General features: G+C 68.4%; 49 protein-coding genes and 3 pseudogenes (1 of these 52 cut by a window edge). 39 read left to right on the forward strand and 13 right to left on the reverse strand.

Annotated features, from left to right (window positions below; translation table 11 throughout):
• Positions 1-6 precede the first annotated feature (6 nt).
• The 20 genes and pseudogenes from ABID97_RS26520 (at position 7) to ABID97_RS26615 (ending at position 25356) form a co-directional block, all read left to right on the forward strand.
• Positions 7-303 carry a YciI family protein gene (locus ABID97_RS26520; protein WP_354402202.1) on the forward strand — a complete coding sequence of 99 codons (297 nt, stop codon included), beginning with the start codon at positions 7-9 and terminating at the stop codon, positions 301-303.
• 125 nt (positions 304-428) lie between these two features.
• Positions 429-986: a hemerythrin domain-containing protein gene (locus tag ABID97_RS26525; protein ID WP_354402204.1), complete on the forward strand. Its 558-nt coding sequence runs from the start codon at positions 429-431 to the stop codon at positions 984-986.
• A gap of 254 nt (positions 987-1240) precedes the next feature.
• Positions 1241-3914, forward strand: a pseudogene (gene aceE, locus ABID97_RS26530) (pyruvate dehydrogenase (acetyl-transferring), homodimeric type).
• A 10-nt stretch (positions 3915-3924) separates the two neighbouring features.
• Positions 3925-5526: a dihydrolipoyllysine-residue acetyltransferase gene (locus ABID97_RS26535; protein WP_354402206.1), complete on the forward strand. Its 1602-nt coding sequence runs from the start codon at positions 3925-3927 to the stop codon at positions 5524-5526.
• Between the two features lie 13 nt (positions 5527-5539).
• Positions 5540-7336, forward strand: a complete 1797-nt coding sequence (gene lpdA / locus ABID97_RS26540; protein WP_354402208.1) for a dihydrolipoyl dehydrogenase — start codon at positions 5540-5542, stop codon at positions 7334-7336.
• Positions 7337-7345: 9 nt separating this feature from the next.
• Positions 7346-8140, forward strand: a complete 795-nt coding sequence (locus ABID97_RS26545; protein WP_354402209.1) for an alpha/beta fold hydrolase — start codon at positions 7346-7348, stop codon at positions 8138-8140.
• A 17-nt stretch (positions 8141-8157) separates the two neighbouring features.
• Positions 8158-10443: an NADP-dependent malic enzyme gene (locus ABID97_RS26550; protein ID WP_354402210.1), complete on the forward strand. Its 2286-nt coding sequence runs from the start codon at positions 8158-8160 to the stop codon at positions 10441-10443.
• A gap of 13 nt (positions 10444-10456) precedes the next feature.
• Entirely contained in the window at positions 10457-11404 is a 948-nt protein-coding gene (lipA, locus tag ABID97_RS26555; protein ID WP_503012829.1) for a lipoyl synthase, read from the forward strand.
• A 19-nt stretch (positions 11405-11423) separates the two neighbouring features.
• Positions 11424-12770, forward strand: coding sequence for a dicarboxylate/amino acid:cation symporter (locus tag ABID97_RS26560; protein WP_354402212.1), 1347 nt, complete (start codon positions 11424-11426; stop codon positions 12768-12770).
• A gap of 30 nt (positions 12771-12800) precedes the next feature.
• Positions 12801-14135 carry an NAD(P)/FAD-dependent oxidoreductase gene (locus ABID97_RS26565; protein WP_354402214.1) on the forward strand — a complete coding sequence of 445 codons (1335 nt, stop codon included), beginning with the start codon at positions 12801-12803 and terminating at the stop codon, positions 14133-14135.
• A 12-nt stretch (positions 14136-14147) separates the two neighbouring features.
• Complete coding sequence (locus ABID97_RS26570) at positions 14148-15617, forward strand: PHA/PHB synthase family protein (RefSeq protein ID WP_354402216.1); 1470 nt, start codon at positions 14148-14150, stop codon at positions 15615-15617.
• 51 nt (positions 15618-15668) lie between these two features.
• The gene (locus tag ABID97_RS26575) at positions 15669-16853 is read left to right on the forward strand and encodes an acetyl-CoA C-acetyltransferase (protein WP_354402218.1); all 1185 of its coding nucleotides are present in this window, start codon (positions 15669-15671) and stop codon (positions 16851-16853) included.
• A gap of 44 nt (positions 16854-16897) precedes the next feature.
• Positions 16898-17650 (forward strand): acetoacetyl-CoA reductase, encoded by a 753-nt coding sequence (gene phbB / locus ABID97_RS26580; protein WP_354402220.1) that lies wholly within the window; start codon positions 16898-16900, stop codon positions 17648-17650.
• A gap of 10 nt (positions 17651-17660) precedes the next feature.
• Positions 17661-18314 (forward strand): DUF6781 family protein, encoded by a 654-nt coding sequence (locus ABID97_RS26585; RefSeq protein WP_354402222.1) that lies wholly within the window; start codon positions 17661-17663, stop codon positions 18312-18314.
• Between the two features lie 46 nt (positions 18315-18360).
• Positions 18361-19770 carry a cytochrome ubiquinol oxidase subunit I gene (locus ABID97_RS26590; protein WP_354402224.1) on the forward strand — a complete coding sequence of 470 codons (1410 nt, stop codon included), beginning with the start codon at positions 18361-18363 and terminating at the stop codon, positions 19768-19770.
• A pseudogene (locus ABID97_RS26595) lies at positions 19767-20775 on the forward strand (cytochrome d ubiquinol oxidase subunit II). Before ABID97_RS26590 ends, ABID97_RS26595 begins: the two are co-directional and overlap by 4 nt.
• Positions 20776-20866: 91 nt before the next feature.
• Positions 20867-22702, forward strand: coding sequence for a sensor histidine kinase (locus ABID97_RS26600; protein ID WP_354402226.1), 1836 nt, complete (start codon positions 20867-20869; stop codon positions 22700-22702).
• A complete protein-coding gene (locus tag ABID97_RS26605; protein WP_354402228.1) occupies positions 22699-24063 on the forward strand; it encodes a sigma-54-dependent transcriptional regulator in 1365 nt (454 codons plus the stop codon). The genes ABID97_RS26600 and ABID97_RS26605 overlap by 4 nt, the downstream gene beginning before the upstream one ends.
• A 148-nt stretch (positions 24064-24211) precedes the next feature.
• Positions 24212-24703, forward strand: coding sequence for a helix-turn-helix transcriptional regulator (locus ABID97_RS26610; protein ID WP_354402230.1), 492 nt, complete (start codon positions 24212-24214; stop codon positions 24701-24703).
• Positions 24700-25356 carry a nucleotidyl transferase AbiEii/AbiGii toxin family protein gene (locus tag ABID97_RS26615; RefSeq protein ID WP_354402231.1) on the forward strand — a complete coding sequence of 219 codons (657 nt, stop codon included), beginning with the start codon at positions 24700-24702 and terminating at the stop codon, positions 25354-25356. The genes ABID97_RS26610 and ABID97_RS26615 overlap by 4 nt, the downstream gene beginning before the upstream one ends.
• Positions 25357-25375: 19 nt before the next feature.
• Here the strand turns inward: ABID97_RS26615 and ABID97_RS26620 are convergent, their stop codons facing one another.
• From ABID97_RS26620 to ABID97_RS26630, 3 genes are read right to left on the reverse strand one after another with little or no spacing between them, the layout of a single operon-like run.
• Complete coding sequence (locus ABID97_RS26620) at positions 25376-27685, reverse strand: N,N-dimethylformamidase beta subunit family domain-containing protein (RefSeq protein WP_354402233.1); 2310 nt, start codon at positions 27683-27685, stop codon at positions 25376-25378.
• Positions 27682-28659 (reverse strand): Bug family tripartite tricarboxylate transporter substrate binding protein, encoded by a 978-nt coding sequence (locus tag ABID97_RS26625; protein ID WP_354402235.1) that lies wholly within the window; start codon positions 28657-28659, stop codon positions 27682-27684. Before ABID97_RS26625 ends, ABID97_RS26620 begins: the two co-directional genes overlap by 4 nt.
• A 48-nt stretch (positions 28660-28707) precedes the next feature.
• Complete coding sequence (locus ABID97_RS26630) at positions 28708-30117, reverse strand: aminotransferase family protein (protein WP_354402237.1); 1410 nt, start codon at positions 30115-30117, stop codon at positions 28708-28710.
• Between the two features lie 72 nt (positions 30118-30189).
• Between ABID97_RS26630 and ABID97_RS26635 the strand changes: the two genes are divergently transcribed.
• The gene (locus ABID97_RS26635) at positions 30190-31107 is read left to right on the forward strand and encodes a LysR family transcriptional regulator (RefSeq protein ID WP_354402239.1); all 918 of its coding nucleotides are present in this window, start codon (positions 30190-30192) and stop codon (positions 31105-31107) included.
• Between the two features lie 16 nt (positions 31108-31123).
• Here the strand turns inward: ABID97_RS26635 and ABID97_RS26640 are convergent, their stop codons facing one another.
• Positions 31124-31381 (reverse strand): hypothetical protein, encoded by a 258-nt coding sequence (locus ABID97_RS26640; protein WP_354402241.1) that lies wholly within the window; start codon positions 31379-31381, stop codon positions 31124-31126.
• A gap of 175 nt (positions 31382-31556) precedes the next feature.
• Here ABID97_RS26640 and ABID97_RS26645 point away from each other — a divergent pair, with 175 nt between their 5' ends.
• The 3 genes from ABID97_RS26645 to ABID97_RS26655 all read left to right on the forward strand — a co-directional run bounded on the left by ABID97_RS26645 (position 31557) and on the right by ABID97_RS26655 (position 32904).
• Positions 31557-31913: a TA system antitoxin ParD family protein gene (locus ABID97_RS26645; protein ID WP_354402243.1), complete on the forward strand. Its 357-nt coding sequence runs from the start codon at positions 31557-31559 to the stop codon at positions 31911-31913.
• A gap of 7 nt (positions 31914-31920) precedes the next feature.
• Positions 31921-32514, forward strand: a complete 594-nt coding sequence (locus tag ABID97_RS26650) for an ATPase (RefSeq protein ID WP_354402245.1) — start codon at positions 31921-31923, stop codon at positions 32512-32514.
• A gap of 105 nt (positions 32515-32619) precedes the next feature.
• Positions 32620-32904, forward strand: a complete 285-nt coding sequence (locus ABID97_RS26655) for a hypothetical protein (protein WP_354402246.1) — start codon at positions 32620-32622, stop codon at positions 32902-32904.
• Positions 32905-32928: 24 nt separating this feature from the next.
• Here ABID97_RS26655 and ABID97_RS26660 read toward each other — a convergent pair whose 3' ends face one another.
• Positions 32929-33303: a hypothetical protein gene (locus ABID97_RS26660; RefSeq protein WP_354402248.1), complete on the reverse strand. Its 375-nt coding sequence runs from the start codon at positions 33301-33303 to the stop codon at positions 32929-32931.
• 162 nt (positions 33304-33465) lie between these two features.
• Here ABID97_RS26660 and ABID97_RS26665 point away from each other — a divergent pair, with 162 nt between their 5' ends.
• On the forward strand, positions 33466-33843 hold the full coding sequence (locus ABID97_RS26665; protein WP_354402250.1) for an iron chaperone: 378 nt from the start codon (positions 33466-33468) through the stop codon (positions 33841-33843).
• A 24-nt stretch (positions 33844-33867) separates the two neighbouring features.
• Here ABID97_RS26665 and ABID97_RS26670 read toward each other — a convergent pair whose 3' ends face one another.
• A complete protein-coding gene (locus ABID97_RS26670; RefSeq protein ID WP_354402252.1) occupies positions 33868-34293 on the reverse strand; it encodes a DUF1801 domain-containing protein in 426 nt (141 codons plus the stop codon).
• Positions 34294-34378: 85 nt separating this feature from the next.
• On the opposite strand from ABID97_RS26670, the gene ABID97_RS26675 reads away from it, so the two are divergent.
• Entirely contained in the window at positions 34379-35539 is a 1161-nt protein-coding gene (locus ABID97_RS26675; protein ID WP_354402254.1) for a metallophosphoesterase family protein, read from the forward strand.
• Positions 35536-38199, forward strand: a complete 2664-nt coding sequence (locus ABID97_RS26680; protein WP_354402256.1) for an AAA family ATPase — start codon at positions 35536-35538, stop codon at positions 38197-38199. The genes ABID97_RS26675 and ABID97_RS26680 overlap by 4 nt, the downstream gene beginning before the upstream one ends.
• Before the next feature lie 31 nt (positions 38200-38230).
• Here the strand turns inward: ABID97_RS26680 and ABID97_RS26685 are convergent, their stop codons facing one another.
• A complete protein-coding gene (locus ABID97_RS26685) occupies positions 38231-39166 on the reverse strand; it encodes a LysR substrate-binding domain-containing protein (RefSeq protein WP_354402258.1) in 936 nt (311 codons plus the stop codon).
• A gap of 142 nt (positions 39167-39308) precedes the next feature.
• Here ABID97_RS26685 and ABID97_RS26690 point away from each other — a divergent pair, with 142 nt between their 5' ends.
• The 5 genes from ABID97_RS26690 to ku (ABID97_RS26710) all read left to right on the forward strand — a co-directional run bounded on the left by ABID97_RS26690 (position 39309) and on the right by ku (ABID97_RS26710) (position 44765).
• Entirely contained in the window at positions 39309-40322 is a 1014-nt protein-coding gene (locus ABID97_RS26690) for a tripartite tricarboxylate transporter substrate binding protein (RefSeq protein ID WP_354402260.1), read from the forward strand.
• Between the two features lie 46 nt (positions 40323-40368).
• Positions 40369-41859: a M81 family metallopeptidase gene (locus tag ABID97_RS26695; protein ID WP_354402262.1), complete on the forward strand. Its 1491-nt coding sequence runs from the start codon at positions 40369-40371 to the stop codon at positions 41857-41859.
• 95 nt (positions 41860-41954) lie between these two features.
• Positions 41955-42896: a non-homologous end joining protein Ku gene (gene ku / locus ABID97_RS26700; protein WP_354402263.1), complete on the forward strand. Its 942-nt coding sequence runs from the start codon at positions 41955-41957 to the stop codon at positions 42894-42896.
• Positions 42893-43735: a tetratricopeptide repeat protein gene (locus tag ABID97_RS26705; protein ID WP_354402265.1), complete on the forward strand. Its 843-nt coding sequence runs from the start codon at positions 42893-42895 to the stop codon at positions 43733-43735. Before ku (ABID97_RS26700) ends, ABID97_RS26705 begins: the two co-directional genes overlap by 4 nt.
• A 91-nt stretch (positions 43736-43826) precedes the next feature.
• Positions 43827-44765: a non-homologous end joining protein Ku gene (ku, locus tag ABID97_RS26710; protein WP_354402267.1), complete on the forward strand. Its 939-nt coding sequence runs from the start codon at positions 43827-43829 to the stop codon at positions 44763-44765.
• A 64-nt stretch (positions 44766-44829) separates the two neighbouring features.
• On the opposite strand, the gene ABID97_RS26715 is transcribed toward ku (ABID97_RS26710), so the two are convergent.
• Together ABID97_RS26715 and ABID97_RS26720 are read right to left on the reverse strand one after the other, a co-directional pair.
• Positions 44830-45462: a DUF4337 domain-containing protein gene (locus ABID97_RS26715; RefSeq protein ID WP_354402269.1), complete on the reverse strand. Its 633-nt coding sequence runs from the start codon at positions 45460-45462 to the stop codon at positions 44830-44832.
• A 55-nt stretch (positions 45463-45517) separates the two neighbouring features.
• Positions 45518-46462 carry a LysR family transcriptional regulator gene (locus tag ABID97_RS26720; RefSeq protein ID WP_354402271.1) on the reverse strand — a complete coding sequence of 315 codons (945 nt, stop codon included), beginning with the start codon at positions 46460-46462 and terminating at the stop codon, positions 45518-45520.
• 129 nt (positions 46463-46591) lie between these two features.
• On the opposite strand from ABID97_RS26720, the gene ABID97_RS26725 reads away from it, so the two are divergent.
• Positions 46592-48049 (forward strand): amidase, encoded by a 1458-nt coding sequence (locus tag ABID97_RS26725; RefSeq protein ID WP_354402273.1) that lies wholly within the window; start codon positions 46592-46594, stop codon positions 48047-48049.
• A gap of 24 nt (positions 48050-48073) precedes the next feature.
• Here the strand turns inward: ABID97_RS26725 and ABID97_RS26730 are convergent, their stop codons facing one another.
• The 4 genes from ABID97_RS26730 to acuR are packed head-to-tail and all read right to left on the reverse strand — an operon-like array spanning position 48074 to position 51587.
• On the reverse strand, positions 48074-48718 hold the full coding sequence (locus tag ABID97_RS26730) for a TetR/AcrR family transcriptional regulator (RefSeq protein WP_354402274.1): 645 nt from the start codon (positions 48716-48718) through the stop codon (positions 48074-48076).
• Positions 48719-48729: 11 nt separating this feature from the next.
• Positions 48730-49611, reverse strand: coding sequence for an enoyl-CoA hydratase (locus tag ABID97_RS26735; RefSeq protein WP_354402276.1), 882 nt, complete (start codon positions 49609-49611; stop codon positions 48730-48732).
• A gap of 37 nt (positions 49612-49648) precedes the next feature.
• Positions 49649-50902, reverse strand: a complete 1254-nt coding sequence (locus ABID97_RS26740; RefSeq protein WP_354402278.1) for a CaiB/BaiF CoA transferase family protein — start codon at positions 50900-50902, stop codon at positions 49649-49651.
• Between the two features lie 49 nt (positions 50903-50951).
• Entirely contained in the window at positions 50952-51587 is a 636-nt protein-coding gene (acuR, locus tag ABID97_RS26745; RefSeq protein ID WP_354402280.1) for an acrylate utilization transcriptional regulator AcuR, read from the reverse strand.
• 371 nt (positions 51588-51958) lie between these two features.
• Between acuR and urtA the strand changes: the two genes are divergently transcribed.
• The 6 genes and pseudogenes from urtA to ABID97_RS26775 all read left to right on the forward strand — a co-directional run.
• Positions 51959-53152, forward strand: a complete 1194-nt coding sequence (urtA, locus tag ABID97_RS26750; RefSeq protein ID WP_354402281.1) for an urea ABC transporter substrate-binding protein — start codon at positions 51959-51961, stop codon at positions 53150-53152.
• 40 nt (positions 53153-53192) lie between these two features.
• Positions 53193-54095: an urea ABC transporter permease subunit UrtB gene (urtB, locus tag ABID97_RS26755; RefSeq protein WP_354402283.1), complete on the forward strand. Its 903-nt coding sequence runs from the start codon at positions 53193-53195 to the stop codon at positions 54093-54095.
• 4 nt (positions 54096-54099) lie between these two features.
• Positions 54100-55146, forward strand: a complete 1047-nt coding sequence (urtC, locus tag ABID97_RS26760; RefSeq protein ID WP_354402285.1) for an urea ABC transporter permease subunit UrtC — start codon at positions 54100-54102, stop codon at positions 55144-55146.
• Positions 55143-55947 (forward strand): annotated as a pseudogene (gene urtD, locus ABID97_RS26765) (urea ABC transporter ATP-binding protein UrtD). Before urtC ends, urtD begins: the two are co-directional and overlap by 4 nt.
• A gap of 10 nt (positions 55948-55957) precedes the next feature.
• The gene (gene urtE / locus ABID97_RS26770; RefSeq protein ID WP_354402286.1) at positions 55958-56647 is read left to right on the forward strand and encodes an urea ABC transporter ATP-binding subunit UrtE; all 690 of its coding nucleotides are present in this window, start codon (positions 55958-55960) and stop codon (positions 56645-56647) included.
• 53 nt (positions 56648-56700) lie between these two features.
• On the forward strand, positions 56701-57445 hold the 5' portion of the coding sequence (locus tag ABID97_RS26775; protein ID WP_354402288.1) for an aliphatic amidase. It continues 293 nt past the right edge of the window; 745 of the gene's 1038 nt are visible here — the first part of the coding sequence; it begins with the start codon at positions 56701-56703; the stop codon falls past the right edge of the window.

Genomic DNA, 57445 nt, shown 5'->3' on the forward strand with positions numbered 1-57445 from the left:
GCTCGAATGAAATATTACCTCTGCAAGTTCTTGCCGCCGCGCGCCGATTTCCTCGCGACGATGACGCCCGCGGAACTCGAGCTGATGAAAGCCCATGGCGCCTTCCTGAACGACCTGCTCGGCAAGGGCGTGGTGGTCGCGCACGGGCCGGTGGACGATCCGGCCGGCGGGTGGGGCCTGTCGCTCTACCAGGTCGGCGACGACGAGGACATGCAGGCCCTGACCTCGCAGGATCCGATGGTGGTGGCCGGCGGCGCACGCTACGAGATCCTCCCCATGCGCCATCTGCGTTCGGCAGGCTGATCCTCTTCGGGTCACGCCTCGGTCCACTTGCGGGACGGGCCGCAACGCTGTAGAACGATGGTGTTAGCCGTCCGATCGCCCGGGGCCATGCCGCCGGGCCGTTCGCAGGTGGAAGGAGGTGAAGCATGTTGGCAGCCGAATGCGCGTGGGTGATCCTGCGCGCCGAGCACGCTCGCACACGGGAGCTGCTGGCCCGGCTCGATGCGGTCTCGAAACCGCATGAGGATGGCCCCTGCATCCACCGGCGCGCCGGCACCGCCATCCGGGTCATCGAGCGGCTCCAGGCCTTCGAGGAAGCGACGCACCGTCCCAAGGGCGTGGTCATGCTCGACATGCTGCGCGGCAGGTCGGACGAGGCCGACGAGCTGCTCGAACAGCTCGACGCGGAGAGCGAGCGCTGCGGCCGCCTGCTCTTGCAAGCCAAGGCGAAGCTCAAGCTTGCAGAGACCGGCGACACCGGTGCGGCCCTGGAGGCCGAGGCCCTGTTGCGGCAGCACCGCCAGGTCATGTACACGCACCTCGACAAGGAAGACACGCTGCTGCACTCGCATACGGCGCTGCTGCTCACGCCGGAAGAATGGGCCAAGGTGGTCTCGTCGATCTCCAAGCAGGTGCGCGCCGCCAAAGATCGCGACCACCGGCGGCCACAGCGCCACGTGCACGCTGCCAAACCCGCGCCCTGAGCCGAGGCCGGAAGGCGCCGCGGCGCACCCCTAGGGGTTTGCCCCGAACCGCCGGTCCGGCGCGGCGGACTGCCGCGCCGCCACTCATCCGGATCTCCGGCGCGGCACCCGTTCCATCCGGGCCCCGCTCCTCGTGAAATCAACGACTTAGCGCGCGTTGCGCGCCACGCGCCGCGTGGCACATCGATTGCTGTGTACCAGGGCTGACCCCTTCGCCCGATGCGGGTTGCGGCCATGACACAGGAGACAAACCGATGAGCACCATGGGTGACCTTGACCCCACGGAAACTGGCGAGTGGATCGACGCGCTGGGCGCGGTCCAGCAACACCGCGGCAGCGAACGTACGAACTTTCTGTTGAACCGCCTCGTCGACGAGGGCCGCCGCGACGGCGTGTACGTGCCGCGTTCGCTGAACACGGCCTACAAGAACACCATCCCGCCGGAGAAGGAAGAAAAGTCCACCGGCAACCGCGAGATCGAGCACCGCCTGCGCTCGATCATCCGCTGGAACGCGATGGCGATCATCCTGCGCGCCAACAAGGACTCGTCGGAGCTCGGCGGCCACATCGCGAGCTTCCAGTCGGCGGCCACGCTCTACGACATCGGCTTCGGCCACTTCTGGCATGCGGCCACCGACACGCACGGCGGCGACCTGCTGTTCATCCAGGGCCACAGCTCGCCCGGCATCTATGCGCGCGCTTTTCTCGAAGGACGCCTGAGCGAGCAGCAGTTGCTCAACTACCGGCAGGAGTCCGACGGCAACGGCATTCCGTCGTACCCGCACCCCTGGCTCATGCCCGACTTCTGGCAGTTCCCCACCGTGTCGATGGGGCTCGGCCCGCTGATGGCGATCTACCAGGCGCGCTTTCTCAAGTACCTGCATGGCCGCGGCCTCGCCGACACGGCGCCGCGCAAGGTCTGGGCCTTCATGGGCGACGGCGAGATGGACGAGCCCGAGTCGCTCGGCGCCATCTCGCTCGCGGGCCGCGAGAGCCTGGACAACCTGGTGTTCGTCATCAACTGCAACCTGCAGCGCCTCGATGGCCCGGTGCGCGGCAACGGCAAGATCGTGCAGGAGCTCGAAAGCGTGTTCCGCGGCGCCGGATGGAACGTCATCAAGGTGCTCTGGGGCAGCGGCTGGGACGCGCTGCTGGCCAAGGACAAGAGCGGCAAGCTCCTGCAGCGCATGGAAGAGTGCGTGGACGGCGAGTACCAGGACTTCAAGAGCAAGAGCGGCGCCTACGTGCGCGAGCATTTCTTCGGCAAGTACGACGAGACCAAGGCGCTGGTCGCCGACATGAGCGACGACGAGATCTGGGGCCTCACGCGCGGCGGCCACGACCCCGAGAAGGTCTTCGCCGCGTATGCCGCGGCCGTCAAGCACAAGGGCCAGCCCACGCTGATCCTGCCCAAGACCGTGAAGGGCTACGGCATGGGCGAATCCGGCGAAGGCCAGATGATCGCGCACCAGGCCAAGAAGATGACGCAGGACGCGCTGCGCGGGTTCCGCGACCGCTTCCAGATCCCGGTGTCGGACGAAGAGCTGCCCAACGTGCCGTTCATCCAGCTGGCCGAGGACAGCCCCGAGATGAAGTACCTGCGCGAGCGCCGCGCGGCGCTCGGCGGCTACCTGCCGCAGCGCCGCCGCAAGTCGACCGCGCTGGAGATTCCGCCGCTTTCCACCTTCGAGCGCCTGCTCAAGGACACCGGCGAGCGCGAGATCTCGACCACCATGGCCTTCGTGCAGATGCTCGGCACGCTGGTGCGCGACAAGCAGATCGGCAAGCACGTGGTGCCCATCGTGCCCGACGAGTCGCGCACCTTCGGCATGGAAGGCATTGTTCCGCCAGCTGGGCATCTGGTCGTCGCTCGGCCAGCTGTACAAGCCGCAGGACGCGGACCAGCTCATGTACTACCGCGAGTCGAAGGACGGGCAGGTGCTGCAGGAAGGCATCAACGAGGGCGGCGCGATGTCCAGCTGGATCGTCGCGGCCACCTCGTACAGCACGAACAACGTGCCGATGATCCCGTTCTACATCTACTACTCGATGTTCGGCCTGCAGCGCGTGGGCGACCTGGCCTGGCTGGCCGGCGACATGCGGGCGCGCGGCTTCCTGCTGGGCGGCACCGCGGGGCGCACCACGCTCAATGGCGAAGGCCTGCAGCACGAGGACGGCCACAGCCACATCCTGGCCGGCACCATTCCCAATTGCGTTTCGTACGACCCGACCTTCGCCTACGAGGTGGTGGCCATCGTGCGCGACGGCATGCGCCGCATGTACGCCGAGCAGGAGGACGTGTACTACTACATCACCCTCATGAACGAGAACTACCCGCACCCTGGCATGCCCGAGGGCAGCGAGGCGGGCATTCTCAAGGGGCTCTACCAGCTCAGTGACGGCGGCAAGACGCCGAAGAAGGGCCACCGCGTGCAGCTCATGGGCAGCGGCACCATCCTGCGCGAGGTGATGTTCGCGGCCGAGCTGCTGAAGGCCGACTTCGGCATTGCCGCCGACGTGTGGAGCGCCACCAGCTACAACGAGCTGCGCCGCGACGGCATGGCCACCGAGCGCTGGAGCCGGCTGCACCCGACCGAGCCCGCGCGCAAGAGCCATGTCGAGAAATGCCTCGAAGGTCACGACGGCCCCGTCATCGCGGCCACCGACTACATGCGCAACTACGCCGACCAGGTGCGCGAGTACGTGCAGGCCGCGGGCCGGCGCTACACCGTGCTGGGCACCGACGGGTTCGGGCGCAGCGACTACCGCCGCAAGCTGCGCCGCTTCTTCGAGGTCGACCGCTGGCATGTGGCCGTGGCCGCGCTCAAGGCGCTGGCCGACGACGGCGTGATCAAGCATGCCGTGGTGGCCGAGGCCATCGCCAAGTACGGGCTCGATGCCGAGCGCGCAGCCCCCTGGACCGTCTGAGGCAGTACCCATGAGCAACGCAATCGACATCAAGGTTCCCGACATCGGCGACTTCAGCGACGTCCCGGTCATCGAGATCTTCGTCAAGCCCGGCGACACGGTGAAGGCCGAGGACCCGCTGGTCTCGCTCGAATCCGACAAGGCGACGATGGAGGTGCCCGCGCCGCGCGGCGGCGTGGTCGAGTCCATCTCGGTGAAGCTGGGCGACAAGGTCAGCGAAGGCAGCGTCATCATGACCTTCAAGGCCGAGGGCGGTGCTGCGGCCCTCGCACCGGTCGAAGCCGCCAAGCCCATCGTGAGCGCCGCGCCCGCGGCCACCAACGCGCCGGCCGGCGTGGCCGAGGTGCGCGTGCCCGACATCGGCGACTTCAAGGACGTGCCGGTCATCGAGATCTTCGTGAAGGTCGGCGACACGGTGAAGGCCGAAGACCCGATCGTCTCGCTCGAATCCGACAAGGCGACGATGGACGTGCCGGCGCCGCTCTCGGGCGTGGTGACGGCCATCGGGATCAAGATCGGGGACAAGGTGAGCGAAGGGTCGGTGATTCTTTCGCTGGCGACGGGGGATGCGCCTGCAGTGGTGGGGGCCGTTCCCTCACCCCAACCCTCTCCCGCGAGCGGGAGAGGGAGCGAAGCGGCGGCGGTGCCTGCGGCCAATGCCGGGATCGAAGCCGGCTTCGCGCTCGCCTATGCCGGCCCCGCGGTGCGCAAGCTCGCCCGCGAGCTCGGCGTCGATCTCGGCAAGGTCAAGGGCACCGGCGACCACGGGCGCATCGTGCGCACCGACGTCGAGGCGTTCGCGAAGGGCGGCGGTGCGTCCACCGCGCCGGCCGCGGGCAAGTCCGCGTCCGCCCCCGCGGGCGGCGGCGTCGGCGGCATCGACCTGTTGCCCTGGCCCAAGGTCGACTTCGCCAAGTTTGGCCCGACCGAGCGCAAGGAACTGTCACGCATCAAGAAGATCAGCGCCGCCAACCTGCACCGCAACTGGGTCGTCATCCCGCATGTGACGACGCACGACGAGGCCGACATCACCGACCTCGAGGCCTTCCGCGTGCAGATGAACAAGGAGCTGGAGAAGTCGGGCGTCAAGATCAGCATGCTGCCCTTCATGATGAAGGCAGCGGTCGCTGCGCTGAAGAAGTTCCCGGAGTTCAACGCGAGCCTGGACGGCGATGCGCTCGTGCTCAAGAACTACTGGCACATCGGCTTTGCGGCCGACACGCCCAACGGGCTCATGGTGCCGGTGATCCGCGACGTCGACAAGAAGACCGTGCCCGACATCGCCAGGGAGATGGGCGAGCTCGCCAAGCTCGCCCGCGACGGCAAGCTCAAGCCCGACCAGATGTCGGGCGGCACCTTCACCATCAGCTCGCTGGGCGGCATCGGCGGCATCTACTTCACGCCGATCATCAATGCGCCCGAGGTCGCGATCATGGGCGTGTGCAAGAGCTACTGGAAGCAGCACTCCAGCGACGGCAAGACTTACGCCTCGCGCCTCACGCTGCCGCTGTCCCTCTCGTGGGACCACCGCGTGATCGACGGCGCCGCCGCCGCGCGCTTCAACGTCTATTTCGCCAACGTGCTCGCCGACCTGCGGCGCGTGCTGTTCTGAAGGAAGCTCCCAAATGGCACACACGGTGGAAGTCAAGGTTCCGGACATCGGCGAATTCAAGGATGTCGCGGTCATCGAGCTGCTGGTCAAGCCCGGCGAGGTGATCGCGGTCGATACCGGGCTGGTGATGGTGGAGTCCGACAAGGCGTCGATGGAGATTCCGTCGAGCCATGCGGGCACGGTGAAGGAGCTGAAGGTCGCGCTGGGGGACAAGGTGAGCGAAGGGTCGGTGATCCTCGTCATCGAGACGGCTGCTGCTGCCTCCCCTCTCCCGCCTGCGGGAGAGGGGCCGGGGGTGAGGGCGACGGCCGCACCCTCACCCCAACCCTCTCCCGCAAGCGGGAGAGGGAGCGAGGCAGCGCCTACGCCTGTCGCGGGCAGCTACACCGGCAAGGCCGACCTCGAATGCGAAGTGCTCGTGCTCGGCGCCGGCCCCGGCGGCTACTCGGCCGCGTTCCGCAGCGCCGACCTCGGCATGAAGACGATGCTGGTCGAGCGCTACGCCACGCTCGGCGGCGTGTGCCTCAACGTGGGCTGCATTCCCTCGAAGGCGCTGCTGCACACGGCCGGCGTGATGGACGAGGTCAAGCTGCTGGCCAAGCACGGCATCAAGTTCGCCGCGCCCGAGGTCGACATCGACGCGCTGCGCGGCTTCAAGGACGGCGTCATCAAGAAGCTCACCGGCGGCCTGGCCGGCATGGCCAAGGCGCGCAAGGTCGAGGTGGTCACCGGTGTCGGCAGCTTCCTCGATGCCTACCACGTCGAGGTGGCGGGAGAGGGCGGCGCGAAGAAGGTGGTGAAGTTCGCCAAGGCCATCATCGCCGCGGGCTCGCAGGCCGTGAACCTGCCCTTCATGCCCGAGGACGAGCGCGTCGTCGACTCCACCGGCGCGCTGCTGCTCAAGGGCATTCCCAAGCGCATGCTGGTCATCGGTGGCGGCATCATCGGCCTGGAGATGGCGACGGTGTATTCGACGCTGGGCACGCGCATCGACGTGGTCGAGATGCTCGACGGCCTGATGCAGGGCGCCGACCGCGACCTCGTCAAGGTGTGGGAGAAGTTCAACGCGCCACGCTTCGACAACGTGATGCTCAAGACCAAGACCATCGGTGCCAAGGCCACCCAGGCCGGCATCGAAGTGAGCTTCGAGGGCGAAAAGGCGCCTGCGGGCCCGCAGGTCTACGACCTGGTGCTGGTGGCCGTGGGCCGCAGCCCCAACGGCAAGAAGATCGCGGCCGACAAGGCCGGCGTGGCCGTCACCGACCGCGGCTTCATCGACGTGGACAAGCAGATGCGCACCAATGTGCCGCACATCTTCGCCATCGGCGACATCGTGGGCCAGCCCATGCTGGCGCACAAGGCGGTGCACGAGGCGCATGTGGCGGCCGAGGCGGCGCACGGCGAGGCGGCGTTCTTCGACGCCCGGCAGATTCCCTCGGTGGCCTACACCGACCCCGAGGTGGCCTGGGCCGGCAAGACGGAGGAGCAATGCAAGGCCGAGGGCCTGAAGATCGGCAAGGCGGTGTTCCCGTGGGCCGCATCGGGCCGCGCCATCGCCAACGGCCGCGACGAGGGCTTCACCAAGCTGCTGTTCGACGAGGCCACGCACCGCATCGTCGGCGGCGGCATCGTGGGCACGCATGCGGGCGACCTGATCAGCGAGGTGTGCCTGGCCATCGAGATGGGCTGCGAGCCCTCGGACATCGGCAAGACCATCCATCCGCATCCGACACTGGGCGAATCCATCGGCATGGCGGCCGAGGTGTTCGAGGGGCATTGCACCGACCTGCCCCCGGTGAAGAAGAAGTAGGCCGCCGCCATGCCGCTCGCACTGGCTTTCGAGGCGCTGGGTTCGGGGCCTCCGGTGGTGATCCTGCACGGCCTGTTCGGCGCAGGGCGCAACTGGACGCAATTTGCAGAGGCGCTGGCCGGGGACCACCGCGTCTACCTGCCCGATGCCCGCAACCATGGCGCGTCGCCATGGGCGGAATCGATGTCGTACGTGGAGATGGCGGCCGACGTGCGCACGCTGATCGAGCGCGAGCAGCTGCGCCGGCCGTTCGTGATCGGCCACAGCATGGGCGGCAAGACCGCGATGGCGCTGGCGCTCTCGCACCCGGAGGCCGTCGCCGGCATCGCCGTGATCGACATCGCGCCCGAGAGCTATGCCGACCAGTTCTCGTCGTACGTGTCGGCCATGCGCAGCCTCGACGTGGCGGGCGCGGCGAGCCGCCGCGAGATCCGCCAGGCGCTGGCCGACAGCCTCAGCGCCGAGGCCCCGGTCGACTTCCTGATGCAGAACCTGCGCCGGCAGAACGACCGCTTCGACTGGCGCCTGAACCTGCTGGCCACGGGCCTGTGCATGCGCGAGCTGTGCGACTTTCCCGAGGCGCTGCGTTCGGCGCGCTCCGACGCGCCGGCGCTCTTCCTGCACGGCGCGGAGTCCGACTACGTGCGGCCTTCGTCGCACGCCGGCATCCGCGCGCTGTTCCCGCATGCGCAGATCGACGCCATTGCCGGCGCCGGCCACTGGGTGCATGCCGACCAGCCCGCGGCACTCTCGTGCGGCCTGCGCGACTGGCTGGCGGATGCGCAGGCCGCCGCACCTCTTTGACTTTTCACGGAGACACCATGTCCGACGACAAACTGCGCGAAGCCGCCCTCGACTACCACCGCTTTCCCACGCCCGGCAAGATCTCGGTGAATCCGACCAAGCCGATGGCCACGCAGCGCGACCTCGCGCTGGCCTATTCGCCGGGCGTGGCCGAGGCCTGCATGGAGATCGTGCGCGACCCGGCCGAGGCGATGAACCTCACCTCGCGCGCCAACCTCGTGGCTGTCATCACCAATGGCACCGCGGTGCTGGGCCTGGGCAACATCGGGGCGCTGGCCGGCAAGCCGGTGATGGAAGGCAAGGCCTGCCTGTTCAAGAAGTTCGCGGGCATCGACGTGTTCGACATCGAGCTCGACGAGAACGATCCCGACGCGCTGATCGACACCATCGCGCGCATGGAGCCCACCTTCGGCGGCATCAACCTGGAAGACATCAAGGCGCCCGAGTGTTTCTACATCGAGACCAAGCTGCGCGAGCGGATGAAGATCCCGGTCTTTCATGACGACCAGCATGGCACCGCCATCGTTGCGGCCGCCGCGATCCTCAACGCGCTGCGGCATGTGAAGAAGGACATCCGCGAGGTCAAGCTCGTGGCCTCGGGTGCGGGCGCCGCGGCGCTGGCCTGCCTCGACCTGATCGTGAGCCTGGGCCTGCCGATGCAGAACATCTTCGTCTCCGACAGCGCGGGCGTGGTCTACACCGGCCGCAAGGAGCAGATGGACCCGAACAAGGCGCGCTATGCGCAGGCCACGTCGGCGCGCAAGCTGGCCGACGTGATCGGCGGCGCGGACATCTTCCTCGGCCTGTCGGCGGGCGGCGTGCTCAAGCCCGAAATGGTGAAGGAGATGGCGCGCGACCCGATCATCCTCGCGATGGCCAACCCGACACCGGAAATCCTGCCCGAGGACGCATTGGCCGTGCGCCCCGATGCGATCCTCGGCACCGGGCGGTCGGACTACCCGAACCAGGTCAACAACGTGCTGTGCTTTCCGTTCATCTTCCGCGGCGCGCTCGACGTGGGCGCGACCACCATCAACGAAGAGATGAAACTTGCCGCGGTGCGCGCCATCGCCGAACTCGCGCATGCCGAGATCCCCGAAGTGGTGGCGCAGGCCTATGGTGCGGTGGGCCTGCGCTTCGGCCGCGACTACCTGATTCCCAAGCCCTTCGACCCGCGCCTGATCGAGTTCGTCGCACCTGCGGTGGCGCAGGCCGCGGCGGACAGCGGCGTCGCGACGCGCCCCATTGCCGACATGAAGGCCTACCGCCAGCGCCTGTCGCAGTTCGTCTACCAGTCGGGCAGCAGCATGCAGCCGCTGTTCGCGGCCGCCAAGCAGTCGCCCAAGCGCGTGGTCTACGCCGAAGGCGAGGACGAGCGCGTGCTGCGTGCCGCGCAGGTGGTGGTCGACGAGGGCCTGGCGCGTCCATTGCTGCTGGGCCGGCCCGACGTGATCGCCGAACGCATTGCGCAGTACGGCCTGCGGCTGGCGCTGGGCACCGACTGCGAAACCGTCGACCCGCTCGACGCCGCGGTGTACGGCGACGCGGCCGAAGCCTACTACCAGCTCAAGCGCCGCGACGGCGTCTCGCGCCTGGTGGCGCAGGCCGAGATGCGCAGCCGCGGCACGCTGCTCGCGGCCATGCTGGTGCGCCAGGGCAAGGCCGATGCGATGCTGTGCGGCACGCTCGGCGGCTACGGCGACCACCTGCGCCATGTGCGCGACGCGATCGGCCTGCGCGCCGGCACCCGCACCATGGCCGCGATGCAGATGCTCATGCTGCCGGGCCGCCAGCTCTTCATCTGCGACACGCACGTGAACCGCGATCCCGATGCCGCGCAGGTCGCCGAGATCGCGCTGCTCGCGGCCGAGGAAGTGCGCCGCTTCGGCGTGACGCCGAGCGTGGCGCTGCTGTCGCACTCCAACTTCGGCGGATCGGACGCGGCCTCGGCTGTGAAGATGCGCGAGGCGCTGGCCCTCATCAAGGCGGCCGACCCGCAGCTTGCGGTGGAGGGCGAGATGCGCGGCGATGCGGCGCTCTCCAAGTCCATCCTGGACCATGAGTTTCCCGAATCGGCGCTGCAGACCGAGGCCAACGTGCTCATCATGCCCAACGTCGATGCGGCCAACATCTCGTACAACCTGCTGCGCATGGCGGCGGGCAGCGGCATCACGGTGGGCGGCATCCTGCTGGGCGCGGCGCGCTCGGCCCACATTCTCACGCCGTCGTCCACGGTGCGCCGCATCGTCAACATGACGGCGCTGGCGGTGGTCGATGCCAACTCGCAACGCAACGCGGCCTGAGGACGGCGCCGCCATGACCGACACCGCAGTGCTCCACGGGCCGCAGCGCGGCGCCGCCAAGACACGGCGGATTCCGATCCGCGTGGCCGAGGCCGGTCCGCCGCTCGCCAAGCCCGACTGGATCCGCGTGCGGGTCTCCCAAGGCGAGAGCTTCCGCGCCGTGAAGCGCACGCTGCGCGAGGCGGGGCTGCACACGGTGTGCGAAGAGGCCTCGTGCCCGAACATCGGCGAATGCTTCGGCAAGGGCACGGCCACCTTCATGGTGCTGGGCGACCTCTGCACCCGGCGCTGCCCGTTCTGCGACGTGGCGCACGGCCGGCCGCTGCCGCCCGACCGCGAGGAGGCGCAGCACCTGGCCGAGACAGTCGCGCGGCTCGCGCTGAAGTACGTGGTGATCACCAGCGTGGACCGGGACGACCTGCGCGACGGCGGCGCGGCGCACTTCGCGGGCTGCATCCGCGCGGTGCGCGCGAAGTCGCCCGGCACGCGCATCGAGGTGCTGGTGCCCGACTTCCGCGGCCGCGCCGAGGTGGCGCTCGACATCCTCGCGGCCGATCCGCCCGACGTGCTGAACCACAACCTCGAGACCGTGCCGCGCCTGTACCGCCAGGCCCGGCCCGGCGCCGACTACCTGCACTCGCTGCAGCTGCTGCAGTCGTTCCGCGCGCGCCGCCCCGAGGTGCCCACCAAGTCGGGCCTGATGCTGGGGCTGGGCGAAACCGACGCCGAGGTGCAAGACGTGATGCGCGACATGCGCCGCCACGGCGTGGACATGCTCACCGTCGGCCAGTACCTGCAGCCGCGCCCGGGCAACCTGCCGGTGGCGCGCTACGTCGCGCCCGCGCAGTTCGAATCGCTTGCGCAGCAGGCACACGGCATGGGTTTTGCCCATGCGGCCTGCGGACCGCTCGTGCGGTCGAGTTACCACGCCGACCGGCAGGCGCATGCCGCCGGCGTCTGAAATTTTCTAGGAGACCCCCGTGGACCAACCATCCGTCGCACCCAAGCCTTTCTACAAGTCGCTGTACTTCCAGGTCATCACCGCCATCGTGCTGGGGGTGCTGCTGGGGCACTTCTATCCCGACACCGGCGCATCGATGAAGCCGCTGGGCGACGGCTTCATCAAGCTGATCAAGATGATCATCGCGCCGATCATCTTCTGCACGGTGGTGGTGGGCATCGCGGGCATGGAGGACATGAAGAAGGTCGGCAAGACCGGCGGGCTGGCGCTCCTGTACTTCGAGATCGTGAGCAGCATCGCGCTCGTGGTCGGCCTGGTGATCATCAACATCGTGCGGCCCGGCGCCGGCATGAACGTCGACGTGAGCCAGCTGGATGCCAAGAGCGTCGCGGCCTATACCGGCCCGGGCAAGATGCAGAGCACCACCGACTTCCTGCTCAACGTGATTCCCAACACGGTGGTCGACGCGTTTGCCAAGGGCGAGATCCTGCAGGTGCTGCTGATCGCGGTGATGTTCGGCTTTGCGCTCCACAAGTTCGGCGGACGCGGCACGCTGGTGTTCGACGTGATCGAGAAGGGCTCGCACGTGCTGTTCGTGATCGTGGGCTACATCATGAAGGTCGCGCCCATCGGCGCCTTCGGCGCAATGGCCTTCACCATCGGCAAGTACGGCGTGAGCTCGCTGCTGCAGCTCGGCCAGCTGATGGCCACCTTCTACCTGACCTGCCTGCTGTTCATCTTCGTGGTGCTGGGAGGCATCGCGCGCTTCCACGGCTTCAGCATCTGGAAGTTCATCAAGTACATCAAGGAAGAACTGCTGATCGTGCTGGGCACCTCGTCGAGCGAATCGGTGCTGCCGCGCATGATGGCCAAGCTGGAGAACCTGGGCGCCAAGAAGTCGGTGGTCGGCCTGGTGGTGCCCACGGGCTATTCGTTCAACCTGGACGGCACCTCGATCTACCTGACGATGGCGGCGGTGTTCATCGCGCAAGCCACCAACACCGACATGACGATCATGCAGCAGATCACGCTCCTGGCCGTGCTGCTGCTGACCTCGAAGGGCGCGGCGGGCGTCACGGGCAGCGGCTTCATCGTGCTGGCCGCCACGCTGTCGGCGGTGGGGCATGTGCCGGTGGCCGGCCTCGCGCTCATCCTGGGCATCGACCGCTTCATGTCCGAGGCGCGCGCGCTGACCAACCTGATCGGCAACGGCGTCGCCACGGTGGTGGTGGCCAAGTGGACGGACGACCTGGACACCGTGCGCATGAACCGGATCCTGAACCAGGAGACGGGCGCCGAGTCGGACGAGCCCGAGCAGGTGCTCGACGCGACCGAAGCCCACATGCCCGCCAGCCCGGCCCGCTGAGCACCGCACCCCGCTGCCGCGCGCCGCACCATGAACACCCCTGGATCGAAGCACCGCATCGTGGTCGTCGGCGGCGGCGCGGGCGGGCTCGAGCTGGCCACCCGCCTGGGCGATTCGCTGGGCAAGCGCGGCCGCGCGGAGATCACGCTGGTCGACAAGCACCGCACCCATGTGTGGAAGCCCAAGCTGCACGAGATCGCCTCGGGCAGCATGGACATGAGCGCGCACGAGGTCGACTACCTCGCGCAGGCGCACTGGCACGGCTTCCGCTTCCGGCTCGGCGAGCTGACCGGCATCGACCGCGAAAGGCGCGAGGTGCAGGTGGCGCCCTACCTGGACGACGAAGGCCGGCTGGTCACGCCCGAGCGCGTCTTCGGCTACGACACGCTGGTGGTTGCCGTGGGCAGCCTCAGCAACGACTTCGGCACGCCCGGCGTGCGGGAGCATGCGCTCCGGCTCGAATCGAAGGCCGATGCGCAGCGCTTCCACCAGCGCATGGTCAATGCGTGCATCCGCGCGCATGCGCAGACCACGCCGCTTCGGCCCGAGCAGCTGCACGTGGCGATCATCGGCGCGGGCGCCACCGGCGTGGAGCTGGCGGCCGAGCTGCACCGCACCACGCGCGAGGTGGTGGCCTACGGACTGGACCGCGTCGATGCCGAGAAGGACATCCAGGTCAGCGTGATCGAGGCGGCCGACCGCGTGCTGCCCGCGCTCCCGGCGCGCATGTCGGCCGCCACCGAGGGGCTGCTGCGCAAGCTGGGCGTCGACGTGCACACCTCGGCCAAGGTGGCCGAGGTGCTGCCCGAGGGCGTGCGCCTGGCCGACGGCCGCGTGCTGCCGGCCGAACTGGTGGTCTGGGCCGCGGGCGTGAAGGTGGCCGATTTCATGAAGGACATCGGCGGCCTGGAGACCAACCGCAGCAACCAGCTCGCGGTGCTGCCGACGCTGCAGACCACGCGCGACGCCGACATCTTCGCCATCGGCGACTGCGCGGCCTGCGCCTGGCCCGGGGCCAACGACGGCAAAGGCGGCCTGGTGCCGCCGCGCGCGCAGGCGGCGCACCAGCAGGCCTCGCACGTGGCGGCGCAGATCCGCCGGCGCATGGCCGGCAAGGCGCTCCAACCCTACCGCTACCGCGACTTCGGCTCGCTGGTGTCGCTCGGCGAGTTCAGCACCGTCGGCAACATGATGGGCGGCCCGGTGGGCGGCAGCCTGATGATCGAAGGCCGCTTCGCGCGGCTCATGTACATGTCGCTCTACAAGATGCACGAGCTGGCGTTGCACGGCGTCGTGAAGGTCTCGCTCGACACGCTCGCCCGCCTCATCACGCGGCGCACCGAACCCCACGTCAAGCTGCATTGAGCAGGCACCGCCATGACCATTCCCTCGACTCCTTTCGACGCGTCCGCCTGGCTGCAAGCCTGGCAACAGGGGCTGGCGCAAAGCCACCTGCAGTTCGGCGCCGTGATGCGCCAGGCGCTGGAGGCCGCGCCGCTCGACGCGCGCAGCAAGGCGCAGATGGACTTTGCGCTGCGCCAGGTGATCGACGCGATGAACCCGGCCAACAGCCTAGCGACCAACCCCGAGGCGATGCAGGCCGCGCTCGACTCCGGCGGCACCAGCCTGGTGGAAGGCGCACGCCTTTTTCTCGCGGACGTGGCCAAGGGCCGCATCTCGATGTCGGACGACGAGGCCTTCGAGGTCGGCCGCAACGTCGCGACCAGCCCGGGCAACGTGGTGTTCGAGAACGAGCTGATGCAGCTCGTGCAGTACGCGCCGTCGACGGCCAAGGTGCACCGGCGGCCGCTGGTGATCGTACCGCCCTGCATCAACAAGTTCTACATCCTCGACCTGCAGCCCGCGAATTCGCTGGTCGCGTACGCGGTGGCAGAGGGCCACACGGTGTTCCTCGTGTCCTGGCGCAACGTGTCGGAAGCGCAAGGGCATCTGGGCTGGGACGACTATGTCGGCGAGGGCGTGCTGAAGGCGATCGATGTCGCGCGCGAGATCGCGGGCACCGACAAGGCGAACACGCTGGGTTTTTGCATCGGCGGCACGCTGCTGGGCAGCGCACTGGCCGTGGCGGCCGCACGCGGCGAGAAGCCCGCGGCCAGCGTCACGCTCCTCACCGCAATGCTCGATTTTTCCGATACCGGCGAGCTGGGCCTGATGGTCGACGAGGCCATGGTCGCGAGCCGCGAGGCCAGCATCGGCCGCGGCGGCCTCATGAAGGGCCGCGAACTCGCGACCGTGTTCGCGGCGCTGCGCGCCAACGACCTGATCTGGCCTTACGTGGTCAACGGCTACCTCAAGGGCAAGGCGCCCGCGGCCTTCGACCTGCTGTTCTGGAACGGCGACGACACCAACCTGCCGGGGCCGATGTACTGCTGGTACCTGCGCCACACCTACCTGGAAAACAAGCTGCGCGAGCCCGGCGGCACGGTGCAGTGCGGCGTGCCGGTGGACCTGTCGCGCATCGATGCGCCCGCGTTCATCTATGCCTCGCGCGACGACCACATCGTGCCGTGGAAGACCGCCTATGCGGGCACGCGGCTGCTGGGCGGCGAGACCCGCTTCGTGCTCGGCGCGAGCGGCCACATCGCCGGCGTGATCAATCCGCCCGCGAAGAACCGGCGCAACCACTGGGTCGGCGATCTGGCGGCGGACGCGGGTGCGTGGTTCGACAACGCACAGAGCATCGACGGCAGCTGGTGGCCCGCGTGGAGCCAATGGCTTGCCGCCCATGCCGGCTCGAAGGTTGCCGCGCGCCGCGTGCCGGGCAGCGCCGGGTTTCCCGCCATCGAGCCCGCGCCGGGGCGCTATGTGAAGGCCAAGGCCGCCTGAGCCTGGTCCACCCAACCCTTTTTTCCTCGCAACAACCTCAAGGAGACTCTCATGTCAGACGATATCGTGATCGTGGCCGCGCAACGCACGGCGGTCGGCAAGTTCGGCGGTGCGCTGGCCGGAACGCCCGCGCCGGAGCTGGGCGCCCACGTGGTCAAGGGGCTGCTCGAGAAGGCCGGCGTGGCGGGCGATGCGGTGTCGGAGGTGATCATGGGCCAGGTGCTCGCGGCCGGCGCGGGGCAGAACCCGGCGCGCCAGACGGTCATCAAGGCGGGCCTGCCGGTCGGCGTGCCGGGCCTCACCATCAACAAGGTCTGCGGCTCGGGCCTCAAGGCCGTGATGCTCGCGGCCCAGGCCGTGAAATGCGGCGATGCCGAGATCGTGGTGGCCGGTGGGCAGGAGAACATGAGCGCCGCGCCGCACGTGCTGCCCAATTCGCGCAACGGCCAGCGCATGGGCGACTGGAAGCTGGTCGACACCATGATCGTGGACGGCCTGTGGGACGTCTACAACCAGTACCACATGGGCACCACGGCTGAGAACGTCGCCAAGAAGTACGGCATCACGCGCGAGATGCAGGACGCGCTGGCGCTGGCCTCGCAGCAGAAGGCGGCGGCCGCGCAGGACGCGGGGCGCTTCGATGACGAGATCCTGCCCTTCGGCATCGCGCAGAAGAAGGGCGACCCGGTCGTCTTCTCGGCCGACGAATTCGTGAACCGCAAGACCAATTCCGATGCGCTCGCGGGGCTGCGCCCGGCCTTCGACAAGGCCGGTTCGGTGACGGCCGGCAATGCCTCGGGCCTGAACGACGGCGCGGCCGCGGTGCTGGTGATGTCGGCCTCGCGTGCCGCCGCGCTCGGCCTGCAGCCGCTGGCGGTGATCCGCGCCTACGCGAGCGCGGGCCTGGACCCCTCGATCATGGGCATGGGCCCGGTGCCCGCCTCGCAGCTGGCGCTCAGGAAGGCCGGCTGGAAGGCGCAGGACCTGGACCTGATGGAGATCAACGAAGCCTTCGCCGCGCAGGCCTGCGCCGTGAACCGCGAGATGGACTGGGACACCAGCCGCATCAACGTGAACGGCGGCGCGATTGCCATCGGCCACCCCATCGGCGCCTCGGGCTGCCGCATCCTGGTGACGCTGCTGCACGAGATGCGCCGCCGCGGCGCCAACAAGGGCCTGGCCTCGCTGTGCATCGGCGGCGGCATGGGCGTGGCGCTGGCCGTGGAGCGGGCCTGAACGGATTTCTTACCTGTCACACACAACCCACCAAGGAGAAAGCAATGAGCGAGAAGAAGCAGCAAGTGGTCCTCGTCACCGGCGGCATGGGCGGCCTGGGCGAGACGATCTCCACCAAGATGGTCGATGCGGGCTACAAGCTCGCGGTGACCTATTCGCCGGGCAACAAGTCGCATGCCGACTGGGTGGCGCAGATGGCCGGGCGGGGCTACGAGATCCTGGCCGTGCCCTGCGACGTGGCCGACTACGACTCGTGCGCGCAGGCGGTGAGCCAGGTGCAGGCGGCCCTCGGCCCGGTCGACGTGCTGGTCAACAACGCCGGCATCACCCGCGACATGACCTTCAAGAAGATGGACCAGATCAACTGGAACGCCGTGCTGCGCACCAACCTCGACAGCCTGTTCAACATGAGCAAGCAGGTGGCCGACGGCATGGTGGACCGGGGCTGGGGCCGCATCATCAACGTCTCGTCGGTGAATGGCTCCAAGGGCGCGTTCGGCCAGACCAACTACTCGGCCGCCAAGGCGGGCGTGCACGGCTTCACCAAGGCGCTGGCACTCGAGGTGGCGAAGAAGGGCGTGACGGTGAACACCATCTCGCCCGGCTACATCGGCACGAAGATGGTCACGGCCATCCCGAAGGAAGTGCTCGACAGCAAGATCCTGCCGCACATCCCCGTCGGCCGCCTGGGCAAGCCCGAGGAAGTGGCCGGACTGATCATCTATCTCGCCTCGGAAGAGGCAGCCTTCGTGACGGGCGCGAACATCGCCATCAACGGCGGCCAGCACATGCAATGAACGCACGACCATGATCCTCAAAAACGGCATCGATCAGGCCGCACTGATCGACAAGTTCACCGACGCCACCGCCAAGCAGGGCGAAGCCCTGCGCAAGGCGGTGCACGAGGCCACGCTCAAGGGCCTGCAGGGCCGCGAGCTCACGCTCGCGAACATCCGACAGGTGCTGGGCACGGTCACCAAGGCAGCCTCGGCCGGCGCGGCGGGCAGCAAGCTGCCCGCGCCCGACGTCGAAGCGCTGCTGGCCAAGGCCTTCGCCGGCATGGACGGCGCGCTGGAGCAGGCGGTGGTGGCCAACCAGCGCGCGCTGCAGCAACTGGTCGACCAGGGCGTGAGCCTGCGCGAGACCCAGCTCAAGAAGGCGCTGGTCGACATCGCGAAGATGGAGGACACGCTGCTTGCCAGCGTGCGCAAGGCGGCGCCGGCCGACGGCCCGTGGACCGGCGTGTTCCAGGCGATGCAGGGCAAGACGACCGGCACCGGGGCGCGGGCGTCGGTCGCGCTCGAGCAGCTCATGGAAGACACGCAGAAGAACCTGCGTGACGGCCGCGCGATGAGCCTGCGCGCCACTCAGGCGATGCTCGACAGCTACGCCACGCTGGCGAGCGGCGTGCTGATCGGCATGTCGGAGGCCCTGAAGCAGGGCGGCGCGGCCAAGCGATGACCCCAGCCGGCGGCGGCCGCGCCGCCGCCGGCGCGAAAGGAACCTGATGGACGCCCTGATCCTCGCCCGCATGCAGTTCGCGGCCAACATCACTTTCCACATCCTGTTTCCCACCATCAGCATTGCGCTGGGCTGGCTGCTGCTGTTCTTCCGCTGGCGCTGGCTGCGCACGCGCGGCGGCGGCGATGCGGCATCGGCGCAAGGCTGGCTCGATGCCTACCGCTTCTGGACCAAGGTGTTCGCGCTGACCTTCGCGCTCGGCGTGGTCAGCGGCATCACCATGAGCTTCCAGTTCGGCACCAACTGGCCGGGCTTCATGGAGCGGGTGGGCAACGTGGCCGGGCCCCTGCTGGGCTACGAGGTGCTCACCGCGTTCTTCCTGGAGGCGGGCTTTCTCGGCGTGATGCTCTTCGGCCATGGCAAGGTCAGCGAGCGCGTGCACCTGATGTCGACGTTCATGGTGGCCTTCGGCACCACGCTCTCGGCGTTCTGGATCCTGGCGCTCAACTCGTGGATGCAGACCCCCGCGGGCCACGAGATCGTGGACGGGGAATTCCATGTCGCGAGCTGGCCCGCGGTGATCTTCAATCCGTCGTTCCCGTACCGCTTCACCCACATGCTGCTGGCCTCGGCGCTGACCTGTGCGTTCCTTGTGGTCGGGCTGTCGGCGTGGCAGGTGCTGCGCGGCGTGGGGCAGCGCAGCGCGGCGCGGGTGATGCGCGTGGGCCTCACGCTCGCCGCGGTGCTGGTTCCGCTGCAGATCGTGGTGGGCGACATGCACGGCCTCAACACGCTCGAGCACCAGCCCGCGAAGATCGCCGCGATGGAAGGCGTGTGGGAGACCGGGCGCGGCGTGCCGCTGCTGCTGTTCGCCGTTCCCGACGCCGCGGCGCGCAAGAACCATTTCGAGATCGCGATCCCCCATGTCGCGAGCCTGATCCTCACCCACAAGGCCGACGGCGAGATCCGCGGGCTCAACGATTTTCCCGGCGCGCACCCGCCGCCGCTGCCGATGTTCTTCGCCTTCCGCATCATGGTCGGCATGGGCATGCTGATGCTCGCTTCGAGCTGGCTCGGATGGTGGCTGTACCGGCGCACCCGATGGCAGCCGGCGCGCTTGCCGCGCGCGCTGCTGTGGCTCTTCGCGGGCATGACCTTCTCGGGCTGGGTCGCGACCGTCGCGGGCTGGTACGTCACCGAGATCGGCCGCCAGCCCTACGTCGTCTACGGGCTGGTGCGAACGGCCGACGTGGTGTCCAAGGTCCCGTCGGAGATGATCGCGCTCACGCTGGCGCTCTACGTCGCGCTGTACCTCGCGCTCATCGTGGCCTACGTCGCGGTGCTCGGGTACATGGCCGGCAAGCCCGACGAGGTGCTGGCCACCGAGGCCGTGGAACGCGCCGCAACGCCGCCGGGCGCCATCACCTCGCCGGTCCTGGAAGGAGGCCGCGCATGAACACGGTCGCGAACTTCGATGCCGCACTGCCGGTGATCTTCATGGTGCTCATGGGCGGTGTCGATGCTGGTCTACGTGGTCAGCGATGGCTACGACCTGGGCGTGGGCATGCTCATGCACCGTGCCACCGATGCCGAGAAGGACGTGATGATCGCCTCCATCGGCCCGTTCTGGGACGCCAACGAAACCTGGCTGGTGCTGGGTGTGGGCATCCTGCTGGTTGCGTTTCCGAAGGCGCACGGGCTGGTGCTCGGCGAGCTCTACCTGCCGGTGGCGCTGATGCTCGTCGGCCTCACGCTGCGCGGCGTGGCCTTCGACTTCCGCGTGAAGGCGCGCGACAGCCACAAGCGCACCTGGGACCGGCTCTTCTTCGCAGGCTCCACGCTGGCCTCGGTGGCGCAGGGCTGGATGCTCGGGCGCTACATCAGCGGCTTCGGCACCGGCTGGAACTATCCCCTGTTCGCCGCCGCCATTGCGGTGGCGCTGCCGATGGCCTACGTCCTGATGGGCGCGGCCTGGCTCGTCATGAAGACCGAGGGCGCGCTGCAGGAGCGCGCCGTGCAATGGGCGCGCACCGCATGGGCGCCGATGGTGGGCGGCATGGTGCTGATCTCGATGGCCACGCCATGGATCAGCCCCGAGGTGCGCGCGCGCTGGTTCGCCTTGCCCGAGATCCTGGCGCTCGCCGCGATCCCGCTGATGACGGGCGTGGCGCTGCTGGCGGTGCGCGGGCTGCTGGACACGCGCATGGTGCGCGGGCCGGTCTGCTGGCTGCCCTTCGTTCTGCTCATCATGGTGTTCGTGCTCGGCTTCCTCGGGCTGGCCTACAGCATTTACCCGTATGTGGTGATCGGCCAGCTCACGATCTGGCAGGCCGCGAGCAGCGCGCCGGCGCTCAAGGTCATCCTGGTGGGGGCCTGCATCTCGGTGCCCGCCATCGTGGGCTACACCGTCTTTTCCTACCGGGTCTTCCATGGCAAGGCTGGCGAATTGCACTATGCCTGACCGGGTGCCGGCACGGGACGAACCGCCACGGCCTGCCGGCCACCGGGCTGGCACTGATGCGGCCTTCACGGGCTTGTGCAATAACGGCTTCATGATTTCACGGGAGCCGGCACGGCGCTTCGACTTGCCTACTCACACACCCGGACGCTGGCGCGGCCTTCCGCGCTGGATCGGCGCCTTGGCCCTCGTGGCCCTGGCCGCCGTCGCCGGCCACCACCTGGCCATGCACAACGGCCTGGACCGGCTGCGCGATGCGGCCGACCACCGCCTCGACATGCTCGCGACGGGGCTGGACGCCGACCTGGCCCGCTTCGAATATCTACCCGCCTTGATGGAGATGACGCCCATCGTCCCGGCGCTGCTTGGAACGCCCACGGACGCTGCGCTGCGCGATGCGGTGAACCGCTACCTCGATGGCGTCAACGCCACGGCCGGCGCCGAGATGCTCTATGTGCTCGACGGCGGCGGCACCTCGCTCGCGGCCTCCGACTGGGACCGGCCCGGGACCACCGTGGGCCAGGACCTGTCGTTCCGCCCCTACGTGATCGATGCGCTCGGGCAGGGCAGGGGCCGCTTCTACGGCGTGGGCATCACCAGCCGCAAGCCGGGCTACTACCTCTCGTACGCGCTGCGCCGCGGCCAGCCCACGCGCGGCGTGGTGGCCGTCAAGGTCAACCTCGAGGAGGCCGAGCGCGCCTGGCGCAAGCTCCCGGGCGACGTGGTGCTGATCGACCAGCGCGGCGTCGTCATCCTGTCCAGCCGCGAGGACATCAAGTTCCGCCCGATGCTGCCGATGGACGGCCTGCAGCGCGCCGAGGTGCAGCGCTCGCGCCCCTACGGCGAAGCCGCGCTGCAGCCGCTGCAATGGACGCAGAAAGAGGTGCTGGGGCGCGACGTGCAGGTCATCGCACTCGACGGCGTGGACCAGCTGGCCTCCACGCGCAAGCTGCGCGGCGCGCCCTGGCAGCTGGTGGTGCTCGACGAACTGGCGCCGGTGCGGGTGGGCGCGCGCAATGCGGCCATCACCGCCAGCCTCGCGATGGCGGTGCTGCTCCTGCTGGCGGTCACCTTGTGGCAGCGCCGCCGCGCGGTGCGGCAGAAGCTCGCCAACCAGGCCGCGCTGCAGGCCGCCCACGACACCCTCGAATCGACCGTCGCCGCGCGCACCGCGCAGCTGCGCGCCGCACAGGGCGAGCTGGTGCATGCGGGCAAGATGGCCGCGCTGGGCCAGATGTCGGCCGGCGTGGTGCACGAGCTGAACCAGCCGCTCACCGCCATGCGCGCGCTCTCGGAAAGTGCCGGCATCCTGCTGGACAAGAACCGGGTCGACGACGTGCACGCCAACCTGCAGCGCATCCGTGGCCTGGTCGACCGCCTGGCGCGCCTGACCTCGCAGCTCAAGACCTTCGCGCACAAGAGCGAGCTGCCGCTGGCGGCGCTGCCGGTGGCTCGGGCCGTGGCGGACGCGCAGGCCATCGTCGCCGAAGCCACGAGGAAGAACGGCATCACGATCGAGGTCGACCTGCAGCCCGCGGGCTTGAGCGTCATGGCCGAGGAGGCCGCGCTCGGCAGCGTGCTGGTCAACCTGATGCGCAACGCCATCGAGGCGATGCAGGAGTCGCCCGGGCGCACGCTGCGGATCGAGGCGCGGCCGCATGAAGGCCGCGTGATCCTGCGCGTGAGCGACACCGGCCCGGGCATTCCGCCCGGCATCCTGCCGCGCCTGTTCGAGCCCTTCGTCACCAGCAAGCCGGCGGGCACCGGGTTGGGCCTGGGCCTCGTGATCTCGGCACAATTGGTGCGCGCCATGGACGGCACGCTGCGCGCCGCCAACCTGCCCGAAGGCGGGGCCTGTTTCATCGTGGACCTGCCGGCCGCCCTGCAGGCCATTCTTATTCCCACCCCCACAGGAGTGATCCACAAGTGAGCCAAGCCCCCGCCATCCGGGTACTGCTGGTCGAGGACGACGAAGACGTCCGCCTCAGCACGACCCAGGTGCTGACCCTGGCCGGCTTCGAGGTCGAAGCCTTCAACAGCGCCGAACGCGCGCGCGCCCACATCAGCTTCGGCGTGCCGGCCATCGTGGTCTGCGACGTGCGGCTGCCCGGCCTGAGCGGCGCCGAATGGCTGTGCGAACTGCATGCGACCGATGCCGAGCTGCCCGTCATCCTCGTCACCGGCCATGGCCACATCGCGATGGCGGTCCAGGCCATGCGCGAGGGCGCCTACGACTTCATCGAGAAGCCTTTCGGCTCCGAGCGGCTGGTGGCCATCGTGCGCCATGCCGTGGAGCGCCGGCAACTGTCACTGCAGGTGCGTGCGCTGCGCGATGCGCTGGAGAACTGGAACGGCATCCAGTCGGTGCTGATCGGCCGCTCGGCGCAGATGCAGCAAGTGCGCCGCACCGTGATGACGCTGGCCGAGACCTCGGCCGACGTGCTGATCTACGGAGAAACAGGCACCGGCAAGGAGCTTGTCGCGCGCTGCCTGCACGAGCACAGCGAGCGCCGGCGGCAGCATTTCGTGCCGCTGAACTGCGGCGGCCTGCCCGAGGCGCTGGCCGAGAGCGAGCTCTTCGGCCACGAGGCCGGCGCCTTCACCAGCGCCAACCGCGTGCGCGTGGGCAAGTTCGAGTATGCCCACGGCGGCACGCTGTTTCTCGACGAGATCGAGAGCATGCCGATGGCGGTGCAGATCAAGCTTTTGCGCGCACTGCAGGAGCGGTCCATCGAGCGCATCGGCTCCAACAAGGCCATTGCCTTCGACTGCCGCGTGGTGGCCGCGAGCAAGGACGACCTGAAGGAAATGAGCGACAAGCAGAAGTTCCGGGCCGACCTGTACTACCGCCTCGGCGTGGCCTTCATCGAGCTGCCGCCGCTGCGCGAGCGGCGCGAGGACATTCCCCTGCTGTTCGAGCATTTCTCTTTGCTGGCGGCGGCGCGCTACGAGCGCGCCGCACCCATCCTCACCGGTGCCCAGGTGGCCGACCTGATGGCCTACGCCTGGCCCGGCAACGTGCGCGAACTGCGCAACGTGGCCGACCGCTTCGCCCTCGGGCTCCTGGGCGAGCGGCTGACCCAGGCCCGCGGCAGCGCCGAAGGCATGCCCGCCTTGCCGCGCAGCCTGCCGCAACAGGTCGAGGCCTTCGAGCGGGCTGTGATCGTCGAAGCCCTGCGCAAGCACCAGGGCGACCAGCCGGCAACCGCCAGCGCGCTGTCGATCGCGCGGCAGACGCTGCATGACAAGCTGCGCAAGCTCGGCATTGCGGCGGAGGAATTCAGGCTCTGAGAACTGAATGGGGCGGGGCGCATTGCGTGAGAAGCCAAGGCTTCGCAGCAGGTGTGGGTCAGAGGTGGGGAACATCGCTGCCTCTTGCAAGCGAGGCTGGTTGGCGTACGATGTCTAATATTTTGGACATTTCTCGCTGCGATCTGCCATGAACCTCATTGACATCGGCCATGCTGTTCGAGCGCGGCGCGCTGAGCTGGGTCTGTCCCAGGCACAGTTGGCGCACATGAGCGGCCTGTCCCGCCAGACCCTGGTGGGCTTGGAAAATGGCGGTCTGAGCGACCTTGGCGTCAACCGCGCGGGGCTGGTGATGGCTGTGCTCGGCTTGGACAGCCCAAAGCCGGATACGCTGGCCCGGCGCAAGAAGCGCGGCCTGTGGATGGCGGCGAAGACAGCCAGTGTCAGCTATGCGCGTGAACTGGACCCCGAGGCGCTGGAGCAGGCGCTGGTCAGCGGCGACGTGCCGCCTCCATTCGCCCCGCACCTGACCCATTTGCTCGACGAAGCGCCTGTGCCGATCGTCGTGATGGCCGTGGAAGAGACGGCCTCGCGCGCGCACCTGCCTCCCCGGCAGATCTGGCGCAACGTGGCGAAGTTGGCCGAGTCCTTGTCCGTGCACCGCCGGGCGCTGTGGGCATGAAATCCAGGGCATTGCGCGGCGGTCCCTGGGAGAAGCTGTTCCCACGGGCGCTGATGCTGATCGATGAAATCAGCCGATACGGTGGGATCGCGGATCCTTTCTGGACCTTGGGTGGTGGGACCGTGCTGATGTTCCGCTTCCACCATCGGTTGAGCAAAGACATCGACATCTTCGTGCCAGACCCTCAGTACCTCGGCTTCGTCACGCCTCGGTTGAGCGACACGGCGGCGGACCTGACGCAGGATTACACCGAGCAGCCTGGCGCCTTCGTCAAACTTCAATTCGAGGAAGGCGAAGTCGACTTCGTCGCCGCACCGAACCTGCTGGATGACGCCTGGGAAACCTGGGACATCGGTGGCCGCTGCGTGAAGGTCGAGACGGCCGCCGAAATCATTGCCAAGAAGATGTATCACCGTGGCGACCGGGCCACCGCGCGCGATCTGTTCGACTTTGCGCTCGTCATCGAGCGCGAGCCCCAGCAGCTTTTAGCGGCAACGCCGTTCCTGCGGCGCCACCGAGAGCCATTTCTGTCTCAGATCCGGCAGCCGCATGCCGGATTGCGCGCCGCTTTCGACGCCATCGCTACGCTGGACTACAAGCCGGGATTCGACCATTGCGTGACCGTGGTTGGGGAGTTCCTGGTCAGCATCTAGTCTCCGGGCAGCCCGACATCTACCTACCATCTGCCTTGTGTTGCGCGCTTATCCCCGGCCCCACCCCGAAGCGGTGCAGCACGTTCCCGAGCAGTTTCCCGAACAGCGGGTCGCTGCCGATCACCCAGGCCGCACCGACGGCGCCGGCGTGGAACACGCGCCCGCCTTGCGGCCGCTCCCAATAGATCATCTCGGCTGAAAGCCCGTCGAGGGAGTCGGTGGGCCGCGAGTGGCAGTCGAGGTAGGTGTCCAGCTTTCCCGGAATGCGCCGGATGCCGTTGGCGATGACCTCGATGCCCTCCTGCGCGACAGGCAGGCAGGTGCCCGGGAGGTGGTGCCTGGTCATCTTCGCGAGCGTCGAGAGCGTCAGGTCCCACTCGTGGCCGATGGCGCGCGGCAGTCCGCCGCCGGGTGCATGGCCGAAGGTCTCGCCCTTGGCGAGGCCGAGCGGCTGCGGGTCGTTGAAGAGGGGGTGCGCCGGCCGCTCGACGTGGTAGACGCCGAAGTCGTCGCCGTCGGCGAAAGCCCAGCCCGCCGTCTCCAGGCCGATGATGCCGGCGGCCGGCCGGCCCGACGCCTTGAGCCTCCCGCCGCGCGCCCAGTCCTGGCTGTGGTACTGCTCGCCGAAAGCGCCGGCCGGCGGACCGATGGGCGGCCTGGCGTCGTCGTGATCGGGCCCGTTGACCTTGCGCTGCTCCATGACGGTGAAGTTCTCGTCATAGCTCACGCGCAGGTACATGGTGTTGCCCGAGAGCACCACAGCGCTGCCGCCACGCCGCAGGAAATCGTCCAGCGCCTCGACGCCGGGCAGCGACCAGTATTCGCTGTGGCCGTTGACGATGACGGTCTTGTAGCGCGCGAGCAGCGACGGATCGCGGTGCAGGTCGATGTCGCCGATCACGTCGTAGTCGTAGCCCTGCCTTTCGAGCCACACGTGCAGGTGGCGCTCGAGCCGCGTCCACTGGCTGAAGCCGCTCTCCGCCGGGTCGTAGAGCGCATTGGGGCTGGCATTGGGCCAGGGCATGCGCAGGCCGACCTGGTAGCAGGGCTGGCCATGGCGGTGGTAGACGTAGCTGCTGAAGGCGGGCGCGTCGGGATGGCTGCTCGCAAGGCCTTCCGAGCGGCGCGGCCACACCGGATCGTCGGCCACGTTCTTCGCGAAAGGCGTGGTGGCGTACGCGAGCCAGCTGTTCACGGCACACAGCACGAGGATCGGCGCCGGCGCCGCATGCGCGGGCTTGCGCACGATGAAGGTGATGTCGTAGTCCGCCTTGCGCCCTTCGATCTCGAAGCGCGCGCGGCCGACGTAGACGCCGGAGCGGGCATCGTCCGGCACGCGGAATTCGTGCACCGCGTCCCAGCGGCAGTCGTAGAGATCGTCGCCCGCAAAGCGCAGCCCATGCCCTCGCGTCGGATCGTGCAGCGGGTCGTAGGGCGACTCGTCATCCTCGTACAGGCCGACCTTGCCGGGCTCGAACGCGGGGCCTACGATCATCCAGGTCGCGTGGTTGACGATGCGACCGGTGCGCTGATAGCCGCTGGCATCGGCCACCAGCGAGCCGCGTTCTTCGCGCAGCGGCCAGCAGGCGAGGACCGAGCGGCCGGTCGCGATGGCCAGGCCGCGTTGCGCGTGGCGAGCGGCAATCTCACCGGCGGACAGCGCGCGGCCGTACAGCGCCGGCATGACGAGGTCCGCTTCGAGGAACAGGTCGGCCTGGCCGCCGATGCCGCTGGCGCCGAGCCGCAGCGGCGCCGCAGGCGGCGTGAGGGCCTGCGCCGCGGGCCACTCGGCCACGCAGTGCGCGTCGATGTAGAGCATCGCGAGCTGGCCGTCCCAGGTCGCGGCGATGTGCTGCCAGCGGCGCGCCTCGAGCCGGCCGTGCGATGGCGCGGCGTGGCCTCCGAGGTGAAAGGACAGGGCGCCGCCCGGCTCGATGAAGAGACCGAAGCCGGCTTGCGCGGGATCGTCGTGCTGGCTCGCGATGGCCTGCCGCACGTCGACCGTCCAGGGCTTGATCCAGCACTCGAAGCTCAAGCCACGCAACGGCAAGCCGGCGGGCAGGCCGCGCTCGACATGCACGTAGGAGCCCGGGTGGATCGGCTGGACCCGCGCCCGATGTGGCGCAAACGCCTCCAGCGCCTCGTCGTCGCTGCGGCCTTCGACATCGCTGCCCAGCCGGCAGACCGCGAAGTCGTAAGGCACGTCGCTGCTGAGGTGGAAGCGGATCGGATCGCCCGCCGCCACGGTCTTGGCGTCGGCGTAGCCGTGCAGGCCAGGCAGCGTGAGCGGTTTGTGCGGCGGGATCGGCTGCGAGGTGGTGGCCGTCATTCCGACGTGAAGCCCGAGGCTTTCACCACCGGTCCCCAGCGCTTGATGTCATCGGCAATGAGGGCCGAGAGCTCCTCGGGCGTGCTCGGATTCGGGTCGCTGCTGAGCTTCAGCAGCCGTTCCTGCACGTCCTTGCTGGCCAGCGCCTTGCCGAGCGCGGCATGCAGCTGGTCGACGATGGGCCGCGGCGTGCCGGCCGGCACGAAGAGCCCGGTCCATTCGAGATTGTCGAAGTGCGGCTGGCCGAGTTCCTTGAGCGTCGGCACCTCGGGCAGCAATGCGGCGCGCCGGGCACCATTGACCGCCAGCACCCTGAGCTTGCCTGCCTGCTGGTGCGCGACGAGGTCGGCAATGGGCAGGATGCCGGCCGAGATCTGGTTTCCGAGCAGGTCCTGCACCAGCGGCGCTGCGCCGCGGTAGGGCGCGGCCACCAGGCCCGCCTTGGCATCGCTGCCGAGCCGGTAGCCCATGAACTGCGCGACGCTGCCCGGTGCGGGCACGCCGTAGTTGGCTTTCTTCGGATCCTTGGTGGCAATGTCGAGCCACTGCTTCACATCCCTGGCGGGCAGCTCCGCGGGCACCGCGATACCCAGGTAGAAGCTCGCGATGCGGCCGACGGGCTTGAAGTCCTTGGCCGGGTCGTAGCGCACCGACTTGGTGGTGAGCGGCAGCATGACCATCATGTGCATGTTGGCCAGCAGCACGGTGAGCCCGTCGGGCGGCGCGGTGCGAACGTAGTCGGCCGCGATCGCGCCGCCCGCACCGGTGCGGTTGTCGACGACGACCGTCGTGCCGAGTTCGGCGGCCAGCTTGTCCGCCAGCGTGCGCGCCTGCACGTCGGCCGAGCCGCCGGCCGGGTAGCCGACGATGAGCTTGAGCGGCCCGTGCGACGTGTTGATCTGTGCCCCGGCCGTGGCGGCGAAGGCCAAGGCGGTACAGGCGACCATGGCCTTGAGAGTGAACGAGAGCTTCATCGGAGGCTTTCCTGGGTGGGGTTGCAGAAATCGGTGCGGTCGCCGGGTTCAGCGCGCGAGGCCCTTGCGCGCGATCTCGTCGGCAAGGTCGGCCAATGCCTTTTCGAGCAGGCCGGCCAGTTCGTCGATCTGCGCTCCGGTGATCGTGAGCGGCGGCGTGATCATCTGGAAATCGCCGAAAGCGCCCAGGTTGGCGCGGCGGTTGTAGAGCGCGATGCCATGCTTGAGGCCGTGCTCGGTCAGCCGCGCGGGGGCGTTGAAGGCCACCGGCAGCTGGCGGCGCGTGGCCTTGTCGGCAACGATCTCGATGGCCGTGAGCAGGCCCTTGCCGCGCACGTCGCCGACGATCGGCGAACGCGAGGCGATGTGCGAGAGCCGCGCCATCAGCAGTTCGCCCATGTCCCGGGCGCGCGCCACGAGGTCCTGCTGTACCACCTCGTCCACCACGGCGCGCGCGACGGCGCACGACAGCGGATTCGTGAAGTAGGTATGACCGTGCACGAAGCCGCCGGCATTCGCGATCGCGTCGACCATCCGGTTCGGTGCCAGCAGGCAACCCAGCGGCGTGTAGCCGGCCGCCAGGCCCTTGGCAAGGGTGACGAGGTCGGGACGCGCGCCCTCCCAATGGTGCGCGGCCAGGAAGGCGCCGGTGCGCCCTGCGCCGCTCATGATCTCGTCGAAGATCACCAGCACGCCATGCCGATCGCAGATCTCGCGCACGCGCCGGAAGTAGGCCGCCGAGGACACCACCGCGCCGGTCGAAAGGCCGCCGATCGGTTCGAGGATGAAGGCCAGCACCGTCTCCGGGCCTTCGCGCAGGATGGTCTCCTCGAGCGCGTCGGTGCATGCCTTCTCGTGCGACTCGGCCGTGTGGCCATCCGGCGGCCGGTACGACAGCGGTGCCGGCACCTTGGGCATCGAGCGGATCATCGGGCCGTACAGCTGGAGCGTGTTGGCGTCGCCGGTGACCGCCAGTGCCCCCAGCGTCGAGCCGTGGTAGCTCGGATCGCGCGAGATCACCTTCCAGCGCGTGCCCTGGCCGGTCACGACCGCGTACTGGCGCGCCAGCTTGAGCGCGGCTTCGTTGGCTTCCGAGCCGCCCGAGACGAAGAACGCGCGGTCCAGGCCGTCGCCCGCGAGCTCGCAGATGCGGTCGGCCAGGGCGATGTTGTGTTCGCTCTCGAAGAAGCGCGGATAGGCGAAGCTCACCTTGGACGCCTGCTCCGCCATCGCGGCCAGCACGCGCGGGTTGCCGTGGCCCAGGTTCGCGACGACGGCGCCGGCGGTGGCATCGAGGTAGCGCTTGCCGTTCGCATCCCACAGGAAGATGCCTTCGCCGCGTGCGATGCGCGGCGGACGGGCTGAACCCTTCGGTGCGTAGAAGCCGAGGACGGAGCCGCCTCGGGGCTCGTCGCCGATGCGGGCGATGCCGGTCGCTTGGGAATTCGAAGTGGTCATGGCGCCGACGATACGAACGCCGGCCGCTTTGCGGTAGACGCATGGACCGATGAAGTCATATACGCTTGACGCATGAAACATGTACATGACCGGCTCGACCTGCTCGACACGTTCCAGAAGATCGGCGAATGCGGATCGCTCAGCAAGGCGGCGCGGCTGCTGGGCATGACCCAGCCCACGGTCAGCCGGCGCTTGTTCGAACTGGAGCGGCTGCTCGGCTGCAAGCTGGCGCTGCGCACCACGGCCAGCTTTTCGCTCACCGACGAGGGACGCTCATTGCTCGTGGAGGCGCGCGACCTGGGCGAGCGCTGGTCGGGCCTGTCGCAGCGCCTGAAGGGCGGGCAGAGCCGGCCCGAAGGCACGCTGCGCGTGATCGGTCCGTCGGGCTATGGAACCGGCTTCCTGACCGACGCCGTGACCGGCCTTCGCGCCGCGCATCCCGCACTGCGGGTCGAACTCACGCTGACCGACCGGGTGCTCGACCTGACCGCGTGGGGCGCGGATTGCTGGGTCTGCGTGGGGGAGGTGCGGGACCCCGGATTGGTGAGCCGCAAGCTCGGCATGATGGACCGGGTGCTGATTGCCGCGCCCGAACTGCTCAGGACGCTCGGGCGCGTCAGCATCGCGCGTCTTCCGCAGTTGCCTTGCGTGGGGCTGGTGCCCTATGTGACCGGCAATGTGCGCCTGCTGGACCAGGCCGGCCGTTCCCGTATGGTGCTGCTCGACACGCCGATCCAGACCGACAGCCTGCTGTCGAGCTACCGCGCGATCCTCAATGGCGCCGGGATCGGTGCCGCGGCCCCCTGGATGTGCGAGGACGACCTCAGGACCGGCAGGGTGCAGCGGGTGCTGGCGAACTGGCGGCTCGAACCGATCGCCATCCATGTGGCGCTTCCTCCGGGCATCTACAGGCCCGCGCGCGTGACCGCGTTCATCGAGGCGCTCAAGGCCAGGATGCTGTCTCTGCCGGGATTCCGGCCGTCGGCCTGAAGCGGGATCGGGCCGCCTAGGGCGGTCCGATCTGCACGAAATCGCTCACCGACTCGAAGGTTTCGCCCGCCCAGGCACGCAGCGATTCGAGCGCCTCGGCCTCCGTCGGCCCGAAGGTCTGGTGGTGTTCCAGCGGCGTGGAATTGAACTCGTCCGGCACACGCGGCGTGCGGCGGTGCGGCATCCAGTACAACGTGGCCGTGAAGCAGACGAGATCCTGGGTGACCTGGACGAGTCCGGTCTGGTGGCCAATCTTCAGTTCGTAATAGGGCACGGCTGAACCTGCGTCGGGTTGGATTGAGTGTGAACTTTAGTACTGTATTCGAGGAATCCGGCTTGCAACCTCATCCCGGGGCGGAATCGGCATCCGGGACTTCCCGAGGGTCTTTGAAAGGGTCGGTTGCGGAATGCTCCCTCGGGTTGCAAAATGGAACTTCCATGGAGTTTCTATGAGCCAAGCCGTCAAGATTTCCGATATTGAAATGAAGGCGCTGCGCGACGCGGCGCGGGTGAACAGCCGCTCGATCTCGGGCCAGGCCGAGCACTGGCTACGCATTGGGCGCGCCTTGGAGCGCGATCCGCAAGTCGGTTATTCCCGGGTCGAGATGGCGCTGCGCGGCCTCGAGCCGCTGTCGCTCGATACGCTGGCCGAAGCCGGGCAGGACGACTTCATCCAGGCCATGGCCGATGCGCCCGCCACCGCCGCGGAAGACGATTTCTGGCGCGACCGCCAGCGCCGGGGCGTGGGGGTCGGGCTCGATGACAAGGATCGGTTGGTGTTCGGCACACCCGCGGTGAAGCGCTGAGCGCCGTGTGAGCCGTCCCACGATGATCATGCTTGCCGGCCCGAATGGCGCCGGCAAGTCGACTTTCCATGAACTCGTCATACGTCCGCGAATCAAGGCGCTGTTCATCAACGCCGACCTGATCCAGCGCGAGGAACTCGGCGATCCCTCGATGGCCGCGGCCTACCGTGCGGCCGCCATTGCGGAAAGCCGGCGCCGGCAGGCACTGGAGAAGGGCATCAGCTTCGTCTCCGAATCCACGTTCTCCCATCCGTCCAAGCTGGCGCTGATCCGCGATGCGCAGGCCGCAGGCTTCCGCGTGGTGGTCTACCACATCAGCGTGCGCCGGCCGGAGCTTTCGGTCAGCCGCGTCGCGCAGCGGGTGGACGAGGGCGGCCACGACGTGCCCGAGGACAAGATCCGCGAGCGCTTCGAGCGCAACCAGCCGCTGATCCGGGAAGCCGTGTTGCTGGCCGACCATGCCTTCGTCTACGACAACTCGGGGCTCAACATGCCGGCGCGGCGCCTCATTGCCTTCACCCGAGGCCGGGTCACCGCGTCCTCCGAGGACCTGCCGGACTGGGCCCGGGCCCTCTATGGCCGGGAGCTCGGGCTGGCCTGAGGCGCGCCTTCGGCCTACGCGAACGTTCGTTGCCGGCCGTGCAGTTCCCGCCCAAGGATCGCCGAAGCTCATGGCAATCAAACTGCATCGACGAAAGGTCTTTCCATGAGCGCCAACGAGCCATCCCTGTCCGGGCCCATTGCCGATGAACTGACGCCGCTGGAGATTTCCCAGGCGATGCTCGAGGGTGAAGAAAACCCGAACACCGCGCGGCCGCTCACGCCGCTGGAGCGGGCTGCCTCGGGCGTGGGAACGGACCGTTCGCGCTCACGGTGGCAGCTTGCCTTGCGCAGCCCGGCGACGGCGTGGTGCGCCATCGCGGGAATCGGCCTGCTCGCGTTGGTAGTTCATGCCACGCGCGAACCCCGCCGGCCCTGGCGAGCGGATTGACCGGCCGGGCCTGGCGTCCGGCAATCAGTTCCGGTCGTCGCCGTAGCGGCGATAGTGCTCGCGGCGTTCCCACTCGCGGCGGCGCCATTCGCGGCGCTCCGCACGGCGTTCTTCCCAGCTCGGACCCGGCTCGTAGTAGACCGGCGCAGGCGCCACGTAGGCGGGTGCAGGCTGGTAGCGCACGGGCGGAGCGGGCTGGTAGTAGACAGGGGGCGGCGCCGAGTACACGGGCGCGGGCTCGTAGTAGGCCGGCGCCGGCTCGCTGCTCACCACCACGCCGGGCACAGTCACGCCCACGGACCAGCTCGTGCCTGCGGAGGCTGCGGCCGCGCCGAAAAGAGCGCCGGCGGCCACAGCGCCAAAGAGGGCCGTCTTGAGGCCGGTTCGGGTCAAAATCATCACGTCTCCTGAAAGATCCGGGAACAGTCCCGATGTACTTTCAACGCCCGGGCCTGCCGGGCCGCGCACTTCGGGACGGTGAAGAAGGTTCCAAGATGTCACGGGAAGACGAGGCCCCGAACGCCGGGATGACCGATCATGCGTTCTCCAGGAGGCAAGAACATGGCAGTCACGCCCCATCCCGCGACGATCGACGACTACATCCGCGCGGCGCCGCGCGAGGGCCACCCCCATCTGCGCCGGCTTCACGCGCTGCTGAAAAGCGTTGCGCCCGATGCCGAGGAAGCGATCAAATGGGGCACCCCGTTCTTCATCGAGCCCCGCTTCCTGTTCGCGTTTTCGGCGCACAAGGCGCACCTCGACTTCACGCCGACGGCGGCGGGACTCGCGCCTTTCGGCAAGGAACTGCAGGGGCACAAGACCACAAGGAACATGCTGCAGGTGCCCTACGACCAGCCGCTGCCGGAGGCGCTGATCCGCAAGATTGCCGAGCACCGGGTGCGGATGCTGCGCGAACGCGAGGACGACGCCTTCTGGTGATGCCGCCGCACGCGCAATCCGCGTTCAGGGCTTCGCCTTCTTCGCGGGTTTTTTCGACGCTTTGCCCGCCGTGTTGTGCGCGATGGCTTCGCGCACGAGTGCCTTGAAGGCCACTCCGTCCACCATCTCGCCCTCGTGGATGTCGATGGCGCGGCGCATGTTGCCGTCTAGGCTGGCGTTGAAAAGGCCCGCCGGGTCTTCCAGGAACGCGCCCTTGGCGAAGGTAAGCTTCACCTTGTCCTTGTAGGATTCACCGGTGCAGAGGATGCCGTCGTGCGACCAGACCGGCGTGCCCATCCACTTCCATTCCTCCACCACGTCGGGGTCTGCTTCCTTGATGAGCTTGCGCATCCTGCCAAGGGCTTCGCCGCGCCAGTCCGCCAGGTCGGCAATTCTTTGGGAGATGAGTTCCGGGGCCGGCACGCCGGGGCTCGCATCCGATTTTTTCATGTTCTGATCCTGGAAGTTCTGCGGTCCGCCTTCGATGTCGGCGATCCGCTGGCCGTCTGAATCTGCGGAATTTAACCGACCCTCCATGACACGTTTTCTTCATTCTGCCGACTGGCAGATCGGCCGCCAATTCGCGACCTTCGACGCCGAGCACGCACCGATCCTCGCCGAGGCGCGCATCACCGTGGTCGAGCGGCTGGCGGCGCTGGCCACCGAGCACCGCGTGGATGCGGTGCTCGTCGCGGGCGACGTGTTCGACGTGCAGACCGTTTCCGAGCGCACGCTGCGCCGGTTGTTCAATGCGCTGGCGGGCTATGCGGGTCCGTGGATCATGATTCCCGGCAACCACGACGCCGCGCTGGCCGAAAGCGTGTGGACGCGCGCGGCCCGGCTGGGCGTGGTGCCGCCGAACGTCCACCCGCTGCTGGCGCCCGAAGTGCGCGTCTTCGGGCCGCACGGATTTGCCGTGCTGCCCGCGCCACTCACGCAGCGCCACACCTACAACGACCTCACAGCCTGGTTCGATGCGGCCGAAACTCCCGCGGGCCTGCTGCGCATCGGCCTGGCGCATGGCAGTGTGCAAGGCCTGCTCTCCGAAGACATCGACTCCGCGAACCCCATCGCGCCCGATCGCGCATCGACGGCGCGGCTCGACTACCTCGCGCTCGGCGACTGGCACGGCTGCAAGCGCATCGACGCGCGCACCTGGTATGCCGGCACCCCGGAGCCCGACCGCTTCAAGGACAACGGAGCAGGCCAGGCGCTGCTGGTCGACATCGCCGCGCCAGGCGCCGAGCCGCAGGTGACGCCGATACCGGTGGCGCAATTTCGCTGGCGATCCTTCGCCTCGGTGCTGCAGGTCGAGAGCGATGGCCATGCATTGATCGCGCAACTGGCGCAATTGGACGCGCACGATGTGGCCGAACTGCACGTGCGGGGCCAGGTCGACCTTGCGGGGCTGCGGCGCCTTCAGGCAGCCATCGGGGGTGCGGAGGCGCGGGCGCGCCATTTGCAGGTCGACCTCTCGGCACTGCGGCTCGTGCCCACGGACGAAGACATTGCAGGCCTGCAAGCCGACGGCTACCTGGGAGAGGTGCTGCAGGAACTGCGCGACGCGCAGGCGGGCGCCGATCCGCACGCGGCGCGCGTGGCGCAGGATGCCATGGCGCTGCTCGCGGCCGAGCTCGCGCAGAGCGCCCCGGCCGTCGCTGCCTTGTCGGCACACGAGGAGGGCGCCAGGCCATGAAGCTGCAGATCACCCGATTGCGCGTCGAGCAGCTGCGCCGCTTTCGCTCGCCGCTCGAACTCAACGGCTTCGAGCCCGGGCTCAACATCCTGGCCGCGCCCAACGAGGCGGGCAAGAGCACGCTGGTGCGCGCCATTCGCGCGGCCTTCTTCGAGCGCCACCGCTCCACCGCCGTGGAAGACCTGCGGCCCTGGGGCGAGGGCAGCGGGGCTGCGCCGATGGTCGAGCTCGATTTCCTCCTGGACGGCGAGGGCCACCGGCTCGTGAAGAGCTTCCTGGGCAAGAAGCGCTGCACCCTGGCCGCCGGGGCGCGCGCGTTCGACGGCACCGATGCCGAAGACCACCTGGCGCAGCTGTTCGGGTTCTCATTCGCCGGCAAGGGCGCGAGCAAGCCGGAGAACTGGGGCATCCCGGGCCTGCTTTGGGTGGAGCAGGGACGCGGGCAGGAGCTGGACGTGAGCCACGCGCACGACCACCTGCACGACGCGCTGCGCGATCCCGCGGGCGATTCGGCCGCGGCCCTGGTCGCGGGCGGCGGGGACGCGATCCTCGACAGCCTGCGCGCCCAGCGCGACGAACTCCTGACCTCGACCGGCAAGCCGCGCGCCGCGCATGCCGAGGCCATCGCGCAAGTGGCCGCGCTGGAAGCGGAACTCGGCGCGATCGACGCGCAGGTCGCCATCTACCGCCAGCAGGTCGACCAGCTCGCGCAGATGCGCAACCAGCACCAGGCCGACGAGACCGCCAGGCCCTGGGAATCGCTGCGCGAGGAACTGCTGGTGGCCCAGCGCCGAAGCAGTGCATTGCAGGCCGGCCAGGAACAACTGCGCAACGACCGCGCGAGATTCCGGCAGCTGCAGGAAACCCGCGAGCTGCTCGCGAAGGAGCTGGCCGGCCTCGCGCAGCATCAGACCGAAGCGCAAGCGCGCGCGCGTGCCTGTGAAGAGGCCGCCAAGCTGCTGCAGGACGGCGACGCCGCCGTGAGCCACGCGCGCCAGAACGCGGCAGAGGCGCAGCGCCGCGTCGATGGCGCCCGCCACGCCTGGCGAAGCGCCAGCCAGCAGGCACAGCGCCGCCAGCTCGGCCAGCTGCTGCAGCAGGCACAGGACGATGCGTCCCGCAGCGCCGAGAGCCTCGCGCGTGCGAAGGAGGCTCATGCGCGGCTGGCAGCGCTGCAAGCCGCCACAGCCGCTGCGCCGAAGATCCGTGCCGCAGATGTCGAGCAGTTGCACAAGCTCGAGCGCGCGGCGCACGATGCCGATCTGCGCCGCCAGGCCGTGGCCACGCGCTTGCAGTTCGCGCTGCCCGAAGGCCAGACCCTCCAGCTGGAGGCGCGCAGCGACACACACGACCTGCGCGGCAACGGCGAACGGCTCATCGACGCTCCTGCCACGCTGCACCTGCCCGGTGGTGGCAGGCTGGTCATCACGCCGGGGGGCGACGACCTCGCGGCGCTTGCACGCGCGCATGGCGATGCGCGAGATGCCCTGCGTACGGCGCTGCGGGCCGCGGGCGTGGACGACATCGCCGAGGCACAGTCGCGGCTCGCCGCTTCGGCCGATCTCGATGCGCAGATCCAGCTCGCGCAGCAGGCCCTCGGCATCGTCGCACCGCGCGGGCTCGACACGCACGGCAGTGAACTCGCGCAGGCGCAGTCGCGCATCGCCACCGCGCAGGCGGCGCTGCAACGCCTGCCTGCGGCGGCGGAGACCGATGCGACCCTGTCGATCGAAGAAGCCGAAGCCGCGCAGCAAGCTGCCATCGTGGCCGAGCAGGCCGCGCAGAAGACGCTCGCCGACGCGCAGCGCCGACAGTCGGCGGCACAGCAAGCGAGCGCGTCGGCGCAGCGCGAACTCGCGGCGGCACAGGCCGCACTCGCCGACCCGGGCCGGCAGCAGCGCCACGCGCAAGCCACCCAGCAGTGGCTGGCCGTGGGCGCCGAAGCCGAGGCGCTGACCGCCCGCATCGAACAGGCCAGCGCCGAGGTGCAGGCCGCGCGGCCGGACATCGTGCTGCAGGACATCGACCGGCTGCAGCGCAGCATCGAGCAGCTCACGCGCGGCCATCAGCTGCGCCGCGAACAGCTGTTGCTGCTCGAGAACACGCTGCAGCAGGCTGGCGCACAGGGCCTCGAAGAACACAGGGAGGCCGTGGCGGGCCAGCTGTCGCAGGCACGCCGCCGGCACGCCGAACTGCAGCGCCGCGCCGACGCGCTCGCGCTGCTGTGCCACAAGCTCGAGCAGAAGCGCCAGGCCACGCTGACGCGGCTGCAGGCGCCCTTGCAGGCGCGCATGCAGCACTACCTGCCTTTGCTGATGCCCGGGGCCACCGTGCAGATGGACGCGGGGCTTGCGCCCGCGACCTTGACGCGCGTCAACGCGGGCGGCGCTTCGGAGAGCGGGCAGCTGCAGGAGCTGAGCTTCGGCGCGCGCGAGCAGCTGCGGCTCATCAGCCGCTTTGCCTATGCCGACCTGCTGCAGGAGGCGGGCCGGCCGACGCTGCTGATCCTTGACGATGCGCTGGTCCACAGCGACGCGCCGCGCCTCGCGCAGATGAAGCGCGCGCTGTTCGATGCGGCGCAGCGCCACCAGGTGCTGCTGTTCACCTGCCATCCGGAGCACTGGCGCGACATGGGCGTTGCGCTGCGGCCGTTGGCCTGACGCGCCTGCCAGGATACGCCCCCACGCGCCCCTACGCGCCGCTTCGCCGCGGCGGCCTGGAGAAAACCGAGAAGCGCTCCTGGATGTTCTTCAGCAGCTGCTGCGCGGCCAGCGGCAGCGGCCGGCCCTGGCGCACGACGAGGCGCACCTTCGCGCCTTTGCACAGCGGATGCGACAGGTCCAGCGCCACGAGCTCGCCAGCCGCGATCTCGGGTTCGGCCGCCAGGCCCGCGCCGATGAAGGTCACGCCATCGGTCGACTTCACGAAGCGCTTGAGCCCGACCACGGAATTGCAGCGCAGGCTGGGCTGCAACGTCACGTGCTCGGCGTATTCGAGCAGCTCGACCAGCCTCCCCACGCCGTAGCCCGGCGGCATCAGCCCGAGCGGATAACCCATGATCTGCCGCACGCTCAGCGCCCCCGCGATGCGCGTGAGCGGATGGCCGCTGCGCACCAGCAGCTTGGCCGGCGCAGCGGCGCTCGCGACGACCTGCAGCCGCGCGTCCGACTGCGGGTTGTAGGCGATGCCGATGTGCGCGGTGTCGTCGCCGACCGCATCGACCAGCGCGCTCACGGGCAGCGCATCGAGCGCGATCGAAAGCTTCGGATGCGCACTGCAGAATGGCCCCACCACCTGTTCGAGCAGGCCGTCGACGAAGCCTTCGCTCGCCACGATGCGCACCTTGCCGGCCTCCATCGATTCGATGGCGCGCAGCCTTTCGGCGAGCCGCTCCTGTTGTGCCTGGCATCCGCGCCAGTACTCGAGCAGATGGTGGGCGGCGTCCGTCGGCACCACGCCGCGCGCCTGCCTTTCGAACAGCGTGAGGCCCAGCTCTTCCTCCAGCAGCGCCACCTGCCGCGTGATGACCGACGGCGCGGTGTTGAGTGCGTCCGCGGCGCCGCGGATGGTGCCCTGCACCAGCACCTCGTGGAAGTAGCGCAGCCGCTTCTGGTTGATGTCGCGCATGGGTTCCGCTCCGCCAGGGGTGTTGCCCATAGGGCAACGAAGTGGTCAAAAAATTGCTGTTGCTCGAACTCATGCTACATCAAACAATCCGCCTCACCCCACCCGCGCTGCCCTGTGAAGCGCTGTTTGAAAAGAGGATGACATGCGAGCCACCACACCGAAATCCTTCGCCCGGCTGATCACCATCACGGCCGCTCTCTTCGGCGCCGTCGCGGGCAGTGCACCGGCTCTTGCGGCCGATGTCTTTCCGTCCCGGCCGGTCACCATGCTGGTGGCGTTTCCGCCCGGCGGGCCCGCGGACGTGCTGGCGCGCGCCATGCAGCCGACCATGGCACGGGTGCTGGGCCAGCCCTTCATCATCGAGAACCTTCCGGGCGCGGGCGGCGCGCTGGCGGTGCAGCGCATGCTGTCGCGTCCGGCGGACGGCTATACGCTGATCATGGGGTCGCCGAACGAGGCGATCCTGGCGCCGCTGTCCAACGCATCGGCAAAGTACAAGCCCGAGGATCTCGCGCTGCTGGCGCCCATCTCGACCCATCCGCTGGTGGTGATGGCGCGCAACGGCCTGCCGTATTCGTCGCTGGAGCAGGTGATTGCCGCCGGCCGCAAAGCCGGCAGCCCCGGCCTGACCTTCGGCAGCCCGGGCCATGGATCGATGTACCACATCGTCTCCGAATACATCGCGCAGACCACCGGCGCCAAGCTGCTGCACGTGCCCTACAAGGGCGCCACGCCGATGATGCAGGACCTCGCGGGCCAGCAGATCGACATCACGATCCTGCCGAACCTCGGCGCCTCCACGCAGCTGCTCGAAACCCACAAGATCAAGGCGCTCGACGTGCTGGACACGCAGCGCATGCGCACGCTGCCCGATGTGCCCGCGATCGCCGAGAGCACGCTGGCGCAGAAGCAGGCGCTGGTCTACGCCATCTGGCTCGCCGTCATGGCCCGGGACGGCATGCCGGCCGACCGCGCCCGGGTGCTGATGGAAGCCTCGCAGCAGGCGATCCACTCCCCCGAGATGGCGCGGGCCCTCGCGCTCTCCGGCGTAGAGGCCATGAAGCCGCAGTCGCTCGAAGCCTCGGCAAAGTTCTATGCTGGCGAGAGCGAAAAGTTCAGGAAGATGGCGCGCTCCATCCAGCTCACGCCGCAGTGACCCTTCGCCGCCAACCTTCGATCGCTGTCCGATCAGAAAGCACACCGTGAACATCCTTGTCGCCGGTTTCCAGCATGAGACCAACACCTTCGCGCCCACCGTGGCGTCCTACGAGAGCTTCGTGCGCGGGGAGGACTTTCCGGGACTGGTCCGCGGCGAGGCGGTCTTCGGACTGCTCAACGTCAACCTGCCCGCGAGCGGCTTCATCAATTTCGTCCGGGCCGAGGGGCACGGCGTCACGCCCGTGATCTGGGCCGGTGCCGGCGCTTCGGCCCACGTGACGACCGAAGCGTACGAGCGCATCGCGGGCGAGATCGTCGAGGCCGCCAGGACCGCGTCGTTCGATGCCATCTACCTGGACCTGCACGGCGCCATGGTCGCGCAACACCTGGACGACGGCGAGGGCGAGCTGCTCGCACGCATCCGCGCCGTGGTGGGAAGCGGAATGAAGATCGTGGTGTCGCTCGATTCGCACGCCAATGTGACGCAGCAGATCCTTTCGCTCGCCGACGGCGTGGTCGCCTACCGCACCTATCCGCACATCGACATGGCCGATGCAGGCCGCCGCGCGGGCGAGCTCCTGTTGGCGCTGATGCGCGCCGGCAGGGCTGCGCACCTCGTCGCGCGGCGCGTGCCCTTCCTTATTCCGGTCAACAGCATGTCGACCATGATGCAGCCCGCGCGCGGCGTGTACGACCTGCTGGAGGAACTGGAACCGGGCGTGCTCTCGCTGTCCTTTGCGCCGGGCTTTCCGGCGGCCGACTTCGCCGAATGCGGGCCTGTGGTCTGGGGCTATGGCTTCGACGAGGCCGCCACCGCACAGGCCGTCGAGGCGCTGTTCTCGCGCGTATGCGCGCCCGAAGCGCAGTGGGCCGTGCGCTTCGACGAGCCCGACGCGGCGGTGCTGCACGCGATGCGCATTGCCCAGGCGGCCAGCAAGCCGGTGATCATCGCGGACACGCAGGACAACCCCGGTGTCGGCGGAGACTCCAACACCACCGGCATGCTCCGCGCGCTGCTCCGGCACGGTGCGCAGGGCGCGGCCATCGGCCTGATCTGCGATCCCGCCGCCGCGGCCGCGGCGCATCGGGCGGGCGTCGGAGCCCGGATCGACATCGCGCTGGGCGGCTGTCCGCAGGTCGCCGGCGACGAGCCGCTCTGCGCCAGCTTCGAGGTCGAGGCGTTGTCCGATGGCAAGTTCGTCTACGGCGGCCCGATGATGAACGGCAAGGCTTCGGATCTGGGGTTGATGGCGCAGCTGCGCATCGGCGGGGTGCGCGTTGCGGTGAGCTCGGCCAAGGCGCAATTGCTCGACCGCAACATGTACCGCACGGTCGGCATCGAGCCGGCGGACATGAAGATCCTCGTGAACAAGAGCTCGGTGCATTTTCGCGCCGACTTCGCGCCCATTGCCGAAGAGATCCTCGTGGCCCGTGCGCCGGGACCCTTCATCGCCGACCCGGCCGAGCTGCCGTGGAAGAAGCTGGCGCCCGGTATGCGCCTCGCGCCGGAAGGCCCGGCCTTCGAGGGGCGATGAGCGGTATTGGTTACAAGCGGTGAACCGGCGAAACCCGCCTCTTTTCGCGGGCGCCGAAAAGTGGCATGTTGTGTGCTCGTTCCGAGGAGCACCCGATGGCCACTGCCCGTTCTATCGCTTCGCTGTCGCTGGGCTTCGGCCTGGTTTCGATTCCGGTCCGGCTCTACTCGGCCACCGAAGGGTCGGCGACGGTGCATTTCAACCTGCTGTCCAAGGAAGGCGAGCGGGTGAAGCAGCAGTACGTTTCCGCCACCGACCCCCAGAAGGTGGTTCCGCGCGCCGAGATGGTCAAGGGCTACGAGTTCGAGAAAGACCGCTTCGTGATCTTCAAGCCAGAGGAGCTCAAGGCGCTGGAGGAGGGCGCAAGCCACCTGATCGACATCGTCGCCTTCATCCCGGCGGATGCGGTGGACCCGATCTACTACGACAAGCCCTACTACCTGGCGCCCGACAAGCGCGGCGGCAAGCCCTACAACCTGCTCAAGAAGGCGATGCTCGAGAGCGGCCGCTGCGCGCTCGCCAAGTGGGCGTGGAAGTCGAAGCAGTACGTGGTGCAGGTGCGCGCGAAGGAGGAGGGGCTGATCCTGCAGCAGTTGCTGTATGCGGACGAGGTGCGCTCGCTGGAGGACCTGGACATCGAGCAGCTGGAGCCGAGCGCCTCGGAGCTCAAGCTCGCGCTGCAGCTCATCGACCAGATCTCGCAGGAAAGCTACGAACCCGCGATGTTCGAGGACGAGGAAAAGAAGCGCATCCTTGCCGCCATCGACGCGAAGATCGCGGGCGAAGAGATCGTGGCTGCGGAGCACCCGGAGGACGCAGCGGGCGGGCAGGTGATCGACCTCGCGGAAATGCTCAAGGCCAGCCTGGCGCGCAACTCGACCTCGGGCCCGCAGGTGCGCACGGCGGCGCCGAAGCGCAGCGCCAGCCCGCCGGCCGTGGCGCCCTTGCGCAGTGTCTCCAGCAAGGCCAAGCGCGCGCCCAAGGTGCCTGAAAAGGCCGAGGCTCCGGCTCCTTCGCGCGCGCGCATGAAGAAGTGAAAGCCCCGGCCGAAACCTCGTCGCCCTACACCCTGCGCGGCGTGGTCCAGCTGCTGGGGCTCTCGCGGCATGCCGTGAGCAAGCTCATCGAGCTCGGCTTCGTGGCGCCGGTGAAGACGCCGGCGGGAAGCTGGCAGTTCTCGTTCCAGGACGTGGTCCTCCTGCGCTCCGCCCATGAGCTGCGCGCGGCGCGCATCCCGACGCGGCAGATTCTCCGGTCCTTGCGGCAGCTGCGGTCCACCTTGCCCGCGGAGATGCCGCTGGCCGGCATCCGCATCAAGGCCGAGGGCGACCGGGTGACCGTGCGCTCGCCCCATGCGCACTGGGAGCCCGACACCGGCCAGCTGCTGCTGGACCTGAGCGTGGCGCCGGGCAAGGGCTCGGTGAGCCTGCTGTTCTCCCAGCAGGGCCAGGCCTCCGCGCCCGCCGACCTCGATGCCCTCTTCGAGCAAGCCGAGGCGCTGGAGGCGACGTCGCCCCAGGCGGCGGAAGCCGCTTACCGGCAGATCCTGGACGAGGAGCCGACCTACGCCCATGCCTACCTCAACCTGGGCTTCATGCTCTGCGAGGCGGGCCGCTGCGACGAGGCCGCCGACCTGTACGACCAGGGCGTGCGGCACTGCGGCGACGACCCCCTGATGCACTACAACCATGCCGTGGCGCTGGAGGGGGCCGGGCGCATCCGGGACGCGCTGGCCAGCTACGAGAAGGCGCTGCAGCTGCAGCCCGACCTCGCGGACGCCCACAAGAACGCCGCGCTGCTGTACGCGGAACTCGGCCAGAAGCAGCTCGCGATCCGGCACTTCAGCGCCTTCCGGCGTCTTCAGGGCAAGACGTAGGCGCCACGTGGCGTCCTCCTACGAGCGATGCGGCCGCACCGCGCTAGGGTCGGCGCATCCGGCCCATGGCGTGGCCGCAAGGAGTTGAATCTTGGCCACTGGAAGCAGAACCCTCTGGAAAGGCGCAATCACGTTCGGGCTGGTGCACATCCCGGTCGGCCTGCACACCGCGAGCACCGAGCAGGGCGTCGATTTCGACTGGCTCGACAAGCGCAGCATGGACCCGGTGGGCTACAAGCGCATCAACAAGCGCACCGGCAAGGAGATCGACAAGGACGACATCGTGAAGGGCGTCGAATACGAGGACGGCAAGTACGTCGTCATCTCGCCCGACGAGATCGAGGCGATCTACCCGCGCACCACGCAGACCATCGAGATCCAGCGCTTCATCGATGCCAACGAGATCCCGTTCCTCTACCTGGAGCGGCCGTATTACGTCGCACCCATCAACAAGGGGCAGAAGGTCTATGCGCTGCTGCGCGAAGTGCTGTCCAAGACCGGCAAGGTGGGCCTGGCCAAGGTCGTGATCGCAACCAAGCAGCACCTGGCCGCGCTGGTCCCGTCGGGCGAGGTGCTGGTGCTCAACCTGCTTCGCTGGGGCGACGAGGTGAAGCCGCTCACGGGGCTCGATCTGCCCGCGGCCGGCGTCAAGGGGGCCAAGGTGACGGCCGCCGAAATGAAGATGGCCGAGCAGCTCGTGAAGGACATGAGCGGCAAGTGGAACCCCGACGAGTTCAAGGACGAGTTCAGGCACGCGGTCATGAAGGTGGTCGAGAAGAAGGTCAAGGCGGGCGACACCGAAACAGTGATCCAGCCGGAGGAGGAAGCGCCGGCCGAGGGCGCCGAGATCATCGACCTGACGGAGCTCCTGACGCGCAGCCTCAAGGGCGGCAAGGCGGCCAAGCCGGCCGGCGCGCCGGCGAAGAAGACGGCGGGTCCGGGGAAGACGGCCACTGCAAAAAAGAGCGGTGCCACCGCGAAGAAGGCCACGCGCAAGAAGGCGCCGGGCGGCGCCCGCAAGGCGGCTTGAGGCTGCGTGCGGCTGCGCGCGGCCGTTCAGCGCCGCCGCTGGTTTGCGCCCGCAGCCGCTATCGTCAGATGTGAAAGGCGGCCAACCCCCCCACCACCAGCCCCGCGGCGGCCACGCCGAACATCGCGCGCTCGAGCCATTTCTTCTTCGTCAGCAACGCGATGGCAGCCAGCGCGATCGACACCTGCAAAACGGTGGTCGCCTGGGCCCAGCGATGGTGCTGGTGCATCTGCTCTTCCGACTGGGCGTCCCATTGGCTCGCCTCGGCTTCCAGCTTCTTCGCGGCGGCCTGGATGTCGGTCTTTTCCTGTTCGTAGCGCGCAACCTTGGCCTGCCAGTCCCGCTTGCGGACGTCGTCGCTCGCGGTGTCGAGCGCGAATTCGGCGAGCGCCTGCTTGGTGCTTTTCGACTGGAAGTAGTTCCACTGGTTCGACGCTTCGGTCTTCTTGATCGCCGCGTTGTTCTTGTAGAGACCTGCGTTGGCCTGTGTGGCCCCGCCCATGTACGAGAAGATCGCGCCGACGGTGGCGATCACGGCGGTGCACACCGCGATCTTGCCCGTCATGCTCATGCCCTCGGAAGGGGAGGCTGCCCCGCCGCCCGCGTGACCGTGGCTCTCGCCATGGCCGCCGCCGGATGCCGCGTGTTCAAGTTCGTGGTCGTGCGGGCCGTGCACGTGAAAGCCGTGTCCTGACATGGGGATCCTTGGGGAATGAGGGTTCTTGAACTGCGCGCGAGTATGACGGGTCTGTTCAGCGCCGCCAGTTGCCGGCCTGCGCCGGGACAGGGCCGGTATCGGCTTCGAACCGCAGCTGCTCCTTCAGGTAGCCGATGAAGGCCTGGACCTTCGGCGAGGGCATCCGCTCGCGCGGCGAGAGCGCGTTCAGCTCCTGCGGCGGCCCGATCCACTGCGGCAGCACACGCACCAGCCGGCGCGCCTTCAGGTCGGCCGCCATGCTCAGTTCCATCGCCAGCGAAATCCCTTCGCCGCCGCGCAGCGCAGCATGCAGCAGGGCCGGGTCGCTCGCCACCAGCACCGGGTCGATCAGGTAGCCGCGGGGTTTTCCGCCATCCTTGCGCAGCGGCCACACATAGCCGACATCGCGTCGCGCCTGGTGCAGCGCAAGGGTGTGATGGTTGCGCAGGTCTTCGGGCACCGCGGGCACGCCGGCGCGCTTCAGGTAGGCCGGGCTTGCGAAGGCGCCCGAAGGAAAGCTCGCGAGCCGCCGCGCCACCAGGCTGGAATCGGGCAGCTCGCCGAGGCGCAGCGCAAGGTCGATCTCGTCCTGCACCAGGTCCAGCGTGGCGTGCGAAGCCAGGATCTCGAGGCGCACCTCGGGATAGCGCGCCCTGAAGCCCGGCAGCAGCGGCGCGAACCAGTCCACGCCGAAAGAGTAGGGCATGGTCACGCGCAGCCAGCCGCGCGGGCCGTCCCGCAGCTTGTGGACCGCGCCCTCGGCGGCTTCCAGCGTGGCACCGATGCCGCGGCACTGTTCGAAGTAGATCGCGCCCGCCTCGGTGAGGCTGAGCTTGCGCGTGGTGCGCCGGAGCAGCTGCGCGCCGACGTATTTCTCGAGTTCGAGCACGCGCCGGCTCACGGTGGTCTTGGGCATCTGCAGCGCATGCGCCGCGGCGGTGAAGCTGCCCTCCTGCACCACGCGCACGAACACGAGCGTGTCGTTGACATCCCTGGCCATGCGATTGACTCCTTCGGCATTCCGCGAACCGCATTGTCCCATGCATGGTTCAGCTCTTGCCGCGTGGGTGGGCTAATCAAGCGTCCTCCGAATGCCTATCTTCGGTGCACCCCCCTCCTGGAGAACACCATGAACCTGAGCGAATACGCAACCCACGATGCCATCGGCCTCGGCCAGCTCGTTGCCCGACGCGAGGTCCGCCCCGCCGAGCTGGCAGCGCTGGCGCGCGCCGCGGCGAATGCCGTGAATCCGCGCATCAACGCCATCGTCGAGCATTGGGCACCCGAAGCGGCGGACCTGTCGGCGCGGGAAGCCGTGGGCCCGCTGGCGGGCGTGCCGTTCCTGATCAAGGACCTGGCGATCCAGATGGCCGGCAGGCGCAATGAACTCGGCAGCCGGCTCGCGAAGGGGCTGGTCGCATCGGCCGACTCGAACCTCATGGGCCACTTCAGGAAGGCCGGCCTCGTGACCATCGGCCGCACGACCACGCCCGAGATGGCCTTCAGCACCGAGACCGAATCGGCGTTGCAAGGGCCCACCGGCAACCCGTGGGACACCGCCCTGAGCGCCGGCGGCTCGAGCGGCGGTGCGGGCGCAGCGGTAGCGGCCGGCGTGGTGCCGATGGCGCACGCCACCGATGCCGCCGGCTCGATCCGCGTGCCCGCGGCCTTCAACGGCCTGTTCGGCCTGAAGCCGACGCGCGGCCGCACCTCCAACGGACCGGCACTGGACGAAGTGTTTGCCGGCCTCGGCGTGCAGTTGGGCCTGAGCCGCACGGTGCGCGACACGGCCGCGCTCATGGACGCGGTGCAGGGCTGCTCGCCCGGCGACCCGTACCACACCGCCGCGCCGGCGAACGGCTTCCTGGCCGAGGTGGGCAAGGACCCCGGCAAGCTGCGCATCGGGCTGATGGTGGATGCCTGGAACGGCGAGGCCACGGCAGCCCCAGTGGCGGCCGCCACGCGCGAGGCGGCGCTCCACTTGCAATCGCTCGGCCATCACGTGGAGGAAGCCGCGCCGGGACTCGGCGCTTCGTGGGAGGCCTTCGTCCATGCCAATGCGCAGATCTGGTGTGCCACGCTGGTGCGCTGGATCGACGGCCTGTCCGCCGCCACCGGCCGGCCGATCGATCTTTCGACGCTGGAGCCTTCCACCCTGGCGAACTACCGCTACGGCCGCAGCGCGAGCGCGGTCGACTTTGCCGGCGCGCTGGAGGTGCGCAACACCGTCGCCCGCGCGGTGGCGGACTGGTTCTCGCGCATGGACGTGCTGCTCACGCCCACGCTCCCGCACTTGCCCGGTTCGCTCGGCACCTACAGCGAAGGCGCCGAGCGCATGAGCGGCCTGGAGTGGACGGCGCGGGTGTTCCGGCACACGCCCTTCACGCCGCCGGCCAACGTGGCGGGCACGCCGGCGATGTCGGTGCCGATGGTGGTGGCGCCAGGCAGCGGGCTCCCCATCGGCATCCAGTTCACGGCCGGATTTGCCAAGGACGACCTGTTGCTGCGCCTGGCGGGCCAACTGGAGCAATCGAGGCCTTGGCGCGCGCGGCGTCCTGCGGTGTGGGCAGGCAACGCGCGCGACTAGGCGCGGTTGAACACGCTCTGCTCCTCAGATGTGAATCAGTTGGTCGAAATCCTCGACGGCGCAGACCAGCGGCGCCGCCGAGCGTGAAAGTCGCGCGCGCAGCACGGCGCCTTCCCAGGCGGCCCAGAAGCTGCGCGCCAGGCGTTCGGGATCGAGCTCCGGGCGCAGTTCGCCGCGTGACTGGGCCGCGCGGATCGATGCGGCCAGCTCGGCTTCCCATGCCGCGACCGCCGCGTCGAGCCGTTCGCGGAATCCGTCGTGCAGGCCCGCCATCTCCTGGCCCAGTGTGCCGACCAGGCAGCCCCGGCGCCAGTGGTAGCGGCGCATGCCGGCCGCGGACTCCGACAGAAATGCCGCGAGCCCGTGCGTGAAGCCCGGCACCGTGCCGCCCGGCCGTTCGCCGAAGCAGCGCGCCAGCCGCCGCAGGAAGAAGGCCTGGTACGTCTCGAGCAGCGCGAAGCCGAAGGCGTCCTTGCTCGCGAAGTAGTGATAGAACGACCCCTTGGGCACGCCGACCGCCGCCAGCACCTTGTCGACGCTGGTGGCGGCCCAGCCGTTTTCCATCACCGCATCGAGGCCCGCGCGCAGCAGTTGCGCCCGCGTGTCCGAACGCGCGTTGTGCCGCTCCACGTGCGTGCGCGGCTTGCCGGTGCTTTGCGTGGCTGGCATGGACGGCCCGCTCAGCGGTGGCGAAAGACCGGGGCGCGCTTGCCCAGGAACGCATGCATGCCTTCCTTCTGCCCGTCGGTGGCAAAGGCGGCCTGGAACAGGCGCCGCTCGTGGAGCAGCCCTTCGGCCAACGACACCTCGTGCGCGCGGCCCACCGCCTCCTTGGCCATGCGCACGGCCGGTGCGTTGTAGCCGGCGATGGTGTGCGCGGCCTCCAGGGCCGTCTGCAGCAGCTCGGCGGCCGGGACCACGCGTGCCACCAGCCCCGCGGCCTTCGCCTCGGCGGCATCGATGCTGCGGCCGGTCAGGATCAGGTCCATGGCCAGGGACTTGCCGACGGACCGCGTCAGCCGTTGCGTGCCGCCGATGCCGGGCAGGATGCCCAGCTTGATCTCCGGCTGGCCGAAGTGCGCATCGTCGGCCGCGATGATGAAGTCGCACATCATCGCCAGCTCGCAGCCGCCGCCCAGCGCGTAGCCGCTCACGGCGGCGATGATCGGCTTGGCAATGGCCGGCATGCCCTGCCATGCCGCGAAGACGTCTTCCGCCTGCAGGCCGGCAAAGGTCTTGTCCGCCATCTCGGCGATGTCCGCGCCGGCCGCGAAGGCGCGGGGGCTGCCGGCGATCACCACCGCGCCGACGTTGGCGTCGGCATCGAAGGCGCGCAGCGCCGTCATCACCTCGCGCGACATCGTGGTGTTCAACGCGTTCAGGCTCTTCGGGCGGTTCAGCGTGATCAGTCCGACGCGTTCGCGCCGTTCGACCAGGATGGTTTCGTAAAGCCCCGGAAGCGGCGCCTGCGGCGCCCGGCCTTCCGCGGTGGTGGGCGGGTCGGATCTGGGGGCCTGTTGCGCGGCGGCGGAAACCGGCGGGGCCTTGGTGGTGGCGGACATGTCTACTCCTTTTTTCGGGGGTTCGTGGGGGTGGGAATCAGCTGGCCTGGGGCGCATGCACGACGTGTGCCGGAGCCGCGGATGGGCGGTGCGCGGGCGCGTAGTCGCCCGTCGGGGACATCAGCTCGGCGAGGATGCGTTCGCGGTGTTCGTCCAGTCCAGGCGCCCGCAAGGGCGTGTTCACGTCGATGTCCGCGAACGCGCCCAGCTTGATCGGATTGCCGGCGGTCCGCACCGCGCGCCGCGCCTGGCCCTCGACCTTGACGATCATGTGCCGTGCGAGCAGCTGCGGATGGTCGAACAGCTTGTCGATGGTGTTGATGGGGGCGCAGGGCACGCCGGCCTCGTTGAGCCGGTCGATCCAGTGCGCGATGGCTTCGCCGCGGGTGATCGCCTCGATGGCCGCGACCATGGCGGGCCGGTTGCGGCAGCGCAGGTCGTTGCTGACAAAGCGCGCATCGAGCGCAAGCGCCGGACTGCCGAGCGCCTCGGCCATCAGCATGAACAGCTGGTCGTTGCCCGCCGCGATGACGAAGCGCCCGTCGCTGGCCGCGAAGGTCTCGAACGGCGCGAGCGAGGGATGGCTGTCGCCCGTGCGCGTGGGCACCTTGCCTTCCACGTCGTAGCGCGCCAGAGCGGTCTCCATGAGCGCCGCCTGGCAATCGAGCATGCCGATGTCGACGCGCGCGCCCTGCGCATCCTGGGTGCGCCTGTAGAGCGAGGACACGATGCCCACCGCCGCGAAGAGGGCCGCGCTGAGGTCGCCGAAGCTGGTGCCCACGCGGGCCGGCGGCGCATCGGGCCACCCCGTGAGGCTCATGACGCCGCCCATCGCCTGCACCACCATGTCGTAGCCCGGCAGGTCGCTGTACGGGCCCGTGTGGCCGAAACCCGAGATCGATGCGTACACGAGGTGCGGATGGGTGCGCGCGAGCCGCTCGGCGCCGTATCCCAGCCGGTCCATCACGCCGGGGCGGAAGTTCTCGACCACCACGTCGGCTTGCGACAGCATCCGTTCGAGCAGCTCGCGGTCGCGCGGGCTCTTGAGGTCGAGCGCGATGCTCTCCTTGCCGCGGTTGAAGCACATGAAGTAGGCGGACTCGCGGTCCACGAACGGCCCGAAGGCGCGCGTGTCGTCGCCCGTGCCGAGCTTTTCGATCTTGATGACCCGCGCGCCCAGGTCGGCCAGCACCATCGTGCAATACGGTCCGGCCAGGACACGCGAGAAATCGAGCACCGTGATGCCGCTGAGCGGGCCCTTGCGGCCACCGTCGGGGGGTGAGTGTTCCATCTTGGTTAATTAGACCGATCGTCTATAAAAGGTTAAAAAAAGGGGGCACTCAGGCCCCGATGCCCTGGCGGAAAAGCCGGGCGAACATCTGCAGCGGGGCGGCCTTGCGTTCGAGCTTGGCGCGCAGCACCGCGCCTTCCCAGCCGGTCCAGAGAAAGGCGGCCCATTCGGCGCAGTTGGTGTTCTTGCCGACCTCGCCGCTCTTTCGGGCCTGCTCGAGCACCACCGCGGTACGGCGCTGCCAATCGAGCAGCACATTGGTCAGTTGCGCACGGAACGACTCGGGCAGCGCGCCCATCTCCTGCCCGAGATTGCCGACCAGGCATCCGCGGCGAAAGCCGAAGCGCTTCATGCCGCGTTCGGCGTTAGCGAAGAATGCATCGATGCGGTCCAGCGGCGACAGCGTGGTGTCCAGGAAGAAGCGGTCGAGCTTGCGCACGAAGTACGCGTCGTAGCGCGCGATGAGCTCTGCGCCGAAGGCCTCCTTGCTGCCGAAGAAATGATAGAACGAGCCCTTCGGCACACCCACCGACCTGAGGATCTCGTCGATGCCGGTGGCCGAGAAGCCTTTTTCCGTCAGCGCGGCAACGCCCGCGTTCAGCAGCGCTTCGCGCGTGGCGCGATGGTCGCCTTCGTCCTTGGCCGGGCGGCCCCGCTTGCGCGGCAGGTCAGTGGTGGAGCTCATGGCTCGATTATTAGACCGACCGTCTCTATTAATCAAGCGACTCGTGTCCGCGCACTAGACCGACCGTCTCGGGTTTGTTAGCGCAAACCCCTATTCATCGATGGTTGCCGAGTGCTAAATTTCCGCCCAGACGAGAACTTCGTCGCTCATCATTTCGCACCGACTGCCAGTGTTGCCAGTCAGGTGCAAGGCAAAAGGGCCTGATCCGGTTTACCCCGGCTCAGGCCCTTTTGCTTTTTCGGTTTCTCGAACGCCCTTTTCAAAATGGACGCTGTTGCGCCCAGGGATGAACTCGGCCCGGAGAAAGCGAACGAGATGCAAGCGGTGGAACCGTCAGACCCGAACACCTCAATCCTTGAAGGAGAGATCTGATGAGCCAACTGAATCGCCGCGACCTGGTCAAGACCAGTGGAACCATGCTTCTTCTCGGCGCCACTTCCGGCACCGCGCTGTTCTCGCAGAATGCCAACGCGCAGGAGAGCGTGAAGCTCGGCTTGCTGCACTCGCTCTCGGGCACCATCGCCATCGCCGAGGCCTCGCTGGTCGACGCCGAGAAGATGGCCATCGACGAGATCAACGCCGCCGGCGGCGTAATGGGCCGCAAGATCGAAGTGGTCGTCGAGGACGGCGCGAGCGAGAACTCGGTGTTCTCCGAAAAGGCGCGCAAGCTGCTCGAGCGCGACAAGGTGGCCGCCATCATCGGCTGCTACACCTCGGCCTCGCGCAAGGCGGTGCTGCCGGCGCTCAGTCGGGCCAAGGGCCTGCTCTTCTACCCGACCTACTACGAGGGCCAGGAGCAGGACAAGCACGTGATCTACACCTCGCAGGAAGCCACGCAGTCGGTGGTGGCGGCAGTCGAGTGGATGGCGCGCGAGAAGGGCAAGAGCTTCTTCCTCGTGGGCTCCGACTACATCTATCCGCGCACCTGCAACAAGATTGCCAAGCCGACGATCGCGAAACTCGGCGGCAAGGTGCTCGGCGAGGAATATGCGCCGCTCGGCCACACCGAGTTCTCCTCGATCATCAACAAGATCAAGGCGGCCAAGCCGGACTGCATCTACAGCACGGTGGTCGGCGGATCGAACGTGGCGTTCTACAAGCAGCTGCGCGCGGCCGGGCTGGACGGCACGAAGCAGACGCTGCTGTCGACCGTGGTGTCCGAGAACGAGATCGAAGGCATCGGCAAGGACAACGCCGTCGGCTACTACGCCTGCATGGGCTACTTCCAGAGCATCAAGAACCCCGCCAACGAGAAGTTCGTCAAGGCCTTCAAGGCCAAGTACGGGCAGGACCGCGTGATCGGCGACCCGATGGAGGTCGCCTACAACTCCGTGTACCTGTGGAAGCTGGCCGTCGAGAAGGCGAAATCGTTCGACGCCGACAAGGTGCTGGCCGCGAGCGCGGGGGTGGAGATCGATGCGCCCGAAGGCAAGGTGCGGGTGCATGCGAGCAACCAGCATGTCTGGAAGAAGGTGCGCGTGGGCAAGGCGCTGGCCGACGGCCAGTTCGAGATCGTCTGGGAGTCTCCCAGCCCGGTCGAGCCGAATCCGTTCCCGACGCTGTGAGCGTGCGGCCCATTCCACCGTCGCGGCCCCTGGAGCTCCCATGAATCTCGACATTGCAGTGATGCAGGTCTTCAACGGCGTGAGCCTGTTCACGATCCTGCTGCTCATGGCCATCGGCCTGGCCATCGTCTTCGGCCTGATGGGCGTGATCAACATGGCGCACGGCGAGCTGATGGCGCTCGGCTCGTACGTGACCTACCTGACGGCCAGCGCATTCTCGAAGTTCGCGCCGCAGTGGATGGGCATCTACCTGTTCGTGGCCATCGTGCTCGCGTTCCTGGTCACCTGGGCCTTCGGGTACCTGCTGGAGCGCGGCTTCGTGCGGTTCTTCTACAACCGCCCGCTGGACACGCTGCTGGCCACCTGGGGCCTGAGCCTCATCCTGCAGCAGGGCTACCGGTCGGTGTTCGGTGCACAGGAGGTCAGCGTTCCGCTGCCGCAGTGGCTCAGCGGCGCCTGGGAGCCGATACTCGGCATCCAGCTGCCGCTCAGCCGCATCTTCATCATCGGCCTCACGGTGGCGGTGACGGTCGGCGTCTACCTGCTGCTGAACCGCACGCGCTGGGGGCTGAAGGTGCGGGCGGTGACGCAGAACCGCGCCATGAGCGAGGCCGTGGGCATCGACACCGGGCGGCTCGACGCGCTGACTTTCGCGCTGGGCGCGGGCCTGGCGGGCATTGCAGGCTGCGTGTTCACGATGATCGGCTCCACCAATCCCGGCACCGGCCAGCTCTACATCGTCGACTCGTTCATCGTCGTGGTGTTCGGCGGCGTGCAGAGCCTGATCGGTACCGCGCTGTCGGGCTTCGCCATTGCGCAGTCGCAGACCACGCTGGAGTACCTCATGAGCGGATCGATGGCACGCGTGACCATCCTGCTGCTGGTGATCGTGGTCCTCTACTTCCGGCCCAACGGGCTGTTCGGGGCCAAGGCCCGGAGCTGATGCCATGAAAGAAATTCTTCGGTCTGCGGACACGCGCGGGGCCCTCCTGGTGCTGGCGCTGCTGGTCGCCATGGTGGCTGTGCTCGATCCGTTCCGCCTCAACCTGATGGGCAAGTACATGTCGTTCGCGTTCGTCGCGCTGGGCATCGTGCTGCTCTGGGGCCATGGCGGCGTGCTGAGCCTCGGCCAGGGGCTCTTCTTCGGCGCGGGCGGCTACATGATGGCGATGTTCCTGAAGCTGGAGGCTTCCGCGCCCGAGCTGCCGGACTTCATGGTGTGGAGCAGCGTGGAGCACCTGCCGCTGTGGTGGATGCCGTTTCGCAGCCTGGCGCCCACGCTGCTGCTGATCGTGCTGCTGCCGCCGGTGCTGGCGTACCTCTTCGCCTTCGCCATCTTTCGCAAGCGCGTGGGCGGCGTCTATTTCGCGATCGTCACGCTCTCGCTCGCGCTCACCGGCACGGTGCTCATTGTCGGGCAGCAGGGCGACACGGGGGGCGCCAACGGCATCACCGACTTCCGCACGCTGCTGGGCATGGACATCGTCGGCGACGACGCCAAGCAGGCCATCTACCTGGTCGAGGCCGCGGCGCTCGCGATGGCGATGGGCCTGTGCCTGGCGCTCCTGCGCAGCCGCTTCGGCAAGGTGCTGATCGCCATCCGGGACAAGGAAGACCGCGTGCGCTTCAGCGGCTACGACACGGCGCACATGAAGGCGTTCGTGTTCGCGGTCGCGGCCCTGCTGTCGTCGATCGGCGGCGCGTTCTACAGCCTGCAGGTCGGGCTGATCTCGCCCACCGCCGTGGGGGTGGTGGCGTCGATCGAGATGGTGATCTATGCCGCGGTCGGCGGCCGGCTCTCGATTCCGGGCGCGGTGATCGGCGCGCTGCTGGTCGGGTTCCTGAAGTCGTACCTGTCCGAGACCTTTCCCGAGGTCTGGCTCTACTTTCTCGGGGCGCTGTTCATCGCTGTCGTGGCCTTCATGCCGCTCGGGCTCGCAGGCGTCCTGCAGCGGCTGGCGGCGGGCCGCGGCGCCAAGGGAGTGTCGCCATGAGCGCCGTGCTGCCCCTGTCCACATCCCCTGCGGAAAGCCCCTCTGTGACTCCTGTTTCCACCACCGCGCCGCAGGTCCTGCAGGTCGAAGCGCTCACCGTTTCCTTCGACGGCTTCAAGGCGGTCGATGGCCTGAGCCTTTCCATCCGGCGCGACGAGCTGCGCGTGATCATCGGCCCGAACGGCGCCGGCAAGACCACGCTGCTCGACATGATCTGCGGCAAGACGCGACCGACCTCCGGCAGTGTCCGCTTCAACGGCCGCGAACTGGTGGGTCTGGCCGAGCATGCCATCGTGCGCGCGGGCGTCGGCCGCAAGTTCCAGACGCCGTCGGTCTACGAAGACCTGACGGTGATGGAGAACTTCGAGATCTCCATCCCCGGCCAGCAGGACGTGCTGGGCTCGATCTTCTTTCGCCGCAACGCCGGGGTGCGCAACCGCATCGAGGCGGTGGCCGAGGAGGTGTTCCTCGCGTCGATGCTCCAGCAGAAGGCCGGCCGGCTCAGCCATGGGCAGAAGCAGTGGCTGGAGATCGGGATGCTGCTCATCCAGTCGCCCGAACTGCTGCTGCTGGACGAGCCCGTGGCCGGCATGAGCCCGCGGGAGCGCGAGCAGACCGGCGACCTGCTGCGGCGGATCTCGCGCGGCAAGTCGGTGATCGTCATCGAGCACGACATGGATTCTCGTCAAGCGCATCGCCAGCACCGTGACCGTGCTGCACCAGGGGCGCGTGCTGAGCGAAGGCAGCGCGGCGCAGGTGCAGGCGGACCCGCGCGTCATTGATGTCTACCTCGGCCACTGAAGGAGCACCCATGCTCGAAGTCAGCCATCTGAATGTCTTCTACGGCGAGTCGCAGGCCATCCGCGATGTTTCCTTTGGCGTGGGGCGCTGCGAATCGGTCGCCATCATGGGCCGCAACGGCATGGGCAAGACCACGCTGCTCAAGTCGCTGATCGGCATGCTGCCATCGCGCTCGGGGAGCATCCGCATCGATGCGCAGGAGCTGGCGGGCACGCCCAGCCACACGCGCGTGCGCAAGGGCCTGGCCTTCGTGCCGCAGGGCCGCATGATCTTCTCTCAGCTCACCGTCGAGGAGAACATCCTGGTCGGCATGCATGCCGCCGCCCGCGCCCCGGTGCCCGAGTACATCTACCGCTTCTTCCCGGTGCTGGCCGAGATGAAGTCGCGCCGCGGCGGCAACCTTTCGGGCGGACAGCAGCAGATGCTCGCGATTGCGCGCGCGCTGGTGACCGACCCCAGCGTGCTGATCCTGGACGAGCCAACCGAGGGCATCCAGCCTTCGATCATCAAGGACATCGCACGCACGCTCAACGTGCTGCGCGCCGAGCGGCAGATCGCCATCGTCGTGTCGGAGCAGGTGCTGAGCTTCGCGCTCGACCTGGCCGACCGCTTCCTGGTGATCGACGGCGGGCGCATCGTCCATGACGAGGCCCGCGCGCACCTGGACCAGGACAAGGTCAAGTCCTTCCTGACCATCTGACCACCCGCATCCCTTTCACCCGTTCCCTCACCCTTAACCCACTGGAGTTTTCTATGCGTCACGGAGATATTGGAAGCAGCAACGATTGCGTCGGCGTGGCCGTCGTCAACTACAAGATGCCTCGCCTTCACACGAAGGGCGAGGTGCTTGCCAACGCGCGCAAGATCGGCGAAATGGTCGTCGGCATGAAGCAGGGCCTGCCCGGCATGGACCTGGTGATCTTCCCGGAGTACTCCACGCACGGGATCATGTACGACCCGAAGGAAATGTACGAGACGGCGTCGACCATTCCGGGCGACGAGACGGAGATCTTCGCGGACGCCTGCCGCCGCGCCAACGTGTGGGGCGTGTTCTCGCTGACCGGCGAGCGCCACGAGGAGCATCCGAACAAGGCGCCCTACAACACGCTGATCCTCATGAACAACAAGGGCGAGATCGTCCAGAAGTACCGCAAGATCATGCCGTGGACGCCGATCGAGGGCTGGTACCCGGGCGATTGCACCTATGTGTCCGACGGCCCCAAGGGCATGAAGGTCAGCCTGATCATCTGCGACGACGGCAACTTTCCCGAGATCTGGCGCGACTGCGCGATGCGCGGCGCCGAACTCGTGGTGCGCTGCCAGGGCTACATGTACCCGGCCAAGGAGCAGCAGATCATGGTCGCGCGCACCATGGCGTGGATGAACAACGTCTACGTGGCCGTGGCCAACGCCACCGGCTTCGACGGCGTGTACTCGTACTTCGGCCATTCGGCGCTGGTGGGCTTCGACGGCCGCAGCCTGGGCGACTGCGGCACCG

The organism is Variovorax sp. OAS795, from assembly GCF_040546685.1.
Lineage (GTDB): Bacteria > Pseudomonadota > Gammaproteobacteria > Burkholderiales > Burkholderiaceae_C > Variovorax.

Excerpts from the sequence above, each read along its gene's own strand:
- ABID97_RS26610 (WP_354402230.1), top strand. The coding sequence starts at position 24,212 with ATGAACCTCATTGACATCGGCCATGCTGTTCGAGCGCGGCGCGCTGAG.
- ABID97_RS26715 (WP_354402269.1), bottom strand. The coding sequence starts at position 45,462 with ATGTCAGGACACGGCTTTCACGTGCACGGCCCGCACGACCACGAACTT.
- ABID97_RS26670 (WP_354402252.1), bottom strand. The coding sequence starts at position 34,293 with ATGAAAAAATCGGATGCGAGCCCCGGCGTGCCGGCCCCGGAACTCATC.
- ABID97_RS26690 (WP_354402260.1), top strand. The coding sequence starts at position 39,309 with ATGCGAGCCACCACACCGAAATCCTTCGCCCGGCTGATCACCATCACG.
- ABID97_RS26635 (WP_354402239.1), top strand. The coding sequence starts at position 30,190 with ATGAAACATGTACATGACCGGCTCGACCTGCTCGACACGTTCCAGAAG.
- lipA (WP_503012829.1), top strand. The coding sequence starts at position 10,457 with ATGACCGACACCGCAGTGCTCCACGGGCCGCAGCGCGGCGCCGCCAAG.
- acuR (WP_354402280.1), bottom strand. The coding sequence starts at position 51,587 with ATGAGCTCCACCACTGACCTGCCGCGCAAGCGGGGCCGCCCGGCCAAG.
- urtA (WP_354402281.1), top strand. The coding sequence starts at position 51,959 with ATGAGCCAACTGAATCGCCGCGACCTGGTCAAGACCAGTGGAACCATG.
- ABID97_RS26565 (WP_354402214.1), top strand. The coding sequence starts at position 12,801 with ATGAACACCCCTGGATCGAAGCACCGCATCGTGGTCGTCGGCGGCGGC.
- ABID97_RS26575 (WP_354402218.1), top strand. The coding sequence starts at position 15,669 with ATGTCAGACGATATCGTGATCGTGGCCGCGCAACGCACGGCGGTCGGC.
- ABID97_RS26620 (WP_354402233.1), bottom strand. The coding sequence starts at position 27,685 with ATGACGGCCACCACCTCGCAGCCGATCCCGCCGCACAAACCGCTCACG.
- ku (WP_354402263.1), top strand. The coding sequence starts at position 41,955 with ATGGCCACTGCCCGTTCTATCGCTTCGCTGTCGCTGGGCTTCGGCCTG.
- ABID97_RS26730 (WP_354402274.1), bottom strand. The coding sequence starts at position 48,718 with ATGCCAGCCACGCAAAGCACCGGCAAGCCGCGCACGCACGTGGAGCGG.
- ABID97_RS26720 (WP_354402271.1), bottom strand. The coding sequence starts at position 46,462 with ATGGCCAGGGATGTCAACGACACGCTCGTGTTCGTGCGCGTGGTGCAG.
- ABID97_RS26655 (WP_354402246.1), top strand. The coding sequence starts at position 32,620 with ATGAGCGCCAACGAGCCATCCCTGTCCGGGCCCATTGCCGATGAACTG.
- ABID97_RS26625 (WP_354402235.1), bottom strand. The coding sequence starts at position 28,659 with ATGAAGCTCTCGTTCACTCTCAAGGCCATGGTCGCCTGTACCGCCTTG.
- phbB (WP_354402220.1), top strand. The coding sequence starts at position 16,898 with ATGAGCGAGAAGAAGCAGCAAGTGGTCCTCGTCACCGGCGGCATGGGC.
- ABID97_RS26615 (WP_354402231.1), top strand. The coding sequence starts at position 24,700 with ATGAAATCCAGGGCATTGCGCGGCGGTCCCTGGGAGAAGCTGTTCCCA.
- ABID97_RS26660 (WP_354402248.1), bottom strand. The coding sequence starts at position 33,303 with ATGATTTTGACCCGAACCGGCCTCAAGACGGCCCTCTTTGGCGCTGTG.
- urtE (WP_354402286.1), top strand. The coding sequence starts at position 55,958 with ATGCTCGAAGTCAGCCATCTGAATGTCTTCTACGGCGAGTCGCAGGCC.
- ABID97_RS26525 (WP_354402204.1), top strand. The coding sequence starts at position 429 with ATGTTGGCAGCCGAATGCGCGTGGGTGATCCTGCGCGCCGAGCACGCT.
- ABID97_RS26645 (WP_354402243.1), top strand. The coding sequence starts at position 31,557 with ATGAGCCAAGCCGTCAAGATTTCCGATATTGAAATGAAGGCGCTGCGC.
- ABID97_RS26665 (WP_354402250.1), top strand. The coding sequence starts at position 33,466 with ATGGCAGTCACGCCCCATCCCGCGACGATCGACGACTACATCCGCGCG.
- urtC (WP_354402285.1), top strand. The coding sequence starts at position 54,100 with ATGAAAGAAATTCTTCGGTCTGCGGACACGCGCGGGGCCCTCCTGGTG.
- ABID97_RS26550 (WP_354402210.1), top strand. The coding sequence starts at position 8,158 with ATGTCCGACGACAAACTGCGCGAAGCCGCCCTCGACTACCACCGCTTT.
- ABID97_RS26680 (WP_354402256.1), top strand. The coding sequence starts at position 35,536 with ATGAAGCTGCAGATCACCCGATTGCGCGTCGAGCAGCTGCGCCGCTTT.
- ABID97_RS26685 (WP_354402258.1), bottom strand. The coding sequence starts at position 39,166 with ATGCGCGACATCAACCAGAAGCGGCTGCGCTACTTCCACGAGGTGCTG.
- ABID97_RS26535 (WP_354402206.1), top strand. The coding sequence starts at position 3,925 with ATGAGCAACGCAATCGACATCAAGGTTCCCGACATCGGCGACTTCAGC.
- ABID97_RS26545 (WP_354402209.1), top strand. The coding sequence starts at position 7,346 with ATGCCGCTCGCACTGGCTTTCGAGGCGCTGGGTTCGGGGCCTCCGGTG.
- ABID97_RS26630 (WP_354402237.1), bottom strand. The coding sequence starts at position 30,117 with ATGACCACTTCGAATTCCCAAGCGACCGGCATCGCCCGCATCGGCGAC.
- ABID97_RS26725 (WP_354402273.1), top strand. The coding sequence starts at position 46,592 with ATGAACCTGAGCGAATACGCAACCCACGATGCCATCGGCCTCGGCCAG.
- ABID97_RS26520 (WP_354402202.1), top strand. The coding sequence starts at position 7 with ATGAAATATTACCTCTGCAAGTTCTTGCCGCCGCGCGCCGATTTCCTC.
- ABID97_RS26740 (WP_354402278.1), bottom strand. The coding sequence starts at position 50,902 with ATGGAACACTCACCCCCCGACGGTGGCCGCAAGGGCCCGCTCAGCGGC.
- ABID97_RS26675 (WP_354402254.1), top strand. The coding sequence starts at position 34,379 with ATGACACGTTTTCTTCATTCTGCCGACTGGCAGATCGGCCGCCAATTC.
- ABID97_RS26600 (WP_354402226.1), top strand. The coding sequence starts at position 20,867 with ATGATTTCACGGGAGCCGGCACGGCGCTTCGACTTGCCTACTCACACA.
- ABID97_RS26585 (WP_354402222.1), top strand. The coding sequence starts at position 17,661 with ATGATCCTCAAAAACGGCATCGATCAGGCCGCACTGATCGACAAGTTC.
- urtB (WP_354402283.1), top strand. The coding sequence starts at position 53,193 with ATGAATCTCGACATTGCAGTGATGCAGGTCTTCAACGGCGTGAGCCTG.
- lpdA (WP_354402208.1), top strand. The coding sequence starts at position 5,540 with ATGGCACACACGGTGGAAGTCAAGGTTCCGGACATCGGCGAATTCAAG.
- ABID97_RS26590 (WP_354402224.1), top strand. The coding sequence starts at position 18,361 with ATGGACGCCCTGATCCTCGCCCGCATGCAGTTCGCGGCCAACATCACT.
- ABID97_RS26735 (WP_354402276.1), bottom strand. The coding sequence starts at position 49,611 with ATGTCCGCCACCACCAAGGCCCCGCCGGTTTCCGCCGCCGCGCAACAG.
- ABID97_RS26570 (WP_354402216.1), top strand. The coding sequence starts at position 14,148 with ATGACCATTCCCTCGACTCCTTTCGACGCGTCCGCCTGGCTGCAAGCC.